This is a genomic window from Rossellomorea vietnamensis (assembly GCF_001305855.1).
In the GTDB taxonomy this organism is placed as follows: Bacteria; Bacillota; Bacilli; order Bacillales; family Bacillaceae_B; genus Rossellomorea; species Rossellomorea vietnamensis_A.
Window position 1 is genome coordinate 1 of sequence record NZ_LIXZ01000018.1, and the last position, 57,138, is coordinate 57,138.

General features: G+C 43.4%; 62 protein-coding genes and 1 riboswitch (1 of these 63 only partly in view). Of the genes, 21 read left to right on the forward strand and 41 right to left on the reverse strand.

What is annotated here, in order from left to right; genetic code table 11:
* On the forward strand, positions 1-215 hold a 215-nt coding region (locus AM506_RS17840), incomplete at its 5' end, for a transposase (protein WP_160316897.1).
* 144 nt (positions 216-359) lie between these two features.
* Positions 360-1,154, forward strand: coding sequence for an SDR family NAD(P)-dependent oxidoreductase (locus tag AM506_RS17845; protein WP_060673954.1), 795 nt, complete (start codon positions 360-362; stop codon positions 1,152-1,154).
* Between the two features lie 55 nt (positions 1,155-1,209).
* Here AM506_RS17845 and AM506_RS17850 read toward each other — a convergent pair whose 3' ends face one another.
* Positions 1,210-1,554, reverse strand: coding sequence for a hypothetical protein (locus tag AM506_RS17850; RefSeq protein WP_152968627.1), 345 nt, complete (start codon positions 1,552-1,554; stop codon positions 1,210-1,212).
* A 300-nt stretch (positions 1,555-1,854) separates the two neighbouring features.
* Between AM506_RS17850 and AM506_RS17855 the strand changes: the two genes are divergently transcribed.
* The 3 genes from AM506_RS17855 (at position 1,855) to AM506_RS23185 (ending at position 2,835) form a co-directional block, all read left to right on the forward strand.
* Positions 1,855-2,475, forward strand: coding sequence for a sigma-70 family RNA polymerase sigma factor (locus AM506_RS17855; RefSeq protein WP_060673958.1), 621 nt, complete (start codon positions 1,855-1,857; stop codon positions 2,473-2,475).
* Complete coding sequence (locus AM506_RS17860) at positions 2,435-2,656, forward strand: hypothetical protein (protein ID WP_060673960.1); 222 nt, start codon at positions 2,435-2,437, stop codon at positions 2,654-2,656. Before AM506_RS17855 ends, AM506_RS17860 begins: the two co-directional genes overlap by 41 nt.
* Before the next feature lie 86 nt (positions 2,657-2,742).
* Positions 2,743-2,835, forward strand: coding sequence for a putative holin-like toxin (locus AM506_RS23185; RefSeq protein ID WP_219169586.1), 93 nt, complete (start codon positions 2,743-2,745; stop codon positions 2,833-2,835).
* Positions 2,836-2,901: 66 nt separating this feature from the next.
* Here AM506_RS23185 and AM506_RS17865 read toward each other — a convergent pair whose 3' ends face one another.
* Both AM506_RS17865 and AM506_RS17870 read right to left on the reverse strand, forming a co-directional pair.
* Entirely contained in the window at positions 2,902-3,993 is a 1,092-nt protein-coding gene (locus AM506_RS17865; RefSeq protein ID WP_060673962.1) for a PQQ-dependent sugar dehydrogenase, read from the reverse strand.
* A gap of 60 nt (positions 3,994-4,053) precedes the next feature.
* Positions 4,054-4,923 carry a Cof-type HAD-IIB family hydrolase gene (locus AM506_RS17870; protein ID WP_060673964.1) on the reverse strand — a complete coding sequence of 290 codons (870 nt, stop codon included), beginning with the start codon at positions 4,921-4,923 and terminating at the stop codon, positions 4,054-4,056.
* Between the two features lie 160 nt (positions 4,924-5,083).
* On the opposite strand from AM506_RS17870, the gene AM506_RS17875 reads away from it, so the two are divergent.
* Complete coding sequence (locus AM506_RS17875; RefSeq protein ID WP_060673966.1) at positions 5,084-6,601, forward strand: BCCT family transporter; 1,518 nt, start codon at positions 5,084-5,086, stop codon at positions 6,599-6,601.
* Positions 6,602-6,728: 127 nt separating this feature from the next.
* Positions 6,729-8,042, forward strand: coding sequence for a short-chain fatty acid transporter (locus tag AM506_RS17880; RefSeq protein ID WP_060673968.1), 1,314 nt, complete (start codon positions 6,729-6,731; stop codon positions 8,040-8,042).
* Between the two features lie 127 nt (positions 8,043-8,169).
* Here the strand turns inward: AM506_RS17880 and sda are convergent, their stop codons facing one another.
* On the reverse strand, positions 8,170-8,301 hold the full coding sequence (gene sda, locus AM506_RS22270; RefSeq protein ID WP_079532306.1) for a sporulation histidine kinase inhibitor Sda: 132 nt from the start codon (positions 8,299-8,301) through the stop codon (positions 8,170-8,172).
* A gap of 366 nt (positions 8,302-8,667) precedes the next feature.
* On the opposite strand from sda, the gene AM506_RS17885 reads away from it, so the two are divergent.
* Complete coding sequence (locus AM506_RS17885; RefSeq protein ID WP_060673971.1) at positions 8,668-10,029, forward strand: YjiH family protein; 1,362 nt, start codon at positions 8,668-8,670, stop codon at positions 10,027-10,029.
* 53 nt (positions 10,030-10,082) lie between these two features.
* Here AM506_RS17885 and AM506_RS17890 read toward each other — a convergent pair whose 3' ends face one another.
* The 9 genes from AM506_RS17890 to AM506_RS17930 all read right to left on the reverse strand — a co-directional run bounded on the left by AM506_RS17890 (position 10,083) and on the right by AM506_RS17930 (position 19,182).
* Entirely contained in the window at positions 10,083-11,348 is a 1,266-nt protein-coding gene (locus AM506_RS17890) for an ATP-binding protein (protein ID WP_060673973.1), read from the reverse strand.
* Positions 11,349-11,591: 243 nt separating this feature from the next.
* Positions 11,592-12,533, reverse strand: a complete 942-nt coding sequence (locus AM506_RS17895; protein ID WP_060673975.1) for an L-threonine 3-dehydrogenase — start codon at positions 12,531-12,533, stop codon at positions 11,592-11,594.
* 79 nt (positions 12,534-12,612) lie between these two features.
* A complete protein-coding gene (locus AM506_RS17900) occupies positions 12,613-13,803 on the reverse strand; it encodes a glycine C-acetyltransferase (protein ID WP_060673977.1) in 1,191 nt (396 codons plus the stop codon).
* Between the two features lie 268 nt (positions 13,804-14,071).
* The gene (locus tag AM506_RS17905) at positions 14,072-15,250 is read right to left on the reverse strand and encodes a MalY/PatB family protein (RefSeq protein WP_060673979.1); all 1,179 of its coding nucleotides are present in this window, start codon (positions 15,248-15,250) and stop codon (positions 14,072-14,074) included.
* 89 nt (positions 15,251-15,339) lie between these two features.
* On the reverse strand, positions 15,340-16,026 hold the full coding sequence (locus AM506_RS17910) for a DNA alkylation repair protein (protein WP_060673981.1): 687 nt from the start codon (positions 16,024-16,026) through the stop codon (positions 15,340-15,342).
* A 247-nt stretch (positions 16,027-16,273) separates the two neighbouring features.
* Positions 16,274-16,918: a YczE/YyaS/YitT family protein gene (locus AM506_RS17915; RefSeq protein WP_060673983.1), complete on the reverse strand. Its 645-nt coding sequence runs from the start codon at positions 16,916-16,918 to the stop codon at positions 16,274-16,276.
* Between the two features lie 148 nt (positions 16,919-17,066).
* Positions 17,067-17,423, reverse strand: a complete 357-nt coding sequence (locus AM506_RS17920; RefSeq protein ID WP_060673985.1) for a VOC family protein — start codon at positions 17,421-17,423, stop codon at positions 17,067-17,069.
* An 11-nt stretch (positions 17,424-17,434) separates the two neighbouring features.
* The gene (locus tag AM506_RS17925) at positions 17,435-18,454 is read right to left on the reverse strand and encodes an S-adenosylmethionine:tRNA ribosyltransferase-isomerase (protein ID WP_060673987.1); all 1,020 of its coding nucleotides are present in this window, start codon (positions 18,452-18,454) and stop codon (positions 17,435-17,437) included.
* Positions 18,451-19,182, reverse strand: coding sequence for an SDR family NAD(P)-dependent oxidoreductase (locus tag AM506_RS17930; RefSeq protein WP_060674074.1), 732 nt, complete (start codon positions 19,180-19,182; stop codon positions 18,451-18,453). Before AM506_RS17930 ends, AM506_RS17925 begins: the two co-directional genes overlap by 4 nt.
* A 195-nt stretch (positions 19,183-19,377) precedes the next feature.
* A riboswitch (ZMP/ZTP riboswitch) is annotated at positions 19,378-19,474 on the forward strand.
* 46 nt (positions 19,475-19,520) lie between these two features.
* Between AM506_RS17930 and AM506_RS17935 the strand changes: the two genes are divergently transcribed.
* The 3 genes from AM506_RS17935 (at position 19,521) to AM506_RS23345 (ending at position 22,335) form a co-directional block, all read left to right on the forward strand.
* Complete coding sequence (locus AM506_RS17935; protein ID WP_440480358.1) at positions 19,521-20,375, forward strand: bifunctional 5,10-methylenetetrahydrofolate dehydrogenase/5,10-methenyltetrahydrofolate cyclohydrolase; 855 nt, start codon at positions 19,521-19,523, stop codon at positions 20,373-20,375.
* A 122-nt stretch (positions 20,376-20,497) separates the two neighbouring features.
* Entirely contained in the window at positions 20,498-22,054 is a 1,557-nt protein-coding gene (locus AM506_RS17940) for an FAD-dependent oxidoreductase (RefSeq protein ID WP_060673991.1), read from the forward strand.
* Positions 22,055-22,200: 146 nt separating this feature from the next.
* Positions 22,201-22,335, forward strand: coding sequence for a hypothetical protein (locus AM506_RS23345; RefSeq protein WP_258264487.1), 135 nt, complete (start codon positions 22,201-22,203; stop codon positions 22,333-22,335).
* Positions 22,336-22,449: 114 nt separating this feature from the next.
* Here AM506_RS23345 and msrB read toward each other — a convergent pair whose 3' ends face one another.
* The 3 genes from msrB to AM506_RS17955 form a co-directional block, all read right to left on the reverse strand.
* A complete protein-coding gene (gene msrB, locus AM506_RS17945; RefSeq protein WP_060673993.1) occupies positions 22,450-23,388 on the reverse strand; it encodes a peptide-methionine (R)-S-oxide reductase MsrB in 939 nt (312 codons plus the stop codon).
* A 40-nt stretch (positions 23,389-23,428) separates the two neighbouring features.
* Positions 23,429-23,758 carry a CHY zinc finger protein gene (locus AM506_RS17950; RefSeq protein WP_060673995.1) on the reverse strand — a complete coding sequence of 110 codons (330 nt, stop codon included), beginning with the start codon at positions 23,756-23,758 and terminating at the stop codon, positions 23,429-23,431.
* Between the two features lie 217 nt (positions 23,759-23,975).
* Positions 23,976-24,647, reverse strand: coding sequence for a haloacid dehalogenase type II (locus AM506_RS17955; RefSeq protein ID WP_060673997.1), 672 nt, complete (start codon positions 24,645-24,647; stop codon positions 23,976-23,978).
* A 145-nt stretch (positions 24,648-24,792) separates the two neighbouring features.
* On the opposite strand from AM506_RS17955, the gene AM506_RS17960 reads away from it, so the two are divergent.
* The 3 genes from AM506_RS17960 to AM506_RS17970 all read left to right on the forward strand — a co-directional run bounded on the left by AM506_RS17960 (position 24,793) and on the right by AM506_RS17970 (position 28,034).
* Entirely contained in the window at positions 24,793-26,262 is a 1,470-nt protein-coding gene (locus AM506_RS17960) for a phospholipase D family protein (protein ID WP_060673999.1), read from the forward strand.
* A gap of 71 nt (positions 26,263-26,333) precedes the next feature.
* Complete coding sequence (locus tag AM506_RS17965; protein WP_060674001.1) at positions 26,334-26,591, forward strand: GlsB/YeaQ/YmgE family stress response membrane protein; 258 nt, start codon at positions 26,334-26,336, stop codon at positions 26,589-26,591.
* A 312-nt stretch (positions 26,592-26,903) separates the two neighbouring features.
* A complete protein-coding gene (locus AM506_RS17970; protein ID WP_060674003.1) occupies positions 26,904-28,034 on the forward strand; it encodes a glycerate kinase in 1,131 nt (376 codons plus the stop codon).
* 134 nt (positions 28,035-28,168) lie between these two features.
* Here AM506_RS17970 and gvpU read toward each other — a convergent pair whose 3' ends face one another.
* From gvpU to AM506_RS18050, 16 genes are all read right to left on the reverse strand, one after another.
* The gene (gene gvpU, locus AM506_RS17975; RefSeq protein ID WP_060674005.1) at positions 28,169-28,570 is read right to left on the reverse strand and encodes a gas vesicle accessory protein GvpU; all 402 of its coding nucleotides are present in this window, start codon (positions 28,568-28,570) and stop codon (positions 28,169-28,171) included.
* 19 nt (positions 28,571-28,589) lie between these two features.
* Positions 28,590-29,450, reverse strand: coding sequence for a GvpT/GvpP family gas vesicle accessory protein (gene gvpT / locus AM506_RS22850; RefSeq protein WP_060674007.1), 861 nt, complete (start codon positions 29,448-29,450; stop codon positions 28,590-28,592).
* A 15-nt stretch (positions 29,451-29,465) separates the two neighbouring features.
* Positions 29,466-29,798, reverse strand: a complete 333-nt coding sequence (gvpJ, locus tag AM506_RS17985; protein WP_060674009.1) for a gas vesicle protein — start codon at positions 29,796-29,798, stop codon at positions 29,466-29,468.
* 22 nt (positions 29,799-29,820) lie between these two features.
* Positions 29,821-30,105, reverse strand: coding sequence for a gas vesicle protein K (locus tag AM506_RS17990; protein ID WP_034764925.1), 285 nt, complete (start codon positions 30,103-30,105; stop codon positions 29,821-29,823).
* On the reverse strand, positions 30,071-30,346 hold the full coding sequence (locus tag AM506_RS17995; protein ID WP_044340208.1) for a gas vesicle protein: 276 nt from the start codon (positions 30,344-30,346) through the stop codon (positions 30,071-30,073). Before AM506_RS17995 ends, AM506_RS17990 begins: the two co-directional genes overlap by 35 nt.
* Positions 30,347-30,369: 23 nt before the next feature.
* Complete coding sequence (locus AM506_RS18000; RefSeq protein ID WP_060674011.1) at positions 30,370-31,176, reverse strand: GvpL/GvpF family gas vesicle protein; 807 nt, start codon at positions 31,174-31,176, stop codon at positions 30,370-30,372.
* 4 nt (positions 31,177-31,180) lie between these two features.
* Positions 31,181-31,441, reverse strand: coding sequence for a gas vesicle protein GvpG (locus AM506_RS18005; RefSeq protein WP_060674013.1), 261 nt, complete (start codon positions 31,439-31,441; stop codon positions 31,181-31,183).
* Positions 31,441-32,205 (reverse strand): GvpL/GvpF family gas vesicle protein, encoded by a 765-nt coding sequence (locus AM506_RS18010; protein ID WP_060674015.1) that lies wholly within the window; start codon positions 32,203-32,205, stop codon positions 31,441-31,443. The genes AM506_RS18005 and AM506_RS18010 overlap by 1 nt, the downstream gene beginning before the upstream one ends.
* A 14-nt stretch (positions 32,206-32,219) precedes the next feature.
* Entirely contained in the window at positions 32,220-33,143 is a 924-nt protein-coding gene (gene gvpN, locus AM506_RS18015; RefSeq protein WP_060674017.1) for a gas vesicle protein GvpN, read from the reverse strand.
* A gap of 30 nt (positions 33,144-33,173) precedes the next feature.
* The gene (gvpO, locus tag AM506_RS18020) at positions 33,174-33,440 is read right to left on the reverse strand and encodes a gas vesicle protein GvpO (RefSeq protein WP_034764910.1); all 267 of its coding nucleotides are present in this window, start codon (positions 33,438-33,440) and stop codon (positions 33,174-33,176) included.
* Between the two features lie 80 nt (positions 33,441-33,520).
* A complete protein-coding gene (gene gvpJ, locus AM506_RS18025) occupies positions 33,521-33,781 on the reverse strand; it encodes a gas vesicle protein GvpJ (protein WP_034764908.1) in 261 nt (86 codons plus the stop codon).
* Between the two features lie 20 nt (positions 33,782-33,801).
* A complete protein-coding gene (gene gvpQ, locus AM506_RS18030; protein WP_060674019.1) occupies positions 33,802-34,275 on the reverse strand; it encodes a gas vesicle protein GvpQ in 474 nt (157 codons plus the stop codon).
* A gap of 24 nt (positions 34,276-34,299) precedes the next feature.
* On the reverse strand, positions 34,300-34,791 hold the full coding sequence (gene gvpT, locus AM506_RS18035; RefSeq protein ID WP_060674021.1) for a GvpT/GvpP family gas vesicle accessory protein: 492 nt from the start codon (positions 34,789-34,791) through the stop codon (positions 34,300-34,302).
* A gap of 50 nt (positions 34,792-34,841) precedes the next feature.
* Entirely contained in the window at positions 34,842-35,102 is a 261-nt protein-coding gene (gene gvpA, locus AM506_RS18040; RefSeq protein ID WP_060674023.1) for a gas vesicle structural protein GvpA, read from the reverse strand.
* Between the two features lie 361 nt (positions 35,103-35,463).
* On the reverse strand, positions 35,464-36,057 hold the full coding sequence (locus AM506_RS18045) for a hypothetical protein (protein ID WP_060674025.1): 594 nt from the start codon (positions 36,055-36,057) through the stop codon (positions 35,464-35,466).
* 9 nt (positions 36,058-36,066) lie between these two features.
* Entirely contained in the window at positions 36,067-37,245 is a 1,179-nt protein-coding gene (locus AM506_RS18050; RefSeq protein ID WP_060674027.1) for a ParM/StbA family protein, read from the reverse strand.
* A gap of 421 nt (positions 37,246-37,666) precedes the next feature.
* Here AM506_RS18050 and AM506_RS23410 point away from each other — a divergent pair, with 421 nt between their 5' ends.
* Entirely contained in the window at positions 37,667-37,834 is a 168-nt protein-coding gene (locus AM506_RS23410) for a hypothetical protein (RefSeq protein ID WP_152968628.1), read from the forward strand.
* Positions 37,835-38,065: 231 nt separating this feature from the next.
* On the opposite strand, the gene essA is transcribed toward AM506_RS23410, so the two are convergent.
* The 6 genes from essA to AM506_RS18080 all read right to left on the reverse strand — a co-directional run bounded on the left by essA (position 38,066) and on the right by AM506_RS18080 (position 47,927).
* Positions 38,066-38,530: a type VII secretion protein EssA gene (gene essA / locus AM506_RS18055; protein WP_060674029.1), complete on the reverse strand. Its 465-nt coding sequence runs from the start codon at positions 38,528-38,530 to the stop codon at positions 38,066-38,068.
* Between the two features lie 7 nt (positions 38,531-38,537).
* Positions 38,538-41,534 (reverse strand): type VII secretion protein EsaA, encoded by a 2,997-nt coding sequence (gene esaA, locus AM506_RS18060; RefSeq protein WP_060674031.1) that lies wholly within the window; start codon positions 41,532-41,534, stop codon positions 38,538-38,540.
* Positions 41,531-45,988, reverse strand: a complete 4,458-nt coding sequence (essC, locus tag AM506_RS18065) for a type VII secretion protein EssC (RefSeq protein WP_060674033.1) — start codon at positions 45,986-45,988, stop codon at positions 41,531-41,533. Before essC ends, esaA begins: the two co-directional genes overlap by 4 nt.
* Positions 45,989-46,003: 15 nt before the next feature.
* Positions 46,004-47,299: a type VII secretion protein EssB gene (gene essB / locus AM506_RS18070; RefSeq protein ID WP_060674035.1), complete on the reverse strand. Its 1,296-nt coding sequence runs from the start codon at positions 47,297-47,299 to the stop codon at positions 46,004-46,006.
* Between the two features lie 14 nt (positions 47,300-47,313).
* The gene (locus tag AM506_RS18075) at positions 47,314-47,553 is read right to left on the reverse strand and encodes an EsaB/YukD family protein (protein ID WP_060674037.1); all 240 of its coding nucleotides are present in this window, start codon (positions 47,551-47,553) and stop codon (positions 47,314-47,316) included.
* A gap of 80 nt (positions 47,554-47,633) precedes the next feature.
* Complete coding sequence (locus AM506_RS18080; protein WP_034764875.1) at positions 47,634-47,927, reverse strand: WXG100 family type VII secretion target; 294 nt, start codon at positions 47,925-47,927, stop codon at positions 47,634-47,636.
* A gap of 629 nt (positions 47,928-48,556) precedes the next feature.
* Between AM506_RS18080 and AM506_RS18085 the strand changes: the two genes are divergently transcribed.
* The 4 genes from AM506_RS18085 to AM506_RS18100 all read left to right on the forward strand — a co-directional run bounded on the left by AM506_RS18085 (position 48,557) and on the right by AM506_RS18100 (position 53,042).
* The gene (locus AM506_RS18085) at positions 48,557-49,243 is read left to right on the forward strand and encodes a response regulator transcription factor (RefSeq protein WP_060674039.1); all 687 of its coding nucleotides are present in this window, start codon (positions 48,557-48,559) and stop codon (positions 49,241-49,243) included.
* Positions 49,240-50,244: a sensor histidine kinase gene (locus AM506_RS18090; protein WP_060674041.1), complete on the forward strand. Its 1,005-nt coding sequence runs from the start codon at positions 49,240-49,242 to the stop codon at positions 50,242-50,244. The genes AM506_RS18085 and AM506_RS18090 overlap by 4 nt, the downstream gene beginning before the upstream one ends.
* Positions 50,245-50,344: 100 nt before the next feature.
* A complete protein-coding gene (locus tag AM506_RS18095; protein WP_060674043.1) occupies positions 50,345-51,106 on the forward strand; it encodes an ABC transporter ATP-binding protein in 762 nt (253 codons plus the stop codon).
* The gene (locus AM506_RS18100; RefSeq protein WP_060674046.1) at positions 51,096-53,042 is read left to right on the forward strand and encodes an FtsX-like permease family protein; all 1,947 of its coding nucleotides are present in this window, start codon (positions 51,096-51,098) and stop codon (positions 53,040-53,042) included. Before AM506_RS18095 ends, AM506_RS18100 begins: the two co-directional genes overlap by 11 nt.
* Before the next feature lie 54 nt (positions 53,043-53,096).
* Here AM506_RS18100 and AM506_RS23350 read toward each other — a convergent pair whose 3' ends face one another.
* Together AM506_RS23350 and AM506_RS18105 are read right to left on the reverse strand one after the other, a co-directional pair.
* Positions 53,097-53,222, reverse strand: coding sequence for a hypothetical protein (locus AM506_RS23350; protein ID WP_268788410.1), 126 nt, complete (start codon positions 53,220-53,222; stop codon positions 53,097-53,099).
* 30 nt (positions 53,223-53,252) lie between these two features.
* Complete coding sequence (locus AM506_RS18105; protein ID WP_060674048.1) at positions 53,253-53,720, reverse strand: hypothetical protein; 468 nt, start codon at positions 53,718-53,720, stop codon at positions 53,253-53,255.
* Between the two features lie 389 nt (positions 53,721-54,109).
* Here AM506_RS18105 and AM506_RS18110 point away from each other — a divergent pair, with 389 nt between their 5' ends.
* Positions 54,110-55,300, forward strand: coding sequence for an MFS transporter (locus AM506_RS18110; protein ID WP_060674050.1), 1,191 nt, complete (start codon positions 54,110-54,112; stop codon positions 55,298-55,300).
* A 269-nt stretch (positions 55,301-55,569) separates the two neighbouring features.
* Here the strand turns inward: AM506_RS18110 and yiaA are convergent, their stop codons facing one another.
* Complete coding sequence (gene yiaA / locus AM506_RS18115; protein ID WP_060674052.1) at positions 55,570-56,040, reverse strand: inner membrane protein YiaA; 471 nt, start codon at positions 56,038-56,040, stop codon at positions 55,570-55,572.
* A 346-nt stretch (positions 56,041-56,386) separates the two neighbouring features.
* On the opposite strand from yiaA, the gene AM506_RS18120 reads away from it, so the two are divergent.
* Positions 56,387-57,138 carry the 5' portion of a tRNA dihydrouridine synthase gene (locus AM506_RS18120; protein WP_060674054.1) on the forward strand. It continues 244 nt past the right edge of the window, so the window shows 752 of its 996 coding nt (coding positions 1-752); the start codon lies at positions 56,387-56,389; its stop codon lies off the right edge, out of view.

Consider the following 57,138-nt stretch of genomic DNA (forward strand, 5'->3'; position numbering starts at 1 on the left):
CGTTCTGCCCAAGTTCTGCCCAAACACTAAAGAATTGGCAAAATGAAATATTGAATAGCTTTCGATATAACTATTCAAACGGGTTTTTAGAGGGCATAAACAACTTAACGAAAGTGATGAAACGAAACGCATTTGGCTTTAGAAGCTTTCTTCGTTTTCGAGCAAAGATTTTACTGACACATAAGTATAAAAGAATGGGCACGCATATTGGATAAGGGTGAAGCAAAACTCACTTCACCCCAACAATTGACGTTGAACCTATTTTCAAAACCGGGATTTTATTTTCAAAACCGCCGCCTCCCGTTTCCCACCTCCCCCCATCGGGTAAAACCTACTATACATCACAAGGAGGTAATATAATGAGTTTCCTATTCCATGAAAGCACGTTGAAAGACCAGCATATCCTTATCACCGGTGCCACTGGCGGCATCGGATATGAAACGGCGAAGGTAGCCATTCAGGCAGGTGCCAAGGTGACGATTACGGGTCGGAATGAAGAAAAGCTGAATCAGTTGAAAGCAGAATGCCAAGATCCTTCCAGGGTCTTCCTGTATAAAGCGGATCTTATGAGTACCGAAGACCGCGAAAAGCTTTTATCCGCGGCAAGAGATGAGCACGGCCCCATCACAGGTCTTGTGAATTCAGCCGGGATCGGCGGTGGTGATCTGGTGGAGAAACTGACAGAAGAAGATTTGCGAAAAATCATGGAGTTAAACTATTTTTCACTGGTCCAGCTCTCCCAGGCAGTCTTTAACCAAATGAAGTTCGGGAAAAGTGGAGCGATCGTCAACATCTCTTCCCTCTCCGGACTGAGAGGCACCCACGGAAACAGTGCGTACAGTGCGTCGAAATTTGCTGTGACAGGGTTCACGCAGGCCTTTGCCCATGAAGCAATACAGCATAATATTAGAGTGAACGCCATCTGTCCCGGGTATGTCGATACAGAAATGGGACGAAACGCCATCAAATCCAAAGGGGAACGAGAAGGCAGAAGCTATGAGGCACAATTGGAGATTGCGAAGGACAGCATTCCTTCAGGAAGATTAACCTCCCCTGTTGAAGTCGCGAACACCATCGTCTATCTATTAAGTGATGCTGCCGAAAACATTGTCGGGGAATCAGTCAAAATTTCCGGGGGCAGCGTCATGCGCTGATTCCAGGAGGCACAAGAACGGGCAAAGGTTATTCACCCTTGCCCGTTTCCAGTTTCTAGCTGCCCTCTTGAATCTTCTTTTTAATTTCATCAATATATTTTTTCTTTTCTTTTTCATTGGTGAGCTGGTCACTGTTTTTATCCTGGAGGTATTTTTGAAGTGCCTTTTCAATCTCTTCATGTGAAGCGTCTTCCGAGATGACTCCGGTCTTCTTTAACATTTCTATGATCTTTTCATCGTTGGCCAGAACATCCACCTTATTCGCAGGCTGATCCGTTTCGGCAGCAGGTACATCCGAATTGACTTCAGTAGAATCCTGCTCGTCCTTCTGATCCTCTGTCGCACATCCACTCAGCAATAAACCTACCAGAAGAAAGGCGAACATCGATTTACCACCCATCCCATCACTTCCCTTTCATAGAGAATGAACCTTGTATACTATATTATATAAACTACCCTTCAACCCCTTGATAAAATCATAAATCGTTCTAATAAGTGGATAATAAGGGAAAATTAGTGCATTCATCACTTACTTCATTCTGCTATGTATGATTTAATAGATAGTACTATGGAACGATTATAGAGAAGAAGGTTGTGGAAATGCCCCCCTTCCGCTTCTTTATAAAGTAAAAGCAGAGAGATGTTTTCTCCTCTTTTTTTTACTTTAAAATCGAACATATGTTCTATTGGTGGTGAAAAAATGGATTCATTAGTGAGTGAATTTTATCGTCATTATTCTCATCTCAAATACAATAAAGCCGTTGATTCCTTTATCAGTCAAACGGAGAACCGGAAGTTAGTCGAAGATTTTTTACGTCACCCCACTGCAAGTAAGGAAGATCATTTAAACGAAGCTTTTAAAGCCTATTATTTTGATATCCGGTTTACTTCTTACGTCAGTTCATCCCTTTATTATCACAGTGTGAACTTTGACAAACATATAAGAAAATATAGCGAACGTCATCCTCTTACCCTCGATAACCAGATCGGTGAAGATGGCGGATCATATGTCGACCTTGTTCCGGATCCGGCATCGGATATCACACCTTTCACCATGTATTCGACCTTGATGGAATGCCTGGAGAATGAGGAACTCCTTCAGGCGTATAAAACATTGACCGACAAACAGAAGCATATCCTCGATTTAGCCTATGTGCAGGAATTATCGAATACGGAAATCGCACGAATGCTCGGCGTATCACAACAAGCCGTCTCGAAAACACATCGAAAAGCTTTACGCAGATTAAAATCCATTTTAGAAAAAGGAGAATCAATAAACCATGGGAATTTTATACGACCTAGTCAAAGAAGCGAAGGGTAACACGGGAAATGAAACGAAGGTCATCCGGAGATTCGAACCGAAAATCAGGAAATCATTGTACCTCACCCGACTCGAAAACAGGGACGACCTTGAACAGGAGTTAAAAATCAAATTGATCCGGTATGTACGGGACTATTCATTGGAAAATGTCCCGGGTTTATTTGACGAAAAGAAGCAGTAAGAACGAGAAAGAATATTCCATTTATTTCAAGTGTATAGGACAATCTTGAATCCGGGAAGCCTTAGAATAAGGAGGCGATGTATACAATGAATACATTCGAAGTATTATCTCTGATGCTCAGTTTTGGGATGTTCGTGATTGCGATTCTAAAAGCCAATGATGAAAATAAACATTCATGAACACGCTTTAGAGCGTGTTTTTTTTTGCAAAAAAACCTCCCACAGATAAGGGAGGTTACCGTCCTTCTATTCTTCCTTCATCACTGACTTCAAATCCACTTCATACAACTTATCATCGTTCTCACGGGGGATTCCGCGTCCATCTGTGTTGTTGGAGACAAAATAAAGGGTGTCCCCTTCCACCAGCACATCCCTGACACGTCCAAATCCAGTAAGAAGATCGGTTACTTCCCCTGATTCCGGTTCAAACCGTTTTACACTCTGACCAGCGAGGGAAGCAAATACAAGATCACCTTTCCAGAAGTCCGCTCCAGAAGGGGCCCATGAAGGTTCCCCGGAGTGTGCCAGAGGGGAGATCAGGGACTCTCCCTTTTCATCTCCTGTGATCTTTGGCCATCCGTAATTGTTTCCGGCTTGAATCAAGTTGACTTCATCAAAGCCATTCGGGCCATGTTCCGTTTCATAGAGCTCACCATCCTGATTCCAGGCAAGACCTTGGGGATTCCGGTGGCCGTAGCTGTAAACAGGTGAATCTTTAAATGGATTATCGGACGGGGTTCCTCCATACAAATCCAGGCGTAGAATTTTCCCACCAAGGAAGGATAGATCTTGAGCATGATCCTGCCTGGTGGCATCCCCTGTCGTAATGTAAAGTTTTTGATCTGGCCCGATTTCAAGCCTGCCTCCTTGATGATACTGACCGCTTGGAATCCGGTCCAACATTACTTTTTCCTCGGTCCATTCGTTTGCAGTCCGCCTCAGGGTTACGACCCGGTTGAAATTATCACCGGAATCCTGGTACGTATAATAAGCAAAAGCCTGCTGATTCGATTTGAAATCCGGATGAAGTACTAATCCCAACAATCCCGCTTCAGGGCGATCCGATAGTGGCTTCGAAAGACTGGTTTTCACCACAGACTTCTTCCCATTCATTATCTCAACGATTCCCCCAGTCCGCTGAGTGATATAGAAAACATCACCCTGCTTCTGGATGGACCAGGGAATGGAGAGACCCTTTGCCACCACTTTACTCTCGACACTCGGTCTGGTGACGGATTCACTTTCTTCCTGTTGCATATCTGGTTGTCCGAACGAGCACGCACTAAGTAATAAACTCTGACTCATGATCAACACGAGCCAACTCATTTTGATTTTCATCCTACCAGCTCCCCTTATTCACTCTTTTTAAACCAGTATGGACAACAGAAGGAGTTCTCATTACTTTGCCGGTTGCTGGATCACTTCCTGGATGGCTTTAGCCACACCATCCTCTTTATTCGATGCCGTGATGAATGGACAGAAATCTTTAATCTGCTCCAGGGCATTCCCCATGGCGACGGGTCTGCCGACTACTTTCATCATGGACAGATCGTTTAGGTTATCTCCCATGGCCATGGCGTTTTCAGGGGAAAGCCCTTTATCCTTCAGGAGTTTCTCAAGAGCGACGCCTTTTTGTGCCTCAAGGCTGTTCACTTCAATATTTTCTTTCCCGGATGAACTGATGGCGATGCCTGATAGTTCACTTAATTTCCTGTTGGCTTCTTGTAATTGCCTGTCATCAAAGGAGAAGACAAGGAATTTGTATACAAGCTGGCTGTCATCCTCGAACAGGACCCCGTAATCTTCCACCAGCTTGATATGCCCTTTTTCAAATCGTTCCCTGGCAGCTTGTCTCACCTGTTCTTCTGATACGCCGGGATTGGCCGTTGTGAAGATATTGACGATCAACTCGACTCCCATATCATAGTCTTCCGTATACGTTCCCTGATCTGTGTAGATTTCAAAGTAAATGCCTGTTTCATTCAAGACAGCGGCAATCTCTTTTGCGCGTGCTGATTCAATCCCTGCCTGATAGATGATTTCACCTTGTTTATTCCGCACTTCTGCTCCATTGGCACAGACGATATCGCATGAGATTCCTGCTTCCTCTATGACATAACGGGCTTCCTCATATGACCTGCCTGTGGCAACCACCACTTCAATTCCCTGCTGCTGTGCATCCAGGATAGCCTGCTTATTCGCATCACTGATTTCCTGATTTTCATTTAATAACGTTCCGTCCATATCTGTAGCAATGAATGTAATCATTTTGTAAACACCTTCCTGTTGTTGAATATTCTTAATTAAGCTATTGTATCATGAACCTTTTATGGTTTTATACTGAACACCCTCCTGATATGAATACCCTGGGAGAATTAGGGTATGGAAATAAGGAGAACGCTCGTCTATTACGTCAGGAGGAACATTCATGGGTAACCGTACATATTTGAACAAAGTGTTTTGGATTTCAGCTATTATTGTGTCCATCTTAGTTGTTTTTGGCGCTTCTTTTCCGAAACTTTTCGCAAAAGGAGCGAATGCTGCCTTTGGTTTCACCACCTATTCGTTTGGATGGTTTTATCTCGCGGCCGTGTTTTTCTTCGTACTATTCCTGCTTTTCCTTATGGGAAGCAAATATGGGAAAATCCGGCTTGGAAAGGATGACGAACGACCACAATATCCATTCTTCACCTGGATCGGTATGTTATTTTCCGCCGGGTTCGGGATCGGACTTGTGTTCTGGGGAATTGCAGAACCGATGAGTCACTTCTTTGAAACCCCGATTCCAGGTGTAGAACCTCAAACAGAGGAAGCAGCACGCCTCGCAATGGGTTATGCCTTTTTCCACTGGGGTGTCAGCCAATGGTCGGTCTTTACGATTGTCGGATTGATCATTGCTTACTTTCAATTCAGAAAAGGAGAGGATGGACTCGTTTCTACTTCCCTCTCTCCCATGATCGGTCAACGTAAAGGTTCACGGGGTATTAAAAACACCATAGATATACTCGCGGTCATCGCAACGGTCATGGGCGTCGCTACTTCACTCGGACTCGGGATCCTGCAGATCAACGGAGGATTGAGTTCCGTCTTTGGAATAGGAAGCGGTACACTGACTCAATTGGTGATCGTATTGATTCTGCTCGTGCTTTATTTAGCGTCTTCAACGACAGGACTTGATAAAGGGATTAAATGGCTCAGTAATCTCAATTTATCCCTGGCTCTTATTCTGATGCTCTTTGTCTTTATCGTCGGTCCGACGGTGTTCATCTTAAATACGTTCACTCTTGGAATCGGTGATTATATTTCAAATTTCATCCGATACAGCTTACGCCTGACGCCTTATCAGGGCGGGACATGGGTACAGGACTGGACGATATTCTACTGGGCCTGGGCCATCGCCTGGTCTCCTTTCGTCGGTGCCTTTATCGCACGGGTATCGCGGGGGAGGACGATCAGGGAATTCATTGTGGGCGTTCTGGTCGTTCCACCGCTGATTGCCCTTATGTGGATCGCCGTCTTTGGGGGAACTGCCCTACACTTGGATTTATTCAGCGGCACCTCGATTGCGGAAGGAGTCAAAAAAGATGTGACGAGTGCCCTATTTTCAACCTATGGTGAACTTCCCTTCACCATGGTCCTCTCCGTCCAATCGATTCTTTTGATCTTTACCTTTCTCATCACGTCGGCTGACTCAGCAACGTACATTTTAAGCAGTATGACGACAGAAGGGAGCCTGAACCCTCCAATGATCGTGAAGATCGTTTGGGGAGTATTGATTGCCGCCATTGCAGCAGTATTGCTCGTATCCAGTGGTCTCGAGGGATTACAGACCGCTTCTCTCGTATCTGCACTTCCATTCACCGTAATCCTGATCCTGATGTGTGTGACGTTATTTAGACTTCTCCGGAAAGAAAAGAAAGAAGGAGCAGGACCGGTTAAAAAATAACATTTGATTGGCGTCCCTACTCTTGAAAAGAGTAGGGCGCTTTTTTAATTTCACACAAAATGAAAGGGTTTTCATTCACCACTATAGAAGAATAGTATGGAGATATATTTCTATAAGGGGGATGAAGATGAAAGGACTTATTTCATTATCTAACAAAATCATGCAGCGTTATTTACCGGATCCATTTTTGTTTGTGGTCATTTTAACATTGGTCGTGTTCGGTCTTGGGCTCATTTTCACTGAAAGTTCGAGCCTTGAGATGGTTCAGTATTGGGGGGACGGCTTCTGGAGCCTGCTTGCCTTTTCCATGCAGATGGTGCTGGTCCTTGTGACAGGATACGTTCTTGCGAGCAGTCCATTGTTTAAACGGTTCCTCGGGTTTCTTGCTTCGTTTGCAAAGTCTCCTGGTTCTGCCATTGTAATCGTGACCGTCGTTTCCATGATTGCAAGCTGGATCAACTGGGGATTCGGACTTGTCATCGGAGCATTATTTGCAAAAGAACTGGCCAAACGGGTGAAAGGCGTCGATTACCGGTTGCTCATTGCAAGTGCCTACTCGGGATTCGTGGTCTGGCATGCAGGGTTCTCAGGCTCGATTCCGTTGTCGATCGCGACTGACGGTCATCCCTTCCAGGATTTGATCGGGGTCATCTCGACGAATGAAACCATCTTTGCAGCGTCCACTCTCATCATTGTGGCAGCATTATTTATCGTCCTTCCGATCACCAACAGGATGTTAATGCCGGCGAAAGACGAGACAATAACGGTTGACCCTGATCTCTTCAATGAGACAGCTGCCACTCTTGAAAAAGAAAGGATGACTCCTGCCGATAAACTTGAGAACAGCATGATCTTATCGATTATTGTGGCGGTGCTCGGAATTGTATTCTTATTCTCGTACTTTGCTAAAAATGGTTTCGCACTAAATTTAGATATCGTAAACTTTCTGTTCCTATTTCTCGGGATTCTCTTTCATGGTACGCCGAAACGCTTCCTTGCCGCTGTACAGGAAGCCATTAAGGGGGCAAGCGGGATTGTCATCCAGTTCCCTTTCTACGCGGGAATCATGGGGATGATGACAGCGTCAGGACTTGCTGTCGTCATGAGTGAAGCTTTCGTATCGATTTCAAATGATGTGACGTTTTACTTCTTTGCCTTCCTGAGCGCAGGAATCGTCAACTTCTTCGTTCCGTCCGGTGGCGGGCAGTGGGCTGTTCAGGCTCCGATCATGCTCGATGCCGCCCAAACCCTCGATGCATCGGTCGCCAAGACCGCCATGGCCGTTGCGTGGGGAGATGCGTGGACCAACCTGATCCAGCCGTTCTGGGCATTACCGGCCCTTGCCATTGCAGGACTGAAGGCAAAAGATATCATGGGATATTGTGTGATCATCCTTGTCATCAGTGGAATTGTCATTTCACTCGGGTTACTGTTTTTATAACGGAAAAAGCGAAAGCACCATTTTCAGTTGATGGTGCTTTTTTCTTTGGATGAATAAAAAGGCCGGCCTCCCTGAGAGACCGGCCGTTATGTATGGACGTTCATTATCTATTATATTCGAATGTCTTCTAGCGTACGCTTTCCCTTCTTTCCATCTCCCCTTCTAGCATCTCAATAAACTCTTCTTCCAATCCTTCTTCCTGTGCCAGTTGATACACATTGGTCAATTGCTCTTCTGTAAGTTTTGTTAAAGACGTCATCGATTACATCTCCTGACTATCCAAGGTATGAATTCTTTATACCCACTTAAACAAATGATAAACCTCTATTTACATTAGAATAAAATCTTTTTTTAGTTCGAAACTCACCTTATTCCCATGTTATTATTGAAATTTTTTAAAATTTTAGTAAAATAAGAAACGTACTGAAAGATAGCGCTTTCTTTTTTGTATTCATGATTACCTGCATTTTATTAAAATTTTATGTTTCACCCATCCATCCTTCGGGAAAACCAACTGAGGAATACATAATCTTCCTTGCCGCAACTTTCTATGGACAAATTTATATGTATGCATTAAAATGAATAATGTTTCATTTTCCGTTACAACTACATCTGAGGTGAATTTATGAATCAGCAACATCGCTTTACACTAACAAGTCATTTTCGATTTATCATCCCTTCCTTATTGGGAGTTTTCTTATTTATGATACCGGTTCCGGGTAAAGACGGAATTACGATACCGATTGCGGTCCTATCCGGGCTTCTTCAGGATTGGATCGGAAGCTATGTACCAGCCATTATGACAGGTTTAATCCTCCTGACGGTCATCGGGACGTTCATTACAAAGCTCGCACATCCAGATTTTATTGAAAAATCACCATTTTTCTCCAGTCTATTCGATGTTCGGCCTGTATGGGCCGTTGTCAGAGTAGTCGGCGCCGTCTTTGCCGTTATGACTCTATTTAAATTGGGACCTGAATGGGTCTGGTCAGATGCAACAGGGGGACTTCTATTAAACCCCGACGGACTCCTTACCATTCTCTTTTCTGTCTTTCTATTTGCAGGGCTTTTCCTGCCACTATTATTGAATTTCGGATTACTGGAATTATTCGGGGCACTTTTAACGAAAATCATGCGACCCGTATTCGGCCTTCCGGGTCGTTCTTCCATTGACTGCTTAGCATCTTGGCTAGGAGACGGAACGATCGGCGTGTTATTGACAAGTAAGCAGTACGAAGATGGATACTATACGAAGAAGGAAGCAGCGGTCATCGGGACAACCTTCTCTGTCGTTTCCATCACCTTCTGTCTCGTGGTCATTTCACAGGTGAACCTTGGAGAATACTTCATCCCGTTCTATCTCACGGTAGCGGCGTCTGGGCTTCTCGCAGCGATTATCCTGCCTCGGATCCCGCCTTTATCCCGCAAGCCTGACACGTACTTCAATGGTCAGGAAGGGAAGGACACGATGGAAGTGATTCCTGAAGGATACAGCCGTGTCGGATATGGTTACGAGCAGGCTCTTGTACAGGCGAAAAACAACAACAGTGCATCCAAGTTCTTCACAGATGGAATGAAAAATGTGCTGGATATGTGGATGGGTGTGGCACCGATTGTCATGGCGATTGGGACAACAGCCCTGATTGTTGCGGAGAATACGAAGTTCTTTGAATACATTGGTATGCCGCTTATTCCGATCCTGGAGCTACTGCAAATCCCGGAAGCAACGGAAGCTTCTCGCTCCATCCTTGTCGGATTTGCTGATATGTTCCTGCCGGCCATCTTCGGATCCGGTATCGAAAGTGAGCTGACGCGTTTTGTCATCGCCTGCCTATCGGTCACACAATTGATCTACATGTCAGAAGTTGGCGGACTGCTCCTTGGTTCCAAGATCCCGGTCGATTTCAAGGATCTCGTCATCATCTTCCTGCAGCGTACATTCTTGACATTACTTGTGATTGTAGCGATTGCTCATATGATCTTTTAAGCAATAGGAAACCCCAGGTTCGGATTCGAACCTGGGGTTTTTTGATTGAAGTGTTAACTATTTTGATCCACGGGAAACGTGACTTCCACTTTCGTACCTTTATTCACCTGTGAATCAATCTGAAGGGATCCTTTATGGTCTTCGATGATTTTTTGACTGATCGTAAGTCCGAGTCCCATACCCTTTTCCTTCAGGGTGAAGAACGGCTCCCCGAGTCGCTTCAATCTTTCGGGAGGGATACCGGTTCCCTCATCCTCGATGATGATATGAACAGACTCATTCCTTATTTTCCAGTCGACATCGATTTCCCCTTCATCCATGGACTCAATGGCATTTTTAATAATATTGATAAAGACTTGTATGCATTGATTCTTATCCCCGAACACATGAATCGGGGAGGATGGAAGCTGGATATTCAATGTGATGCCTTTAAGAAGGGCTTCATGCTCCATAACCTTGGCGACATACCTCAGGACGTCACTCATATCAAATGGCTGATATTCCCTCATTTGGGGCTTGGATAAAATAAGCAGCTCACCAACGATTTGATTGATCCTGTCCATTTCAGAAGACATGACTTTAAGGTAGTGGCCGGATACATGCTCGTTTTCTTCCAACAGTTGAATGAAGCCTTTGATGCTTGTGAGGGGGTTTCTGATTTCATGTGCGATCCCTGCCGCAAGTTCCCCCACAACGGATAGCTTCTCTTTCCGTAACAGCATTTCTTCTGCGATCTTTTGCTGGGAAATATCCCTGCCGATGATGACCAGTCCCTTTCGTTCATGATTCGAATGAAATAAAGGGACTTTAATGACGTCAAAGGTTTTGAACTCTCCGTTCGGAAGATAAAACCCTTCTTCACATCGTGTGACTTGCTCTGCCTTCCATGACTCCTCATCAGAATCGATGCAATAGTCAAAGGCGTCTTTAAAGAATGGGACCAGTTTGCCCAGCTCCCTATCCGTCTTGCCGACATAATCAATGTCCTCAAGATTATACAGCTTCCGCCCAAACTGATTCACCTTCAACCAGCGACCTTCCCCATCTTTGAAACAGACAAAATCGGGTAGGGAATGAAGAAGGGTCGAGAGCTGATTTTCTTCTTCCAACAGCTTTTGGTGCCGCCTCATGAACCGGTTCCCCTTTTTTAATAGGATGAGGAGGACCCCCACTAAGGCGCACATGAGAAGAAGTGAAGCGAGGGCGTCCCATGGTGAATCAAGTATGAGTATGACGATGACCTGTAATAGGGAAAGAGCCATTAACATTATGATAAACCTGTGGAATGTCCGTTCCTTGCTATTCATTTTCTCTGCCATCTAAGTACCAGCCTCACTCTTACTTTCATATTTTTGGGTTTTTGGCTTATATAGTTCATATGTACCACCAAGCGATTTATAAGAAACCTTTCATTATCACTGTTTTGAACTGTTTCTGTTGGATTTCTTTTTTCTGTTAATTGAAGTATATCATGTCCCCTTCTACAAATGTCATTTTTTGTCGCTTTATATATTTTAAGGAACGCAAAAAAATCCCCCTGACCTGCAGAGGGATCCTTCCACTTACTTCGTTTTCAGTTTATCAAGCATATCCGATGTCATTTTGGCTAAATCGTATTCCACTTTAAAACCCCATTCGTTCGTGGCTGCACTGGAATCGATGGCGTTTGGCCAGCTTTCGGCAATACTTTGGCGAACAGAATCGACGTTATAATTCAGTTTAAAATCCGGCTGGTGGACACGGATCGCTCCGGCAATGTCTTCAGGCGCCACGCTCATGGCTGACACATTGAAGGAATTGCGATGCTCAAGCTTTGAACCGTCTGCTTCCATCAGGTCGATGATGGCATTCAGGGCATCCGGCATATACATCATATCCATGTAAGTGCCTTCCCCGATATAAGAAGTGTACTCATTATTCTTGATTGCCTCATAGTAGATTTCTACAGCATAGTCCGTCGTTCCACCGCCTGGGAGGGTTTCATATGAAATAAGTCCAGGGAAACGCAACCCCCTGGTGTCCACTCCAAATTTCGTGAAGTAGTAATCTGAAAGAAGCTCCCCGGATACTTTGTTTACTCCGTACATGGTCGTAGGGCGCATGATCGTATCCTGCGGTGTTGAATCCTTCGGTGTGGATGGGCCGAATGCTCCGATGGAACTTGGTGTGAAGAATTGGCATCCTAATTCTCTTGATGTCTCAAGGGCATTCACAAGTCCGCCCATATTCAGGTTCCAAGCGAGAAGCGGTTTCGCTTCTGCTGTGGCAGATAATAGAGCGGCTAAGTGAATGATCGTATCCACGTTATGGGTCTTGGCAATGTCGAACATTTTTTCTGCATTCGTTACGTCAAGCTGCTCGAAAGGACCGTTCTTTACGACCGGACTATCCGTTTCACGAATATCCGTTGCGATGACGTTATCCGAACCGTATACTTCACGCATTTTATTGGTGAGCTCAGATCCGATCTGTCCAAGGGCACCCGTTACTAAAATCTTTTTCATCGTCTTTCCTCCTGCATTTACCTTTGGTGATATCGTATAAAGACAGGGCCGACTAAGTGCCGGTCCCTATGCTGTTTCTTTAAATGATGCCCATTTCTTTGCCGACCTTCTCGTACGCAGCAACCGCCTGATCAAGCATTTCCTTCGTATGTGCGGCGGAAGGCATGTTTCTGACACGGCCTGTGCCTCTTGGTACGGTTGGGAACACGATGGATTTCGCATAAACCCCTTCCTCATACAGGCGCTTACTGAAGTTCTGTGTTGCCTGCTCTTCGCCGATGATCACAGGTGTGATTGGTGTCTCACTGTTTCCAATGTCAAATCCAAGCTTCGTCAGTTCTTCCTTCAGATAACGGCTGTTTTCCCACATATTATCCTGAAGCTCAGTCGAATTCATGATGAGATCAAGGGCTTCCGTACAAGCTGTTACATCTGCCGGTGTCAAGGATGTGGAGAATAAGAATGGACGGGAACGGACTTTCAACCAATCAATCAGGTTTTGAGTTCCAGCTACATATCCGCCGACTACCCCGATGGCTTTTGATAACGTACCCATTTGGAAGTCAACTTTATCAGACAAACCAAAGTGTTTGACCGTACCTGCACCTTTACCAAGGACACCTGAACCGTGGGCATCGTCTACATATGTCATGATATCGAATTCTTCTGCGATTTCGACGATTTCAGGAAGCTTACACACATCTCCGTCCATCGAGAATACACCATCCGTGATGATCATGATTTTGTTGTATTGACCAGATTCCTTCGCCTCTTTCGCTTTTGCACGAAGATCTTCCATATCGGAGTGACCAAAACGGATGATCTTGGCTTTTGACAGACGGCATCCGTCAATGATGGATGCGTGATTCAGTTCATCTGAAAGGATGGCGTCATTCTTATCCATCACGGCTGAGATGGCGGCCATATTGCAGTTGAATCCTGATTGGTACGCAATCGCCGCCTCTGTCCCTTTAAATTCCGCAAGCTTTTCCTCAAGCTTCACATGAAGATCAAGCGTCCCATTGATCGTACGGACAGCTCCTGCTCCAACACCGTATTCCTTCACCGCTTCGATCGCTACCTTTTTCAGGCGTTCATCTGTGGCGAGTCCCAGATAGTTATTTGAAGATAAGTTCACGAGTTTTTTCCCGTTAATGGTGATCACCGGTCCATTAGCACCCTGCAATGGATCGATTTCATTATACAAACCGCGTGATTTTAAGTCTTCAAGGTTTTCTTGTAGAAAGAGATCTAATGTCTTGCTTGTCATATTCTCGTCCTCCTGTTATGTAAGCGTTTTAAAAACAAATGTCCACTCCAAAAATACAATATTTATCCGTTGGTTCTTTGTGTTTTCTAAGGATTGTTCTCTTTTTTAGTTTAACATGTTTTTTTGTGATGGACAAAAAATATCTTCAGATTTCGGTTTTATGTTAGTGTTCCCTGAATGGTTGGAAAACTTCAGGTTTTTTAGTAAGGAAGTGGTGGTTGAGAATAAAAAATGAACAAAAGCGGTCACTTTTGTTCATCTTGGTTGGTTATTTAAGCATTTTGCCTTGGACACGGTGTTCGAGTATGGCTTCGTTCATTCTTCTTAGTGCCAGATCGACCCGTTCTTTGGGGCAGGCGATGTTCATTCGGACGAAGGGTTGGCCGCTTTCTCCGAATTTGAAACCTTCGTCGAATTTGACTCGGGCTTTTTCCAGGAAGAATCTGCATAGTTCTTCCCCTTTCATTTCGAGACCGGTGCAGTCGATCCAGATCAGATGAGTGGCCTGTGGCTGGATGGCCCTAAGCTCCGGCAAATGCTGCCCTAGATAGTTCTCTACATACTGTTTATTCTCTTCCAACACCATTAGGAGCTCCTTCAGCCACGGTTCCCCTTCCTCATAAGCCGCGATGGTGCCTTCAATCCCAAACACATTCGGCCGCATCAGTCCAAAGCCTGTGAGCTTGGCCTGATACTTCTCCCTTACAGTTTCATTCGGAATTAGTAGAATGGAGGTTTGCAGTCCTGCTATGTTAAACGTTTTACTTGGAGCAGCACATAGGACGCTTCTCTCCAACAAACTTTCATCCCCTTTAAAGAGAGGGATATGTTCATACCCTTCATACACTAAGTCTCCATGCATTTCGTCAGAGATGATCCATAAATCGTGACGTTTGGCGATATCACCGATTTTCCTCAGTTCCTCTTTCGTCCACACCCGCCCAACAGGATTATGGGGGCTGCAGAGAATAAGGATCTTGGTTCTGGACCCGCTCGCTTTCTCTTCCAGATCCTCGAAATCAATGGAATAGACGCCGTCTTTATAGAGTAATGTATTTTTCATCACTGAACAGCCGTGATTCTCAATCGTGCTATAGAAAGGATAATAAACCGGATCCTGAATGATGACCCCGTCCCCAGGTTCTGTCAACACGGACAGAACCACATTGATGCCAGGGATGATCCCCGGACTGAAGCTGATCCATTCTTTCTTTATATCCATTTGGAAGCGCCTTTTCCACCATGACATAATGGACGCAAAGTATCGATCGCTAAACGTCGTATAGCCGTATATGCCGTGTCGTGCCTTCTTGTTCAGTGCTTCCACAATGGCAGAAGAAACTTTGAAGTCCATGTCGGCTATACACATAGGGATCACATCCCCGTCAGGAAATGACCATTTAACGGAGTGCGTATTCGTTCTCTCGATGCAATCATTCCAATTCATATCCAATGCCCCTCTCAAATCTATCTTTCTTTACTTTATACTAGATTGGGGTCCGGGTGAATACCTGAAAGATAAATAGGAATTTCCCCTTATTTCTCCACCTTTTCTTTACGATTCACATGCTTCAATCCTTCCCGGACACTTAATGAAGCCAGCTCCTCTGAAGCAATGAAGTCCTTCACCGCTTCGGGATTCGTTTTTGAATACTCCCTCAGGGCCCAGCCGATGGCCTTCTGGATAAAGAATTCCTTCGATTGACGATGCATGCCGATATACCTGAATAGGCGTGCCTCATCGGTTTCCGTCTTATATTTTAATTGATGGAGGATGGCGATGCGGTTTAACCACATATTATCTGAGTGAATCCATTTCTCTAAGTATGTGTCAGCTTCTTCTTTTTGATAGATTTTCCCGACATGATTGGAAGCGATATGATCAATCGTGTCCCACCAGGATTTCGTTACGATCATTTCTTCCAAAAGGGGAAGATGCTCTTTAGTTAAGTACCTTGATTGTTTATCGATCAGCCCTAGAGCGACGTATTGACATTCACGCTGAGGTTCCGACCAGAGAGAACGAACAATATCAGGAAATTCTTCATTGTCTGGTTTCCCGTTCTCCTTCAGAAAATCCCGGAGCAAGAGAGTGCGCTCCGGTGTCCTGATGCCAAAGAACTCAAACTGATTTCTCATATAGGCTTCCATCGCTTCCCGGTTATCACTGTTTTGATGATCTTTCAAACGGGCAATCAGTTTAACAGCATACTCATGACTCATGTAAAGTCTCCTCCTTATGACGTTCTTCACATTCAAAACAGCAGCTCTTTCCGTCCCCGATTTGAACACCGTTAAAGAAACCGTCCAAACAAAAGAGGGGCTCTTGACAGAGATAACAATAGTCTACAAGCTCTTTCATATTCCCACCCATTCCTTCTCACATAATAGATCCCGATAATCAAAACTCTCTATCATACTTCTGGATGATCGTTTGAAAAACCTTTTCCAAATAAAAAAAAGACAACCCTTAGCTTGCTAAAGGATTGTCTCGTTTTGTCATCTGTCTTGCAATGAGAAAGTGTAGCAGCTTTTTGCTTTGAGGCAATGAAAATCCAACGATGGAACCGAGTCCGAGTGCGATGATCACAGTACCGATCCCTACAGGACCGCCCAGTAACCACCCGAAGAAGAACACGATGATTTCCATTCCATTCCGTACCCATTGCACTTTCCAACCCGTTTTCTCAACGACCAGCAGCATGAGACTATCCCGTGGCCCCGCTCCGAGGTCGGCTGATACGTACAGGCCGATTCCGTATCCGATCACCACGATCCCAATGGCAAACACGATGGCTTCTGCCAGGAAAGATTGTGGATCAGGCAGTAAAAAATTGAATACATCTATGAAAATTCCAATTAACAGCATATTGATAAACGCACCGGCTTTAGGAAATGACCTGGTCCCGACACCTGTCACAAACAGGATGATGAAGCCCACAATGATGGACCACGTCCCGATCGTCAGACCAAGCTGCTTGAATAATCCATAGTGAAATACATCCCAAGGCCCGATTCCGAGGTCTTTCCCTTTGATCGTCAAGCTGATGCCAAACGACAGGACGAGGAGCCCCACAAAGAAAAACGACCAGCGTAAACTCTTTTCTTTATTCATGAAAATCCCTTCCTACACCATAGTCATTTCATTTATTACCCGGATAACTGTATCACAGAATGCCGGACAAAAAAATTTCATAAAACCTATGGGGTTGGTGGGGATAAATCAGCCGGATTCATGACATGAAAAAGATATAAGCTACCCACTACTCTTCAATAAACTCAATGATTTCGCCATCAGGACCTAAGAAAAAAGCCACTTTCCAGCCATTTTCAAGAAGAAGGGGGCCTTCCACAGGCAGTAAACCCTTATACTTTACGAATTCAACTTCCTTTTCCAGATCGTCTGCTGCCAATGCTAAATGGAGAAACGTACGCTTCATTCCGTCATCCTCTCCAGGTTCCTCTATGAGCTCCAACCGGCAATCTCCCTTTTTCAAAAACAGGATGTTCTCACTTCCCCACTTAAAAACCATTTCTTTTTCAAATCCAAAATGGGACTGATAGAACTCCTTCGATCTCTCCAAGTCCTTCACATTCATCCCAATATGATGAAGTCTCATACTCATTCTCCTTACAAAATGACATTCATATCTCCGAATTCATGCCATTTATAGTTTTTTTCCAGGGCCGTTTGATAGGCATGACGCAATTTGTCCTCTGACATGAACGCCTTTAAGAGATCCAAATGACTCGCTTCAGGTTCATGTAGCCCCGTAATGAGACCGTCTACGATTTGGAGGGGGGTATCACGGGATATATATAAGTTTGTGACACCTTCAGCAGGCTGCAGCCCCCCGTACTGAGTCATGACCGTCTCAAGTGTCCGAACAACCGTCGTACCCACTGCGATGACCCTCTTCCCCCGATCCTTAGCGTGACGTATCTCTTTAACCGCTTCTGAACTCACCTGATAGTCTTCAGGATGGTGCTCTGGCATCGGCCAGCGATCATTTCCATAGTAGCTCAAGCCTGCGTGGAGCTGGATGAATACAATGCCAACTCCTTTTTCCTTTAAGGCTTGTAATAACCTCCATGTAAAAGCCCTTCCGGCAGATGCCATTTCAACGGACCCCGGTACCGATCCATAGACATTCTGGTAATAATCCAGGGGCCAGGGCTCCTTGGTGTATTCATAACGGATGGGCTCACCGTATTTGAAAATGAAGTCCATCAATTCACTGCCACCCTTGTTGAACTCAACCTGTAAAAGTGGGCTTTCACTTCCTTGACCCTTTATGTGCCCTGATACACCTCCTGGAAAATTAATCGGTTCCCCCGCTTGATGGAAGTCCCCAAGGATGAGGGCATCCCACGTGTTATCGCCTCTTTTCCTGGAAAGGCGAAGGAAGACATTCCGGTTTCCCTGCTTCCCTTTGAGTGATGCGGGAAGGGTTCTGCTGTTATTGAAAACAAGCACGTCTCCCTCATTTAAAAAATCAGGCAGGTTTTTAAATACAGTATGTTCACACTGGCCGTTCTCACGGTCCAGCACCATCAGCCTCACGTCATCCCTCTCAAACCCTTGAAGTTCGATGGGTGTGGTCGCGTTCAAACTGGAGGGGATGTGAAAGGAATTCAAAGGTCCATTCATGCCTCCTCCCCCGCTTTCCCGTGAAATTCCTGTGCTTCGAATCTCTTACCGTTTTCCTTTGTCGATGCATCAGATGCGAGGTAAAGAAAGACATCAAGGTGATCGTGTGGATGTGCAAGGGGATAATCACATTCAGGTACAGCCTTGTCGTGCATCTCCGTATCCATCTCACCCGGATCCACCATGTTCACCCTCACACCTGTACCGTCCAGCTCGTCAGCCCATGTTTGAGTCATCCCTTCCACCGCGAATTTTGAAATACCGTACGCACCCCATTCGCTGAACCCTGTTTGGCCCGCTTCTGAAGTTAAATTTATGATGGACCCCGTCCCCCTGCTGATCATACCGGGAAGAACCCGTTTCGTTACTAAAAATGGGTTTAACGTATTGATTCTGAGCACCTCCATAAACTCCGCCTCTGGATAATCTGCCAACAGGCGTGGCCCCGGTCCAAACACAGAAGCATTATTTATCAGAACATCAATGCTTCCCCACACTTCTTCCGTTACCGACACAAAACGTTCTACATCACGGGCATCCGACACATCGGCCTCCAGTGCCACCACTTCCGCTCCCAACATTTTCAGTTCTTTTTCAACTTCCTTTAGTGGACCAGCACTTCTTGCACAGATAGCCACCTTTGCCCCTTCTTCAGCGAACTTCCTTGCCAATGCCTTTCCCAGTCCTTTTGAAGCACCCGTTATCATGACGACTTTATGTTCAAACATATTCCATACCCCTTTCATTTCTCTTGTTACTCCCAGTGTATGAAATAATTAAAGGCAAAAAATCATCTATTCGGGGTTGAACCTTATAGAAAATTAGATGTAGCACACTCTCAGCCTTTTGATGTATTTCCAGAAAAACACGAACATTAATACTGGAAATTTAATTTATATTCGTGTTACAATGAGTTTGAAGATAATTAGAGCAGTGACTGGCGAAAATGTGGAATCAACCACAAGGGAGCTGCGAATTTTACAAAACATGAGCCATTAGCCGTTCGCCTGGGCAGAAGGCAGGGGGATACCCTTGTCTTTTTTTACTATAATCAGGAGGGATTGCAGTGGAACCACTGGTATTAGACGGGAAACTTGTTGCATCTGAAATTAAGGAAAGCCTGAAATCAAGAGTAGCTGCACTAAAGGAGAAGGGAATCACTCCGTGTCTTGCAACGGTGCTGGTCGGAGATGATCCATCTTCAGCTACGTACGTCAAGATGAAAGGAAATGCCTGTGCAAAGATCGGAATGGAATCAAGACGCATCCACCTGCCAAAAGAAACGACAACCGAAGAATTGCTTGACGTGATTCAGGAGCTGAATGATGACTCTTCCGTACATGGGATTCTATTACAGCACCCCGTTCCTCATCAAATCGACGAACGTGCGGCCTTTGAAGCGATTTCCATCGAAAAGGATGTGGACGGTGTCACTAGCCTCGGCTTCGGCCAAAATTCATTGGGATTCGGTGAATACCCATCCTGCACCCCGGCAGCCATCATGAGCATCATCGATTATTACGAGGTAGCCCTTGAAGGGAAACACGCCGTCGTGGTTGGAAGGAGTCCGATCCTGGGCAAACCTGTTTCCATGATGTTATTGAACGGAAACGCAACCGTGACTACTTGCCATTCCTATACAGAGAATCTCCCTGATATCCTGGCTGCTGCAGATATTGTCGTGGCAGCTGTCGGCAAACCGAATTTCATTCAAGGGGAATGGTTAAAAGAAGGTGTTGTCGTACTTGATGCCGGCTACAACAAAGGGAACGTCGGGGACATCGATTACGAAGCATGCTATGAAAAGGCCAGTGCCATCACACCGGTCCCTGGCGGTGTTGGACCTGTAACCATCTCTATGCTATTAAAGCAGACAGTTGATTCTGCTGAGAAATACGGCCCTATCCTTCAAAATGCATAAGTCATAACGCTTCACGAGACTGATTCCATCACAGGGTCAGTCTCTTTTTTCTCTTTCTTGACTTATTTTTTCTTCATTTCGGGAGAGAATGGTAAGGAATAGAAAGCTAAAGGAGCGTTCATATGGATACACACAAACACAATGCATTCTCCAACACACCGGAACCGTACTGGAGAGAAACGACTAAACTTCCCCTATTTAAAAAGCTGGATCAAAACCTGAAAGTAGACGTGACAGTTGTGGGAGGCGGGATAGCGGGGCTCACCACTGCTTACCTGTTGGCAAAAGGCGGCAAAAAGGTTGCCTTCATAGAGGCTGATCACATATTGAACGGCACGACCGGTCATACAACCGCTAAAATCACCGCACAGCACGGATTGATTTATGATGAACTCATCCAGCATTTCGGGGAAGAGTTCGCAAGGAAATATTATTTGTCCCAAACAAAGGCCATTCAGTTCATTAAAGACACTATTATGAGTGAAAACATCGAATGTCATTTTTCAGAAGAAGACGCGTATGTGTATGCAACGACAGACCAATATGCAGAGAAGATCGAAAAGGAATATGAAGCGTATCAGAAGCTGGATATTGCAGGTAGGCTCACAGAAGATATCCCCCTGGACCTGGATATCAAAAAGGCCATCATGATGGGGAAACAGGCTCAATTCCATCCATTGAAATATTTAAAAGCCTTGATTGATTCTTATACAGGATTGGGCGGTCAAATCTATGAAGGAACCACTGCAAAGACCATCAATGAAGGAGATAGCACGCAGGTTGTCACGGCGGACGGATATCACCTCGATAGTGAATTCGTCGTCATCTGCTCCCACTTCCCCTTTTATGATGGCATGGGGTTTTATTTCACGAAATTGCATGCAGAACGTTCTTACATTCTCGGGGTGAAAGCCAAGAAGGACTATCCAGGGGGAATGTATATCAGCGCTGAAGATCCAACCCGTTCCCTCCGCTATGAAGTGGATGATAACGGTGAAAAACTCATTCTGATCGGCGGGGATAAACATAAGACGGGGCAAGGAAAAGATACGATGGACCACTACAAGGCACTGCAGGAATTTGGAGAAGAAGTAGTCGGGGTAGACGAAGTAAAGTATCGCTGGTCCGCACAGGACTTGACCACCCTTGATAAAGTGCCTTATATCGGAAAGCTGACGGAAAAACACCCCTCGATTTTTGTCGCAACAGGCTTTAATAAGTGGGGAATGACTTCCGGTACTCTAGCCGGCCAGATTCTTTCTGACCAGATCTTAGGAAATCATCACATTTATGCAGACGTATACTCACCTTCGAGGTTTGTCGCTGACCCAAGTATCAAGCATTTTTTCAAAGAGAATCTCAATGTAGCCGGCGAGCTCATTAAAGGAAAACTCCAAATCCCATCTAAAAAGCCCGAGGACCTTGAGAAAGGGGAAGGCGATGTCGTCAATTTGAACGGACGCCGATGTGGAGGGTTCCGGGATGAAACGGGAAAATTGCATGTCGTGGACACAACATGTACCCACCTCGGCTGCGAAACCGAGTGGAATCATGGAGACCACACCTGGGACTGCCCTTGTCACGGCTCACGCTTCTCCATAGACGGAGTCGTCATCGAAGGCCCTGCCAAGAAACCCCTCACAAGGTTTGAAGTAACCGATGGAGGGACGGACCTCTAGAAAACGTGAGATTTTTGTCGAATATAGCCTGGGAAATAAATTGAAAAACCAAGGTATCTGACATATTTTGTCGCATGATACAAAAGAATATTTCCTGCGTAATTCCTTAAACTATAAATGCTTGACTATTTAGGGAGGGATTCTGAATGGGACGCACAAAAAAAGGAAACCGCAATGCTCAAAGTAACACAAATGCTAAAAGAGGAAATCGCACGAGTTCTGAATTAGTCGAGTTTACAACCGGGCAGGAAAACACTAAGAAAAACCGACCACAACAGTAAGAGCGATCAACATAGATAAAGAACAACCGGAGGCGGCGGGACATCATCTGCTTCCGGTTGTTCTTTTTTTGTAAAGAGGAATCCCTTTGGCTAACCTTGTTGGCCGGCATGTCTTTATTGACGATGAAACAATATCAGGAAATCACCATATCCTTCCTCTTCCAGCTTCTCTTTAGGAATAAACCGCAAAGCTGCAGAGTTAATGCAGTAGCGAAGTCCTTTGGGACCCGGTCCATCGGAAAATACATGGCCAAGATGGGAATCTGCTTCTCTGCTCCTGACTTCCACCCGGGTGGAACGATGGGAGAGATCGTATTGTTCGCTCACGCTTGCGTTCATCACCGGCTTTGTAAAGCTTGGCCAGCCACACCCACTGTCATACTGATCTTTCGACGTGAAGAGGGGTTCCCCCGATACGATATCCACGTATATTCCTTCTCTCGTGTTATCCCAGAATTCGTTTTCATATGGTGGCTCCGTCCCGTTTTCCTGGGTGACGAAATATTGCATCTCTGTTAGCTTTCCTTTTAAATAGGAACGATCCTTAGGCCAATATTTCTTCAGAAAATCTTCTCTGCTTCGTTTGTACAGCGCATATCGGAAAGCATTTTTCTTATGGAAATCCTGATGATAGTCTTCTGCAGGATAAAATTCCCTGACAGGGAGGATTGGGGTCACGATAGGGTCTGCAAACCGTCCGCTCTTCTCCAATTCTATTTTAGAGGACTCCGCGAGCCTTTTTTGATGATCATTGTGATAAAAGATCGCGGTCCGATATGAGCTTCCCCGATCTTTGAATTGTCCTTCGGAATCTGTTGGGTCAATTTGTTTCCAGTAAAGATCCAGGAGTTTCTCATACGGAAATAAGGCAGGATCAAATAGGATCTGCACTGCTTCATAATGACCGGTTTCACCTGACGTCACTTCCTTATAATTCGGATCAGGCGTCTGCCCCCCAGTATAGCCGGAGATGATCTCTTTGATTCCTTCCTGATTCTCAAATGGCTCCACCATACACCAGAAACAACCTCCTGCAAACGTCGCCATTTCCATTTCATCATCCCCTTCGTTTCACGTGAAACATTGCTAGCATTCATCCTTCAAAGTACAGGTGGTAGTGGTTCTGACATCCAGGATTAAAAGCGGACTGACAATGCGGGCAGACCGATTGGCAATTCATATATTGTAAAATCGTTAACTCGTTTTTGCATTCCCCGCAAAGAATCGCTTTCGTATTCCACTCTTCCGGAGACCAGAGAATGGGATCATGATCCGCCACTTCTTCGTGACATGAGTGGCACGGATAATAAGTGTTACAGCATTTAAATTTAATGGCGATGATATCTTTTGATGTTCGATAATGCTTACATTTTGTTTTAGAATCCACTTCTACGCCGGATACCGGAATCAGCTTTTCAGTCATGATCTTCCTCCCCAATCAGTATGTAGTAGTCTTCTATAAGCTTCGCATTCCTCTTATAACCGAAAGGAAACCAGTCTAATGATCTACCTGTACTATACAATGAATTTAAACGGAAAGGGAGTGGGAAGATTTTTGAAGTTAACCGGAACCAACGAGAAAAAGAAAAGCTGATCCATCTTGTGTCTTAAAACGACGCAAGAAGATCCGCCTCTTATTCCTAGCTCTTATGATCCAGTATTCCGTTCAGATCACCATAGACAAAATCGGGTTTCACACCCAGCTCATCCATTACTTTATCCTGTCGGTTGATCCATGCCGTATGGAATCCAAAGTTGGCTGCTCCTGCAATATCCCATGGATTGGACGACATGAATAAGACTTCCTCCCTTTTGACACCAAGCTTTTTTAGAACAAACTGATAGGCCATCGGTGTTGGTTTGAATTGCTTCACCTCATCCACTGTCAGCACTTCATCCAATAAGTGACCAAACGACGACTGCTCAACCAGTGGTGAAAGCATATCCAGGGAACCATTGGAGAATATCGCTGTTTGATGAGAGGTTAATTCTCCCAACACACTCTCCACTTCATCATAATGAGTTAATTCAAGATAAGCATCCAGTAACACCTTCTCCTTTTCATCGGAAAGATCGACTCCGACCTGCACACACGCGTAATGAAGGGCATCCTTCGTGATGGAGAAAAAGGTCTTATACGTTCCCATCAGCTGACGCAGGAAGCTGTACTCCAATTGTTTCTGCCGCCACACCTGACTGATCTCCTCCCCTTTATCAGGAAAAAGTTCATTACACTTTTCAATGACGGAATGAACATCAAATAGCGTTCCATAAGCATCGAAGACAAAAGCTTTAATATTGAGATTAGACATGCAAACCCTCCTCACAGATTCTCCTTATATAATAGACTATTTCCCGGAATGTAAACTTACACGCGCAACTTTCTTCCACGGATGTGGATTCCCACTCTGCCATTAGGGGTATAGTAAGAAAAAACCGTAGAACAGGGGAATTCATTTGAAGAAAAAGAAAAAGTGGTATGAGAAGAAAAAATGGTGGATTTGGGGAGCCATCATACTGATCCTGACAGTGGTGATGATCTACAACCGCATCAAGCCTTTACCACCAGGAATCTCTTACGCAAGCGACACTTATACCATACCCGAGGGGGACGTAGATTTCTTATACGACCTTACCTATCAGAAGGATGGGAAAGAACTTTATGAGCAATCGATCTTTGATGAGGTGTTTCAAACCATTGAAGAAGCAGATGATTTTCTTATTTTGGACTTATTCTTAGTAAATGGTTATACAAAGGGTGACCGTGATTATCCGAAGATCAGTGAAACATTGTCCAGGAAGATCGAAGAACAAATGAAAAAGAAGCCCGACCTGAAAGTAGTCTTTATCAGTGACGAAGTCAACACGACATACGGCTCACATCAAGCGAAACAAATTGAACCATTGGAAAAGCTAGGAGCTGAAGTGGTGTTTACCGATTTGAATCGCCTTAGAGACCCAAACCTCATCTATTCCGGTGTATGGAGGACCGCTTTAGGATGGTTTGGACAGGACGGCTACGGATGGCTGCCTAACCCGATGGCCCCTTCTGCCCCGAAGGTCACGATGAGATCCTATTTGAAACTTTTGAACGTAAAAGCCAATCATCGTAAAGTCGTCATCTCGGAAGACTCGGGACTCATCCTATCCGCCAACCCCCATGATGCCAGCGGCTTTCACTCGAATATCGCTTTTCAGGTTAAAGGGGACATCATCAAAGATATGGTCAAAGCTGAAAAAGCCGTAGCGGATTTTTCAGGGGGCGACCTTAATGCTTTCCCTTCGGAAAAAGAGGTCAACGATTCCGTCAAAGCCCCTCCTTCCAGTGAAAGGTCTGTCACCGCACAGATCCTGACGGAAAGGGAGATTCAAAAAGGGGTGGTGAAGGCGTTAGATGACGCAAAAAAAGGGGACGAAGCCTGGATTGGGATGTTCTACCTTGCGGATCGGGACATCATTGATGCCATCGAAGACGCGGCAGAACGTGGAGTGGACATCCGGTTAGTCCTGGACCCGAACCAGAACGCCTTTGGACAAGAAAAGATCGGACTCCCTAACCTCCCCATTGCAGCCGAGCTTCATAAACTTGAGAACGAACATATTACCATCAGATGGTATAACACGAATAAAGAACAGTATCACACGAAATTCATTTATGTAAAAGGGAAAAAGCAAAGTACCGTCATCGGAGGATCCGGCAATTATACATCCCGGAACCTGGATGATTATAATCTTGAAGAAAACCTGAAACTGACGGCCCCTTCAGACAACAAAACCATGGTGGAAGTCGACGACTATTTCGATCGGATTTGGAATAACAAAAACGGGACATACACCGTTGATTATGAAAAATATCAGGATAAGTTACCTGCTGTTAAGTATGTCATGTATATTCTGCAGAAAATTTTTCAAGTTACAACATATTAGGTTTTGACATTTGAAAAAAGGGGAAATTACTTTATAACAACACAAAAACATTACATGGAGGTAAGAAAAAAATGGGTATTATTTTGTATTTAATTGTTGGTGGAATCATCGGTTGGTTAGCTGGTCTAATTTTAGGTAAAAACGTTCCTGGAGGAATCATCGGAAACATTATAGCAGGTATTATCGGTGCATGGATCGGCGGGGAACTTCTTGGAAGCTTCGGCCCGTCCCTTGCAGGAATCGCTATCATCCCGGCATTATTGGGAGCGATCATCTTCGTATTCCTATTAAGCTTAATTCTAAGAGGAATGAGAAGAACGTCTCATTAAGAAAGAATACTGAAACCCCTGGATTCCAGGGGTTTTTATTTGTGCTAAAAGACATAAAAAAACAGCCCATGCAGGCTGCCCTCTTAATACGTCATCGATTTCTTATGTCTTCTTTTATTCCGATACTTCTTATAAATCGGGTAAATGATAGGTCCCCATTTGATCAGTCTTCCCATTAAACGTTTCATGAAGGTAACCTCCTTTGTATAGTATTCTTTACCCGAATATGCGGAAAGAAAACATATGCTAGAATGAAGGAAACACGATTGATTCGATAAAACACTATAAAATAATGTGAAATAAGGAGCCGCTATGAATATTGTGATTGCACCCGATTCATTTAAAGGAAGTTTAAGCTCAATCGAGGTTGGAACCATCATGGCAAAAGCGTTTCTGGATGTATCTTCAAGCTTTCAAACGAACGTCATCCCCATGGCTGATGGTGGAGAAGGAACGCTTGAAACCTTAATATACGCTAAGGAAGGAAAGAAAGTAAAAACAATCGCAACGGGACCCTTGGGAGTGAGTATTGAGACCGAGTACGGTGTGTTAGGAGATCAAAAAACGGCAGTCATTGAAATAGCGTCCATTGCAGGTTTACCAATGGTTCCAATGGAAAAACGAAACCCCTTCCACACCACGTCAAGGGGCATCGGGGAAGTCATTATATCAGCTGTTGAAAGTGGCTTTCGAGACTTCATTATCGCCCTTGGAGGGAGCTCTACCAATGATGGGGGATTCGGTATGCTCCAATCACTCGGAGTTACCTTCTTAGATAAAAAGGGCATTGCTGTCGGGTCCTTTGGGAATAATCTCGGGTACATCTCCAAAGTCGATTGGAGTACCCTTCACCCCGCAGTGAGAGAGAGTTCCTTTCGCATTGCTTCAGACGTTGAAAACCCTCTATGCGGAGAAACAGGCGCCTCTACTGTATTCGGTCCCCAAAAAGGCGCCACGAAAGAGCAGGTGAAAGTACTTGATCAACAGCTCTTTCACTTTAGCCAGTTGCTTCAAAAAGAAAGAGGAACCAATTTCCGGGACTCGATAGGGGCCGGAGCAGCAGGAGGACTCGGATTTGCCTTTTTGCATTTGAATGGAATAATCGAATCCGGCGCAAAATTGGTTGCTGAAGCTTCCAGCCTTTCCTTTGCCATTCAGGATGCTGATTGGATTCTAACTGGTGAAGGACAGAGTGATAATCAAACATTATTTGGTAAACTCCCTACCTATATTGCAACCATCGCAAAACGGCATCACACTCCCGTATCCCTTATTTCAGGGGGGTTAGGAGAAGGATACCAACATTTATACGAAGACTTTACAAGTTGCCATTCCATCGCAATAGGACCCATGCATCTTCACGAGAGCATCCGTCGGGCAGAAGAACTTCTTTACCATGAAACAAGGAATCTTGCCCGGATTCTACACGTTACAAATAGTTAGAGAAAACCATCAGCTGTCACATCCTTCACAGGAGAAGATCTTTGTCGAAAGACGTCACTTCCTCCCCGGGAAATAATTCCTTGTCGAGAGGTTTTACATACAAAAAAGCAACCGAAATCGGCTGCTTTTTTGTATTATTTACTACTTTTCGATTCTGCAATCTTTCCTAAGAAGAACCCATCGACCTCACTTATTTTCCCACGCCACATGATCTTTCCTTTTGAAGGAGTCGGCTTGCTGTCGCCACAATACACCTTAGTATTCTTCAAATGAATAAAGTGGGCTTCAGCACTTTGACCTTCTTCCACAGATTCTCCCGCTTTCGCTAGCTCTTCACTCAGCTTCTGAGCCACCTCACTGCCATCCTCAAAGGTTTCACTCAATGAATCGAAGTATTCCTTTGCGGAGACGAGGGTACCCGTTATGACGGCTCCCTTGACGTTTAACGTGATGTCTAATGAAAAGTCATGTTTGTTTGATGCCTGTACAAAAAATTCTAAGATGCTGTCCTTTCCTGTACCTGATTCTACACTCATTTTCACATCTCCTTTATCGTTATGCTACTGTGTCGTCTTCGGTAGAAAGTGTTGTATCTTCTTCTTGATCTTCGGCTTTATCATCATCTTTTTTTGCAGATTTTTTACTTTTAGCTGAAGACTTGCGAGTAGAACGCTTCTTTCCCTTTGAACCTGATTTAACGTTTGATTTCTTCTTGCCAGAAGCTTCTTCCTCATCTTCGCTCTCATCTTCGTCTTCTTCGTTTTCATTTTCGTTCTCGTCTTCTGCTTTTTCATCTACATCTGAATCTTCGTCTTCTTCATCGTCTTCCTCTTCATCAGATGCTTCTTCTTTAGACTTTTTAGAAGATTTCTTGCTTGAAGAAGTTTCTTCTTTTTCTTCTTTTTCTTCTTCATCCTCGTCTTCCTCATCTTCGCTTTCGTCTTCACGTGCTGCGGCAATTTGATTCATTTTCTCTTCTAACTGCTGCAGGCGGTCCTGAAGCTCTTCATTTTCCTGTTTAAGGGCGTCATAGTCCTGGTTCGACTCTTCTTCCTGGTTGTTCGTTTCTGTTGAATTTACGGACGTTTCCGTGTCTTCAGAAGCTTCTTCCTCTTTATCACGCTTAAACAGGTTGGCTGTTGATGATTTTAGTGACACAGCGGCTTTTCTGGATCTTTCTTTTGCTGCTTTCCCGAAATCCAAGCTCTTACTTTTTAATTTCTCTTGGTCAATACGATCTAATAGTTTTTTTCCATTTTCAGGTGTTGCCAGATATCCTACAGTTGCTCCCAACAGACTTCCAGCTACAGTTCTCTTAATAGGGCCACTTCTTCTTGTCTTGTTCTCATTCGTTGAATTCTTTTCCTGTCCTTCATTCTCAACTGTTGTGTTTTGCGTATTATTTTTTTCTGCCATTGGTAAAACCTCCATTTAGTTTGTTGTTTCCGCCGAATTAAGACGGTTCGTATCCAGTTTCTTTTCAAGTGATTCCAGTCGTTCTTGTAATTTCTTATTTTCCTCTTCCAGTGCTCTCGTGTTGTTATCTGCGGCTTTGGAACTTAAATAGGGATCATTTTCCCACCAGTCCATGCCTATTTCTTTTGCTTTATCCACAGAAGCAACGATTAAGCGGATCTTTATCGTAAGCAGCTCGACATCGGCAATTCCCACCGTGATATCTCCTGCAACGACAACACCTTTATCTAAAATCTTTTCTAATACATCCACGATTGTGTTGGATTGTACCGGATGCTCCATACCCATCATGTAACCTCCCTAATCGGCATTACATTAAGCTCCCTAAAGGACCTAAATCTATATTCAAGTCTTCTGCATCAAGACCAAATACCTCTTTTAACTCTTCCATTTTTTCTTCTAAGTTCATTAGGGCTATGCCTAGATTCTCTACCTGTTCATCTGTTAGCGTCCCGCCTTCCACACGCCGCATCGCATGTCTCTCAACGATTTGCCTTAATAGTTCTACAACGGTCAATACAAGCTGTGCCAATCCTTGTTCTGCTTTTTCCGGGTCGAAATTAATTCGCCCATTTGTCCCGCTGGCCTGTTGCATGAATCAATCCCTCCCTTTCTTTATCGAATTGATCGGATGTTACAGTTTTACGTGTTCCTTGTTTATGTTGAACCAACGTTTCCACTGAGGAGATCAGCACTCGTAAATCCAGATAAACGAGGTCGACCCCGGCAATGGATATAATCAAATCTCCCTTAATCGCCACACCTTTATCGAGAATGACATCTAAAATATCTATTAGGGCTATATCTTTGTTCTCGATCGATTCTCTGACTGTCATATTTCTCATTCCTTATTTTGTGATTAAGAAAAACTAGAAAAATGATAAGGTGGCCAAGGGCCCGATGCTTCAATTTTCCAACCTGCGTGTCCCAGTTCTTCTTCGTATTGCTTTATTTCTTCTACAAATTCATCTACTTTGGCTGCAGGAAGGAGAAATACACTATTCCAAGCCATATGTTCCTGTCGGCCTGTTACATCCTTACTCCAATTTTTTTTGATATTCCCATGCAGGGAATGTTCTTTCAGCTTTTCATGAACCTCTTCACAAAGCCGGTTCTTCTCGTTTTCAAGTTCCCGATCAATCAGCTGATCGATCTTTTTCTTTTCAAAAAACTGCCTGCCCTTTGGTAATTCGCTGATTTCTTTCCTTTTAGCTTCGATGGATGGATTGTTTTCACTTACCTGCTCTTTCAGCAGCTTATCGTCACAGTAGATCTTGACGTTCCACTCTTCGTTGCCATCCAGCTGTTCAAAGGTCGTTTCCAGCTTATTTCGATTGCCTTCTATCGTAGACTTGAGGCTATCCTCGTTTTTGTATAATGTACAGAACTTCAAGGGGATGATGGTATACAACTTTGAAACCATCAATACCGTTTCGTGATGATGAAACGCCTTTTCTTGAAGCCAGTCCATGTCGTTATCAACTTTGTCCTTAATGGACTCTTCAGAGTATTCATTTGATGGTAAATCACAAACAACGGCTGTCACTTCTCCGATTTCAATCGTGTACAGCTCACTTTCTCCATCGAATCCTTTCATGGAGGGCAGGCTGTTTTCATTCGCTTCTTTTCTCGGAATTAATCCGTATAAATAAAGTAAATCGCTCATCTGATCACCCTTGTTTCTTTTTCGTTAATTCTTCCCATTGTTCCATTTCCATCTGTTTCGCTATTTCATACCTTGTTAAAAGCTCATCTTCTTTTTCCTGGAATGCTTCCTCAGGAATTTCTCCCAATTCATACATCATTTGAAGCTGAATCAATTTTTGTTGAATGGTAGGAAGGTCGTACAATTCTTTGTCTGCTTCTTCTTTGATCTTTTCGGCGACTTTTATGACTAAATTAATTGGTGCACTCGCCAATTTATGAATCATTAGCCTTCTTCAACCTTCAAGCGTATGTTGACAAAGTTGTATGCCGGCCAAGGCCCGCTGTAATTAAATTCGACCTTATCCTTCCATTTTTCATGTGCTTCATTGACCTTTTGATCAAACAACTCTTCCTGATCCCGGTCAATTAAGAAAGAAGCGTTAAGAAGCATTTTCTCACTTGAAGGCTCGTTGGCTTTTGCCGATACTGCCGATTCCTCAAGAGGTGCATAAACTTCTTCCTTAATCTCACTCTGCAGGGAAGCAAATAGCTTCTGAGCCATTCCGCCAAGCTGAATGCGGTCATAATACGCTGCCGATTCTGATTTCCCTTTAACGGCTGAGGCCATTTTTTCTACTTGAGGATTATCCTTTACCATGGCTTCAAGCCATTCCTTTTTACCGATCACCTTTAAGCCCAGCTCGATTTTCCCCTTAATTGCCGGGAAAAGGGTCTCGAACTGCGGATAAAGGTTTTCAAGCAGGGCCTCAACATCGTCTGTCGACTTAAAGACATTACCGAAGCTAATCGGGATGACTGTATCCTTTTGTTCCATAACCCGGGCTACAGCTCCCTGGTGCATGAGTAAATTCTGCTTCTTAGGATGATAGATTTTCATGGGCACTTCTGCCGCTACCATAGCTGCGTCCTTATATCTGACCGTGAACGTCTCGCGTTCTTCGCCTTCTATTTCAATCGAACCAAATTGATCGTCTTCATTGGTTTGTATGGCACAAAATATATAAATTCCCATCTCTTCCTGACTCATCAAAATACTCTCCTTTATTCCTCAGATACCTTCATGCGTTTACATGCATCTATAATGAATTGTTCTGCTTTTTCTTGTGGGTTTTCTCCGTCGATACATCGACTTATGCTATGTGCTGTTATATCAATACATAGACGTTGAAAATCTGTATCTTTACCGTCTATGGGAATGTCTGATTCAATGGCGAGTCTTGCAATCATCAAGGAAGCACGCAAGCTCGGTCCGTTCATTTCATTTGTACATTGATCGCGTAATGCTGAGATTAGTGTAGTAATCGCTCTTGCTTCACTCATGACCAAGTCAGCTTTTTCTGATACAATCTTCGCTTCTTGTTCTGCTCCCTTGTAATCCACGTTAATGGTGATTAACCTATCGAGTAGAGCATCCTGTGTTTGATAAACCCCTGCATACTCTGCAGGATTACTAGTAAATATGATGGCAAATTCCGGGTGTACTCTAATAAAGGGCTCTGTGAGCTTCGAACCATATAAAGGAATGATTCCTTCTTCCAAAATGGATAGGAAGATATTATTTGTCGTCGGCTGTGATCGTGTAAATTCATCGTATACAAGTGTATAACCATTCTTGACGGCTTCCAGTAAACGTCCGTCTCTCCATGTCTCTGTGACGCTTTCGTCCTTTTTATAAACGGATCGTACATATTGATCGACGACCTTTTTACTTGTATAACCCGTAAAATCACCGATTAAGTCTTTATTATTCAGTTCGTGATTACCGTGCATGAGCATAACCGGTCTTTTTCTCTTTTTCGCAAGTGCGAGTGCAAGAGATGTTTTCCCGGCCCCGGAAGGACCTGTGAAATGCACAGGATATCCAGCTTTAAGGTATTGCAATGAGCGCGAAAGCAATTCTTTCGTTTCATCATCTTGTATTAATGCCCTGCTATCCTTTTTGATCCGTTTAGTTAAGACCGTCACGTACAATTCCCTCCTACTCGCTAAAGGACACTACATTTCCTGTCCGATGGCACTTCTGTAACGGATATCCCGTCGTTTAAATGATGTGACTTCCTTTTCTTTATTGAGAAGAACATCATATGTGCCAAGCATTTCGTCTTTCGCATATTTCTTCATATATTCTTTTTCTTCAATGACCTCCACTTGCAGTTTCCAGCCTTCGTCTTCTGTCAGTTCCACTGACGTGATCTTATGGACCGGAGCTACATGTTCATTGAAGAAATCCGTCACACTATTCATGATTTCTTTGATTACCATAGCTGCCTCCTACTGTAGATGAAGGGGAGGGTGCCGAAAACGGCCCCCTTCAAATACTGATTCCTTTGCTTTCAGTCCTATTAAATGCTGAACTGGGAACTTCTTTCATTCTGCTGTGTAGCAAGTCCGTTTTCCTCGACGTCATCCCGTAAAAGACCTACAGCTTCTGCATAACGCAACCATGTATCTACGCTTGCGATGACGACCCTTGCTTCAACGGTCAATATTTCAATTCCGACGACAGATACTCTTGCAAATGCGTCAATGACGATTCCTTTGTCTAGAATTCGGTCGATGACTTCTGCTAAACTCGAACTATTATTACTTTTTTGTATAGCCAATTTCATTCTCCTTCCGGTGTCTAAGAACAGATTGTCTTAATGTCTTTTGATGATTTAATATTTTCCGAACTTTTTATTTCGGTGGAACTCTTAATGTTAAAGGAACTCTTGATGTCACTTGCTCCTTTAATATTTCCCACACCTTTGATTTTTGTTTGTTTGTCATTCGATGAAGAGATTTTCTTTTGAAACTCTTCTCCTGCTTCCTTTGCGTTTCCTAACTTTTCTCGTACGGAAAGCAGGACATCCTGTACTTTTTCCTTTGCTTCTTCTGCTTTGTTATGAACATTGTTGGCATTTTTCTCTTTTGCGTTCTCTAACTTCTCTGATGCTTCGTTCGCCTTTGATTGAAGCCCGTCTTCCACACTCTCTACAAATTTTTCCTTCGCCTTTTCTTTCATCGTGTCTTTCACTTTCTCTTTCACTGGCTCCGGAGCATGCTCGTATGCTTTTTTAGCCATCTTCTGAGCTGCTTTTTTTACAGGCTTACTCATGTAATGCCCCCTTCAGGGATGCGATTATTTCTTGGAATCCACCAGGCTGTTCAGCATTTCTTCAATTCGTTCTAAACGATCATTCAAATTCTTGTTTTCTTCTTTGATTTCTTCTAATTCTTCTGACTGATTCGAAGAATTTTCATTCTTTTCAACTTTTCCATCAGAATTTTCCGATGCCTCTTCTTTTTTCTTCTTAGGTGACAGTAAGCCACCTTCCAGCCTGCTCATATATCCGGTAGCGGATTGTCTAAGGGTGATGATGGCCTGCTCTGTCAGGAATTCCTGTGCTGACCTTCGCAATTCTTTACTTGCGGCTTTCATCACATCTGATTTCCCTAGGCTGTCCACTACTTTTTTTCCTGTACCGGGATTTGAAAGTAGACCGATTCCTGCTCCAACCACCCCGCCGATAATTGCGTAATTCATGGATTGTCTGTTTTCAGTGGATTGTTCTTCCTTTTCATCATTGCTTTTCGTTTCATCTACCTGTTGACTGCTTTTCACTTCTGACATATTCATCCTCTTTTCTATTAAAGTAGTAAAACTATATTTCAATTACTTGTTTATATGCTGAATGCGGTCCCTCTTTCATTCTCCTGCTTGGCGAGACCCTCTTCCTGGACCTCGTCTCTTAAAAGCCCAACTGCTTCTGCATACCGTAACCACGTATCGACACTTGCGATTACCACCCGTGCTTCTATAGTAAGAATCTCGATTCCTACTAAGGAAACCCTGGCGAATGCATCAATGACGATTCCTTTATCCAGGATTCTATCAATGACTTCTGCGAGACTTGAGCTATCATTACTTTTTTGAATACTCATCTAATCTCTCCTCTTTAGTGGTGTAGCCAATGACTGACGTGCCATGTTTTATTCTGTTTAATCGGTGTTTACCTCGATTTATCCCCTGTCTAAACCACGGGGTGGGAATTAATTGAAGTAAACTGCCATTTTTTATACATGTTTTAAAGGGGTTGTAACGGACTGTAACATTTTTTCCTTAGAGGCATCTGCATTGGTGGGTTTTTGGTGAAAAATATAATTCAAATAAGACAAATCGATTACAGTTTCCAAGTATAATAGGTAGTTGAATTCAGTAGGAATATATGCATTAAAGGGATAGGGTATATAGAACCAAAAAGAACCTGAAGTATAGGGCCAAGGGCCTCACTTCAGGTTCTTATCATTTATTCATTTGGGCGAGAAAATCTCCCAAGAGGTCGTCCATCGATTCTTCTTTAGGCTCTTCATTGACGGTTTCCTCTGGTTTCATAGCATTGTCCCAATCGAAGTTGTCCAGTTCTTCATCTGTTGAGTAGGAACGCTCATCAACTACTTCTTCAGGGTCAGCATCCATCACTTGATCAAGGGACCACGCTCTTTCGGGATCGTGACTTGCTGCCGATTCTTCCTGAAGATAAAGCGCTTCATTGATATCCAATGAATTACTGCTCAAAGAAGCAAGAAGGGAGGCCGTTCGAACCGGGTTTGAAAGCAACTGGTACACGATGCTCCCAAGCAGGGCTTCTGAGTGTTTATGCTTCAGCCAGTCACGTTGGGACTTGTCCAATCCCTTCGGAAGGGGAATCGTAATAGCTTCCCGCTGTTTGGAAATCGTATCATTTACCCCATTTAGGACAAGCTCTGCAATTTTACTGGAGAAATTTCGTTTTTCTTTTTCTTTGAGCTTTTGTAAATGTTTTAATACGTGATCAGGTGTATCTGAAGGGAGCCGAAATGTGATCGGCTGTCCCCTCGACATCCCTTTTTCAGTCATACCATCACCCTATTTGGTTTTCGCTAATTTTTGTTCTTCTTTCGGGGCTTGTTGCTTTTGAGTTTTTCTTGAGAAGTCGGCAATCAGCTTGTAGTAAGCGTTTGCCATCATCCAGATACTTTCCTTCTCATCTTCAAAGAAGTCGATATTGTAGCCATCAAGATTATTGTTAAGCGTCTTGATATACTCCTTTAGGACGCTGGAGCCGCCACCGATGAAGTAACAGATCTCTGTTTGGGAATTCTTTTGCCACATATTACGAAGATGGCGGTACTGCTTCTTAGCCAGTTCAAGCATAATGCGGTCCACGATGTCGTGTACGCTTGTCCGACTACCTTTTACCATAATATGATTGCGGTCATTTTTCTTCGTGATGATTTCGACCACATCACGGCGGCTGTCAAGCTCAATTCCATGTCTTGAACGGATTTCCTCACGGATCAACTCAAGTGATTCAGATACACCCAGGTTAAATCCTTGGGCTTTATCATCGTCTACTTTACGATCTTTGATGACCGCGATATCTGTTGATAATCCACCAATATCCTGAATCAAGATGCGCTTATCAATCAAATCTTTGTTGATGATATTTGAATTATTGTCCATCACAAGGTTGATAAAAGCAGCAAATCCCTCAGGATACACCTTCACTTCATCAAATTTAATATTTACTTTGATACCTTGATAGCGTGGAGTGACAAGGAACTCGACCTGGTGAACCGAACCTAATAATCTTGAACGATATCCAACATCTTTTCCTTCCTTTACTTCACGCAGGGGAAGACCAGTTCCGAGCGTGTAGTTTGCTTCTATTACATTATTATTCTTTTTAAAATCTGATCCATTACGTGCTGCATCCAAAGCAATAGAAGCAAACAGCATGACCAACGTTTGATCTTCTTCTGATTTACTGCTGCCCGGATCCAGTTCAGTCGAGTTATTGCTCTTTGTCGCAAGATTACCGACACGATAAATTGCATTATTGTCTTTCAGAGCAGGGGAGTGGACACGGATATGTATGCCGTCTAGTGGGTCTTGTGTATCCAGCTCCTCTATACCGATGATAGGACGGTCTTCAACATCCCTTGCGATGACGTTCGGGATATTCACCTCAGCGTCCATTTTCCCAAAAATACCTTTTAAAGAATCATTACCAACATCAATGGCTGCAATGCGAGAATTCGTCATTAAAATCATCCTTTCATTCATGAGTGAGAATTTGTCTAAACATTTCAACTCTTACTCTCAGAGTATACAATTTCTCGTCTTCGGTCAATCCTACTTTTCTATCGAATATGGCGAGTAAGAGCACGTTGATTTGTACACATTTTTGTATCGTTGTATACATTAATTGTACACATGGCTTTATACCAGTATGTGTACTTGTTTGTGTACACGTATACTTTTTTGCATACAATTGTGTACGTTTTTGTTTACATGTATACAAATTTGTAAACTTAAGTTTTTTTACATATTGTTACTTTAAATTGTGCTCATTCTACTACCATATGAAACTAGCAAACTGCCTTTTTATTAGCGCGTAGTTGCAATATCCTTCAATTGTCCGCTTACGAGTGGTGTATCAACATAGCCAGGGCAAAACCTTGGCATTTCAACCTTCCCTCAATCCATTTCTAAAAAAGTGGACCAGGGAGTCGTGAAATCCATCCCCATCGAAAATCCGGTCGTTCCTTGGAACTTAGGGATCATCACAAAAAAAGGAAGATATGAATCTTTTGCTGTTCGTGAATTCAAGAAAATGCTGGATGATCGATAAAACCTATAACTATTTTGCATACCTTTAATCAAAAAGAGACCTGAATGAATCGTCAGGTCTCTTTTTGGTTAGATTGCTTTATTTAGGCTCTTCACTCCAAGTACCGCCTTACCCCTTATCATAGTCGGTTTGACGTAATTAAGGGCCACCTGAGCCTTTTCAAGGGTTGGTGGATGAGACTCATGATTAATAAGGAAAAGGTGCCCATATTTTGCTTGGCACCTCTTCTTTTTATTTCAATCCCTGTTTTCTTTGAGTCGTTCGATTCCAGATGATAATAACCGTGATGAGAAGTATTACACAAATCCCTACAAAAACAGCAATCAGAAGAGAAACGGAAGAAGATGATTGACTGTCCTCTTCCAATCCACCTAATCGGGCCGATTCGGATTGCCTAAAAAGTTTCAGATTTACAGCTTTTGCTTTTATTGTATTGGTATCTTTTTTTTCACTGTAAAAAATTTTAGCTTTCAGCTCGCTCAACCCGTTGCTCCGCCGCCCTTCAAAGGTAAGACTCTTTTGTTCATCGGGAATTTGTATTTTCTGGTTCGTAGATGACTGATCATGGATAAGGTCACTATTCTTTTTGAACTTATTTTTCTGATAATCGTTCGGTATCAATTCGTTTATGCTTGTACCTGCAAATATAGGTGAACCGAACATCATCATCACACTGACGATTGAAGTCAGGAGCAAAAGAACCTTACCCCTCATAAGCTTCTGTACTCTCATCGGTTTGGTTATTGGATCGTTTATTCAACAATACTTGTAAGACGGCAAGACCGATCACGACCAATCCCAAAATGATGACAGCTTGATTGAAAAGTGACTCCGTGCCGTATTGAATCGACATATACACAGTAGACATTGGATCTTTAAAATTGAAATTCGGCGTAGTCAAGGCTAATAGTGGTGTCACAAACAGGGTGATGAGCCCTACAGAAACAAACCAGCCCACTAAACGATGTGCCACAAAAGCCACTCTGACCAGTCCTGATGCAGCCAATAAAAGGAGAATCGTAAAGACCGTCCATTCGACTGAACGGGATTCCACCAACGGATAAATGTCCAGACCATACAGGCTGATCACGAATCCGACAATTAGATTCAGGAGGAGAAAGATGACTCCTTGAATCCAAAGAGGTGCATTTTGGAAGTAATAGCTTGTATATCCGATAAGCAAGCTGGATAACAAGACGATAAACAGGATAACAACCGGTGGAAGAACGCTCGCACTCTTCTCTTCCGGAACATCACCCTTTACATTTAAAGGATTTGTTAAGAAATCATATACATACCCATTGGATTGTCCGTCAACGAACGCATTTCCGAGGACGCTGAATACATCATCACGGATCAATTGAGTGGAAGCTACATTCGTTGCCCACTTATTATTCAAAGTATCCGCGTCACTCTGTACATTGGATACATTTGATTGAAGCTCGTTCGTATAGGAAACGATTGTACTTTGGCTTTCATTCACTGTATCCAGGAAGGAATGGATCGACTTGATTTCACTGCCGATTTGCTTTTGGTTCCCTACTAAATCAGGACCTGCTGTTCCTTGAACAGGAGTTGGAGCCGCTTGTTCCGGCTGCTGGATTCGATTTAATACATCGCTTGCCTCTTGATTAATCGCATTCAGGCTCTCAGTAAGCTGTGATTGCTGGTCATCGACCGTTCGATTGTACTCAGCCGCAAAAACGGTGTATGAGTCTTGAAGTGTAATAAGGGCATCCTCAGTCGTCGGTAATCCTGTGTTTAATTGTTCCCACTCTGCTTGTTCAGTCTGACTCACTTTCAGTATCTCATTGACCTCATTTTTGAGCTCTTCATCCTGGAGTACGGTCGCTTTTACTCCATTCTCCGTTAACATTCCGTTTAGAGTCGCTTCATACCGATCCAGGTAAGAGTAGTACTGTAGAAGATCCATAAGCTTATAGTTATTAATCCCGCGAGAAAAATAGCCATATAAGGTGTTTCTCCTATTCTCAGATAAAGCGGCCGAGTTCAGGATCGAACTCTCTTTATCCTCGATTTCGGCAACGATATTTGAAATGTTGTCTGAGAACATCTCCAATTGGTTTATAAGAGCTTCATTCGTCTCAGTCAATGTCTTGACTTGATCTTTGAGCTCTTCATTTTCGGTTGTGAGAGTTTCAACCTGTTTGGTCAGTTCATCGATTTTATCAATCAATGTCTGATTATCTTCAAGAAGTCTTGATACTTCTCCCATCAGTCTATCCACTTCGGCTTGAAGCGGGTTTTCCGAGCTGTTATTTTTACCTTGCAGCTGTGTTCGGACATTCAGGATGCGATCATTGATCGTTTGAATATTGGTCACAGCTGCCGTTATGTCTTCAGGTGTTGGTACTGTTAATTTAGTCAGTGTTTCCTTCAACGTATCGATTTCGGTAGAAATAGCTGTCAGCTCAGTTATTTCCGGGTCTAAATTCGGTGGAGCAGGAGGAGGATCATTTGGTTCCCCTGGTTCGGGCTCACCTTCCTGTGAGGAAATGACGACCTGTTGAGGGTCGGGATCCTCTCCATCTTTTGGCGGCTCTGGAATTTCAGGAGGGGCCGGTGGATTGAAGATCTCCCCATCTCCTTCTGCCAACTTATTGTTCAGTTCAAAGATATTTCCTTGCAGGTTGTTCAGCGTTGTTGAGTCCTGTAATTGCTGATAGAAATTCAACACTCTTTCCTGTAAGGAATAGAAGTCCTCCACTTGTCTACCTACTTCTTCAAATCTGCGCTGCTGCAGGTCGGTAAATACCTCTTGGTTTGTATCCATATTGTTATTCAACTGGGTCAAACCTGCCGTTAAAGCTTCACTTTGTTCTGAGAAGAGTGATTTGGACTTTAAGTAACGCGGCTGCTGATTTTCAGTGGAGTCGTTGATCATCTGTACGGATTGTGACTGAATATCCGCTAATAATTGCTTTTGTTTATCTTGGTATTCTCTATATTGATTCACATATTCTACGAAGCTTGAAAGGCTTTGTTCAAAGGATTCCAGAGAATTTTGCTGCTCCGGTGCCCGACTGTCAGCCTGCTGAATCGAGTTTTGAAGGTTTGATAACATCGATGTCTGCTGTTGGATCTGGCCGGCGAGGTCCTTTGAACTAGGTTTATAGAATGCCAGCATCGTTTCTTGGAACGTCTGTTCTTTCTGTAAAATTTCATCGAATTCAGCACGGATATTCTCCATGTCCGCTGATACATAATTCCAATAAAGAGAGGACATTTTATGATTGACTCTTTTGGTGGCCTTTTCAATTTCCAACTGGACCCTTTCTTTATTTACGGCATTCAGTTGGCTTTGGACTTTAAAATTCAAGTTTGTCTTTTCCGGTCTTTCTTCATCATATGTCATGACTTTGTCAGAGAAGTCCGAAGGGATATATACCACTGCGTCATATTTTGAACTTTGAAGACCGTTTTCTCCTGCACTTCTGCCAACGACTGTCCACTCAAAGGAAGATTGATCCTCTAATATGGACGTCACATCCCCACCAAATGACAAGGACTCCCCATCTACTTCTGTCCCTGCATCTTCGTTCACAATGGCAATGGCTTTAGTGGCGTTTTCTTTTACTCTCAGCGGGTTTTCACCTACTGAACGGAAGAATAGAAGAGGAGTTGCAAGAATCATCATGACCGCTAATAAGAGTTTGAACAGGCTTACCTTCTCTGTCATGCGTGTACTTTCCTTTCCGTTACCATAAGTGGTATTTGAATTTTTATTTCTTTTCCATTCTCAATATAATAACCAAAACCTGGTTGGATTTCCGGCTCTCTCCGGTCATAGCTGAGCGTGAATAAAGTTTGTTCAGATTTCTTCATCAGTACAAGGGCTTGTCGAATTTGTTTCATTTCAACCGTCAATGTATCGTACCCTTTCGTTAACTCACTGTTGTTTCCGGAAACGATCACACAGAAGCCCAAGTGACTATAATTCTTCATACATTTCACGATTTTGTCCTGGAGAAGGGGATCCAGATTTTGCAGGAATCTTGTATACCCATCCACGATCAACATGACAGGAGAGAAGGATGGGAGAGTGCTTCCCTTTTGTATGGATAAGTTATATTGCTCTTCTCTTGAACTGAATAGCTCTTCCACTCTGTTAAGCCACATGGAAATATGCTCTTTGTTTTCCATATATACAACCTTTTCTTCCCTCATCAAATTCGATAATCCCCTATCAATGGAATCGAAGATCGCTATATGTTCACTATCCTGAAGGAGTGCTGTGTTGGCTAAAACTTTCAACACATTCGTTTTCCCTTTTTGTGCCTGTCCTAATACGAGGCAATGCTTTGTTTTCTTGAAGTTCACATATACCGGTTCAACCGTTTCTTCATCCAGGCCGATCGGCAGCAGACCTGTTTTTATCCGTGAATCTGTAAACTGGGTGAAGTTAACCATCGTAAGTTCTGTCGGCAGCATGGGCACTGGTTTAGGTGAAGCCAATCCTTTATATTTCTCTTTTAATAACTGAATATCTTCTTTCAATAAACTCAACTGTTCATAATCGTCCTTCCCTTCAGTTGGAAGGAAGACTTGGGAGAAGTAAGCCGTGTCTTTTTTAACGATGGCTCTGCCTGGAATGGCTTCCGGGGAAAATGGTAATCTCCCTAACATCGTGTATGCCTCTGAACTGTCCATTAAATAATGGACGATTTTCGTTTTAAGATTATTCATCAACGACTGTCGTACCGAATTTACACGTGTAGCTGTAAAATACATATAGACTCCAAGCGAATGGCCATCCCTCGCAAACTGGTTGATCTGCGTTTCAAGCTCCTGCATTTCTTCTTTGACCAGATCAAAATTATCAATGGTCACGAATAAAAGAGGAAGTTTATCTTCACTTACAGTGTTATACATTTTGATGGAACTGACTTCTTGTTTTTGGAACAGTTGTTTTCTTCGTGCCAGTTCATCGTCTAAAATCCCAATGAACTTCTCTATTTTCCTCTCCTCGTCAATCAGGAAGTAATCTGCCGTATGAGGCAGCTGCTTCAGTGGCAGCAATCCGCCATTACCAAAGTCGAGAAGATAATAATGGATCTCTTCAGGGGTAAACTGAGTAGCCATCCCCATTAATAAGGTGATGAGCGTTTGGGTCTTCCCATACCCGGATGAACCAAAGATACCGACATTTCCATCCTCAATTACCTCATAGTGATAAGGGGTTTGGCTCTGTTTCTCCGGTTCATCCACCATGGAGAGGGGGATTTTATTCTCCTCAGTCTGGGCAAATCCTGTTCTGTAAATCCGATTGGACAAGGGAGGGAGCCAAGGACTGGATAACTTTTTCAAGTCCATTTGATTCTGTAACGCTTCTATCCGATCGACTACAGCGTCGATTTCACTGATCATATCTTTTTGAATGCCGGGATTCATTGATACTTCTGATAAAGGAATGAGTCCGAGATCCGTGACGATCGCCACCTCATCCTCTGCTTCAAAGGACTCCTCCTGGTAAGGGGCACCGCTCCAGGCTGATTGAAATAAGTCATACACCTCATTGTTCCCAACCTGTAAGTATCCCCTTCCTGTCACCGTAAGGGATGCTGCATCTCCATTTTTGAGGATTTCCCGACTGTCCTCTGTGTTTTGCACTTTCAATGCTACTCTGAAACGGGCATTACTCCAGATTTGATTATCTATGACCCCGCCCGGCTTCTGGGTGGCAAGAATAAGATGAACCCCCAGGCTACGACCGATACGGGCTGCACTGACCAATTCTTTGATGAACTCAGGCTCTTCACTCTTTAATTCCGCAAACTCATCCGAGATGAGGAATAAATGAGGAAGGGGCTCTTCCGTTTTCCCTTGTTTGTAGAGGCGCGTGTAGTCGTTAATATGATTCACTTCATAGCGGTCGAATAAGCGCTGCCTCCGTTTCAATTCACTCTTAATGGAGGCAAGCGCCCTCGTACTGAAGTTCTTACTTCCCTCGATGTTGGTGATCGTTCCTAATAAGTGAGGGATGTTCTTGAACGGTTGAGCCATTCCCCCGCCTTTATAATCAATTAACAGAAATGCTACTTCATGGGGATGGAAATGAACCGCTAACGAAAGGATATATGTCTGCAGGAATTCACTCTTACCTGATCCGGTCGTTCCTGCAAGTAATCCATGTGGACCGTGTGCCTTTTCATGCAAGTTAAGCTCTACGATATCTTCCTTACCTTTTAAACCGACAGGCACAGCCAACGACTTGGCTGATTCTCTTGATAGCCAATTTTCTTCAATCGGCAGTTGGTCCACATCCCTCACTCTGAGCATGTCGAGGAAAGACACGCTTGTAGGAATGGAATTGGTCATTCCTATCTGGTGATTAAGGGTGCGCAGAGTTCTTGCATACTTCTCATTCCCCTCATCCTTGTACCCATCCATGGTGAAAGGAATCTTTACAGCTTTTTTATCCTGAATCAAGATATCCCCTTCGTTGTCATTTATGTAACGAACAAGGGTATGGACATTATCCGATAAGCTTTCTTTCGCCTCTGCCGCGAATATGACCGACATTCCCAGATGTCCGTACTCCCCTTCCAGGTATTCCAGGATCACATGGTCAGAAATAAGCTGATGATTCGTTATGATAAAGACAAAATGAGGAGCATACCTTACCTTATCAGAATCCTCATCAATATCTCTTTCACGAAGGATTTCATAAATGGAGGAGAGGATTTGATCCCTCGTTTTCTCGTTATAAATGAACCCTTTTGCAAATGACTGCGGTAATTGAAAATGGGGTAACCATTTCATCCACTCCCAATCCTTGTACTCTTCTTCCTGAAAGATGGAGACGAATCTCACATCATGGTAACTGTGAAAGAACGTCAATTGGCCGATTAGCTGATGAATCTCATTTTTGTAAACAGATTCTTTCCCGATCAGACCGATTGCCCCTTTATGAAGATCGGCTGTTACCGGTAATTGCTCGATTTCACGATAGGCCTCTTCTAATTTCTGTGATTCCTCCAACAGCTCATCCATTTCACGATTGGACATATCGGAAGAATTCACCGAAATACTGTAACTCGCAGGTAGCTTCCCCCTGCCCAACCGGAACTGCAGGAAGTCGGGACTCTCAATCGTCCTCTCCCAAAGCCTGTCGGAGAGTTGATCTGTAAGGTACTTCATCCTTTCAAATGAAGGGAAATGAAATTGAAGGACGTCAGACTGTCTCTCTGCAAGGGACTGAAGCTCTTCCCTTTTATTCTCCAAGTATTGAGTATAAATGCGTTTTCTGCGTTCCTGAGATTTCTTCTTGCTGCTTTTATCTTTGAAGAACTGGACGGTGGATGTGACAAGGGTGGTGGTGAACATGACCATCGAAATAATGATGAATATCCCCCTCGGAATCACAATGGCTACGATTCCCATGACGATCAGCATCATGAGTGGAGGGAGGATAATTAACCACAGACTCCGGTTTGTATCACTCGATTCCTGACTCGGAAAGGACAATTGAACCTTTTCATCCGGCAAATCGTAAACCATCCTCGGAGTACGGCGGTAATTCGGATATTTCTTCTGCATCTCGGACATCGGCCTCACTGTCTCCACAAACGAAGTCTGATAGTCTTCGATACTATGTATCTCGATTAAATCATCCTCTAATAGGGTAACGGATAAGAAAGCAGTAAATAGAATGTCACCTGTTTGAAGCTTCTGTTTTCCTGTAACCAGATGACCGTTTAGATAGAGAGAAGAAGAATCACCTGTTTGCACTATCCATCCACCATCGGGCTCCTTATACCAGGAGCAGCCTGCTTCCCTGTCCCCGTATGGATGATAGATCGTTGCTTCAGGTTTCATAGTAGACATACTGATTTCTTCTTTATGTCCTATATAATAGATCTCGGCCTTTGGTTTGAATGAAGTGATAATGATATGCAGCTCATTATCCCCGATCCGGACGCAATGATCACTTCCCGGTTCCAGGATGCTTCCTTCCTCCCCTTCGCGATGAAGATGGACTGACGATCCGGCATACTCTATTTCAATAGTTGAAGACAAGGATAAAATAGTGATCGTATCTTCTATATGGGGACCTAATGTGATTTTTTTGTTTTCATCCTTCAGAAGGATCGTTTGATAATAATGGTCGTGAAAAACCCATAGGGCATACATATGCTCACCCCCCTGTTAGTTTGTTTTTTTCTTATCATCTTTTGGTTTTGATTCTGCAGGTGCAGATTCTGCTGCGTCCGTAGCCGGCTCCGCTTTTTCTTCAGCCTGCTGCGATTGCTCTTGTGACTCTGTCGGCTGTGAAGCTTGTTCCTCTTCCAGTGCTTTCATTTCTTCTTCATATTCAGCAATTTCACTTTCTATTTCATTTAATTCCTGTTGTCTTTCGTCGCTATCCAGGTCTCCGTCAGCCTTCACTTGCTCCCTGTATTTTAAGAGTCCAAATAGAATCAGGTCACGATCCTCTAAGAAACGGGCTGTTTCCAATGCTTCCTTCGCCTTTCCTCTTCCGATATTAATCCAATACTCATAATATAGAGGATCTGATTGAAGCGAGACCGTGTTGCGCACATTTTCCTTTTGATCCTCGGTCAGGGACTCATTAATGATATAAGATAGGGCCAACTGGTATTGAGTGACCTTGGGTATTTCGTCAATTTCATATGGTTGCAGCTCCGTCACAACGTCACTATACTTCTCAAGCAGGAAACTCTCCTGTGCCGCTACGACCCTGTCCTGTTTTGGATTTATGAAGAATAGAGAGTAAATGGAATAAAGGATTGCAGGGACTAAGCATATAGAGACCCCAAGGAGAACATATCGATTGACCTTCCACTTCTTCTTACTTACCTTTACGTACAAACGTTCAGACTTCTTGGCTTCTGCAATGGAATGGTTCAGTACTTCACTTAATTCCTGCAAGCTTCCCGCTTCTAGAATAGCCTTTGACAGGGAAGATAACTTCAATGTTCCATTGTATTTCAAGTACTCTGTGAAGCTATGCTGTGAGTCTACAATTGCCGCTACTGTGGCTTTCGCTTCTTTAAGCAGGACCTCTGTGTCCTTCTCGTAAGGGGGAAGACTTTCTTTCACACCGTAGTGAATGAAATGAGGCGTCATCCCCTGGTCAAATACAATGTTTTCGGGACATATGATGAGATGGAGGCGCGACAACGTATGTCTTTGAATCTTCTGCACCAACTGATAAGCAGTCATCAAACGTTCTTTCTCATTCGCCTTTAATTGAGGATAAAACGAGAAGGATTCAGGCATGGTATTCACTATGCATAATTCATCATTCTCCATGGTAATTTCTCTTTGGATGAACGGGGATAACTCCTTCAGAAAGCCGATTTCCGTTACGTCATCCAATTTAATCTTCTCTTTTTGAAAAATAAGCGTGATACGATGATCTTTTCTATGTATTACGGCTTCCAGCTTTTCTTGTAAGTAAGATCCACTATTTTGTGCCATTCTATTGGTCTCCTTTATAAAATTTCAATTCGATCTCCCGTGTGGATCCCTGCATCACTCAGCCGTGTATTTCCAGGAACCACTTTGTGCTTGTTGGCAATCCGGATCCAATAGCCATCCCTGGTTTCAGCCGTAAGTTTCTGTGACTGCCATACAAGATCAATCAGTTTTTTTACAGTATGATAATTTGATAGTCTAAGATCGAAGGAATTCTCATTATAACGATTAAGATCAATGGTGATTTCTATATACATGTCCGGGTTCACCTCATAAGGAAGGAGCGCCCCACATAATGATAAGCGCTCCTTCAGGTTTAAAATGGATTGGGATAAACTTATCCGCGAATTTGATTAGCGATCTGAGCATCTGCATCTTCAAGAGACTTGGCTGTGCTCGTCAACTGCATTGAGATGTCTTCAAGAAGTTGTTGCATTTGCAGGAATGAAGGGCGAAGTGTTTGATATTGCTCACCAAACGCACGGCTTGATTCACCTTCCCACATACCTTCCAACTCAGAAATCATATTGTCAAGGCGTGAAATCTGTTCACCTACTTGGCTGCTTTCGCTTGTGTATCGGTTTGACATACTAATCAATTCTGCTGGGGTAACACGAATAATTCCTGACATGTAATTCCTCTCCCTTAATTAAAGTTGGTGGTAATCATCTATTTCAAATCAGAATACCCAAATAAGAAACATGAAATCAACTAAACTATGTAACCCTTTTTCGTTCAATATCCTTTAAATTACAATTGTTTCCACACTTCCAATATCATACTATTATAAACATACATATAAACACAATTTTTACAGGAAAAAGGAAACTTTATAACTACAGGAATATTCATTTTCAGGTCATTTGATATAAGATCCACTATCATTCATTAGGTAAATAGTACGAAAATGATTACTATAGGCTCCCCCGTATTCACGAATCAGGAGAATAAAGATGGGATAATTCCATCAATTAGTTACAAGTACTTACTATATATCCTTATTTTTACTTTCATAAACCAAATTTCCCTTATAAAATTTCCTTATTGAAATTTTATAAAAGACCCATTTTGTAACATAAAAAACCTTACTCCTTTAATTCTCGAGTAAGGTTTTAATTGCTTTTAAAAATTAAATACCCATCTTTTGTAAAAACAATCTAAATATTTCTAAATAAAACAGTTCCTATCTTCAGGCATATGGCAAACGAATGCAATTTCCTATACAATTTATGTAAACAGCAAGATTGAGTGGTGAAAGAATTGAAATTATTACTAATCGAAGATGATATAACCCTATTCAATGAAATCAAGGAACGGCTTTCCCAGTGGTCCTATGAGGTATATGGGATCAAAGATTTCAATCATATCATGCAGGAGTTCTCAGAGGTGAAACCGGATCTTGTGATCATTGATATTCAATTGCCTAAATTCGACGGCTTCCACTGGTGCCGGATGATACGCACACATTCCAATGTGCCGATCCTGTTCCTCTCCTCCCGGGATCATCCGACCGATATGGTCATGTCCATGCAGCTTGGGGCTGATGATTTCATTCAGAAGCCGTTTCATTTCGATGTCCTCATCGCAAAGGTTCAGGCGACCCTCAGGAGGGTGTATAACTATAACACAGACCAGGTAAGTATCAAGACCTGGTCCAGCGCAACCGTTGATTTTGAACGCAATACGGTATCCAATGAACAGGGGTTCGTTGAATTGACGAAGAATGAAATGTACATATTAAAACTTCTAATCGATCAGAAGAATAAGATTGTCAGCAGAGATGCACTGATGAACAGTCTCTGGGATGACAAGCGGTTCATCAGCGATAACACGTTGACCGTCAATGTGAATCGCCTAAGGAAGCGCCTTGAAGAAATAGGACTCGGCCGCTTCATTGAAACGAAGGTCGGGCAAGGGTATATGGCCCTTGAAGAGGATTCGCCATGATCCGTACATACTTACGGGAACGGAAAAGCTGGATTTCGTTCGTGCTTGGACTCCACCTGTTATGGATCTTTATCGCCTATATCGATACTGCCCTCCCCTTACAACCGATCATCTATATGGTGTTCCTTTCTCTGCTCTTTTTCATTGTTTTCGTGTTCATCCGCTATCAGAAAGAAACCCGGTTCTTCAAGCGGCTAAAGGAATGGGATCATAACCTCAACATTACAGGGGTGGATGCCCCTGATACTCCATTTCAGGAAATCGTTTCGGACAGTCTATCGGAGCAGGCAAACCTTTTAAGAAAGACAGCGTCCGAGAATCGAGTGATGCTCGAGCAGGAAAAGGACGACCTCCTCTCCTGGATCCATGAAGTGAAAACCCCTCTGACGGCGATGCATTTGATGATTGAGCGTTTGGAAGACAAGCCTTTGAAGTCTCATTTGAAATATGAGTGGCTGCGCATCCATCTTTTATTGGATCAGCAGCTACACCAGAAGCGTATGTCTTTTATGGAGAATGATTTATACATAGAGGACACCGAACTCGAATCTGTTATTTTTCAGGAAATAAAAACCTTGCAATCATGGTGTATTCAGAAGGGGATCGGATTTGACATTCAACTCGAGGTCACAAACGTGCTGAGCGATGCGAAGTGGCTGGCATTTATGATCAGGCAGCTTTTGACTAACGCCGTTAAATATAGCTCTCAAACGGACATTGCCTTATTAAGCAAAAAAAGAGGTGGAAAAGTGACGCTCACCATTCAGGATTTCGGCAGGGGGATCGACTCCAGGGACCTTCCAAGGATCTTTGAAAAAGGCTTCACCTCGACCACAGACCACAATGATCATGCTTCTACCGGCATGGGCTTATATTTAACCAAGAGAGTTTCAGAAACTCTGCTGATTAGCATAGATATTGAGTCCAAACGGGGGGAAGGGACCAGGATCACCCTCACCTTCCCGGAGAAAAATGATTTCGTCCAACTTACCGGCGTGTGACAAAAATGTCACATGCTTTTCTGTTTTGTTCGAACAATAAAAGGAAAAGAAACTTCCTGCTTTTTATAATAAAGGTATCAAATCAAAGGAGTTTTTCATGATGACTATACTAGAAGCAAACAAACTTCATAAAAGCTACGGAAATAAATTCAATAAGCAGGAAGTGTTAAAGGGAATCGACCTGTCCATCCTAAAGGGTGAATTCGTCAGTATCATGGGGGCCTCGGGTTCAGGAAAGACCACTCTCTTAAATGTCCTTTCCTCCATCGATAAAGTGAGTGAGGGCTCGATTAAGATTGAAAGCAATGAAATGACGATGATGAAAGAAAAGCAGCTCGCACAATTCCGCAAGAATCACCTCGGCTTTATCTTTCAGGATTACAACCTGCTCGACACTTTAACGGTGAAAGAAAATATCCTTCTGCCATTATCCATCACCAAGACCCCTAAGAAAGAAGCCGATCAGAAGTTCAATGACCTTGCTTCGGAGCTTGGAATCCTGGAACTGAAAGATAAATATCCGAACGAAATCTCAGGCGGGCAGAAACAGCGGACCTCAGCCGCCCGTGCATTCATCCATGAACCAAGCATCATTTTCGCCGACGAGCCAACGGGTGCACTCGACTCGAAATCAGCCTCAGATCTCCTGAACAAGCTGAGTGAGCTGAATCAAAAGCTGAAGGCGACAATCGTGATGGTCACGCATGATCCCGTTGCGGCAAGCTACTGCAGTCGAGTCGTTTTCATCAAGGACGGACAGATCTATACGCAATTAAATAAAGGTGAACAGGAAAGACAGCATTTCTTCACTGACATCATGAAAACCCAAGGAGTGCTTGGTGGGGTGCAGAATGAACATTAATACCCTTATATTCAGAAATCTGAAAAAGAACCTGAAGAATTATTATCTTTATGTATTTGCTTTAGTCTTTAGTGTTGCCCTGTATTTCGCCTTCGTGACCCTTCAGTATGATCCATCCATGGATGCAGCGAAGGGAACCATCAAGGGTGGAGCAGCCGTCAGAGCCGCGTCTGTCCTGCTTATCGTCATCGTCTCGATTTTCCTTTTATACGCCAATACCCTTTTCATTAAGAGAAGAAGTAAAGAAATCGGGTTGTTTCAGCTGATCGGCATGACGAAGAATAAAATCTTCCGCATTTTAAGCGTGGAGAACTTCATCCTGTATTTCGGGTCTATGATCCTCGGAATCTTGATTGGATTCTCCTTCTCAAAATTAATCATCATGATTTTATTCAACATCACCGGAGTTGAGGCAATCGCCAAGCTTCATTTCTCGACCCATGCACTCATTCAGACCATCATCGTTTTCTGCGCAATTTACCTGCTGATCATGCTGATGAACTTTGTATTCATTAAAAGACAAAGTATCTTATCACTATTCAGAGTCCGGTCTTCAACGGAAACGAAAGTAAAAAAGATGTCCAAATTCGAAATTATTATCGGGATCTTTGGGATCATCCTGGTTGCCTCAGGATATTATGTTTCTTCCAAATTGTTTGGCGGAGACTTCACGACCATGACTCAACTGTATGGAGCCATGCTCTTTATACTCGGCTCCGTCATTCTCGGAACCTACCTCTTTTATAAAGGGTCTGTCAGCTTTATTTTCAATGTGATCCGAAAGCAGAAAGATGGATACTTGAATATTAACGAGGTCCTGTCTCTTTCATCCATCATGTTCCGAATGAAGTCGAACGCCTTGCTTTTGACTATCATTACGACAGTATCGGCACTGGCTATCGCGTTATTATCTTTGAGTTACATCGGTTACTATTCGGCAGAAAAGACGGCTCGAAATGACGTTCCGACTGATTTTTCGTTTGCGAATAAACAAGACTTTGACACATTTAAAAATGAGCTACTTGAGAAGGGCATTGAATACCACAAAGAAGAAATTGAAGTCATCCAGGTACTCGTCAACCTAAAAGGCATTACAGACTCTGAATTCGGCGAACTGAATGGGTCACTGGATGCCATGCCGAATTCCGTCATCAGCGAGAAAAGCGTTGAAGGCGTCGATGTAAAAGAAGACGAAACCATTTTTACAGGCTACAGCGACTTACTCCAAAAGATCATTCCTTTACATGATTCCGGGAAGACGGAACTCAAAGGCAAAACGGAGGTCACCAAGCTCGAGTACTTGGGAATGCTGGATGAATATCCGATTTCATGGTATTTTACAGCAGGTGGTTCACCGGTTGTCGTCGTGGATGACAAAGTATTCCACCAGCTAAAAAAGGATATAGATCCTGAGATTCAGAAAGAAAACTCACTCTATATCGGTGTGACCATTGAAAAAGAAAAGGATCTCATGAAAGCAAACGACCTCTTTCATGAGTTGGGTCTGAACGAAAAATGGGAAAACGATTCCCAATACGACGTAAAAGCTGAACAGAAACAAAACATCGGACTCATCATGTTCATCGTCGGATTCCTCGGCCTCACCTTCCTGATCACATCGGGTTGTATCCTCTACTTTAAACAGATGGACGAAAGTGAAGAGGAGAAACCGAACTATACGATTTTGCGAAAATTAGGGTTTACTCAGGGTGACTTGTTGAGAGGCATTCAAGCGAAGCAGCTATTCAGCTTCGGAATCCCTCTTCTCATCGGACTTCTGCACAGTTACTTTGCGGTCCAATCCGGATGGTTCCTGTTCGGAGCCGAAGTCTGGACGCCGATGATCATCGTGATGGTATTATATACGGTGATGTATTCGATTTTTGGTGTATTATCGGTTTTGTATTATAAAAAGGTGATCAAAGCGTCGTTATAATGGAGAGAGCCATCCCGTCTAAAAGTTGGGATGGCTCTTTTATGTAGTACGTTATTACTTCCTTTTCTGGCTTTTTTCTTTATTCATTTGAAGCTCTGCCGCATATTCTTCCTGGGATTTCCCTTGCTTGAAGCTTTCAGACTGAATTTTTTTGAATTTGTTATCGTTTTGATTCGGCATTTTTGTCCACCTCCCTATAGCAGGTATAGTTTATCCATTGATATGGATATTATGCTTTTCATCATGTTGCTCAGTCATCTCAATCCCCTTCATATATTCAATGACCTCTTCAATATGATGAGTAAACAAAAGGGTATTTCGAAAATCATACATTGCCTCATCTTCTACTTTTAAATATTCCGTAAGGGGAATGGCATCAAAAAACTTTCTCCATTTATACTTACTTTCCATTATCTTTGTTTCTTCCTGTATTCTGTCCCTGTCAATTTTCAGAACGGCAAAGCTGACTGCTTTGATTTCAGCATCTGGGAATTTTTCCTGCAAAGGCTCGATCATCTTGTCAGATAACGTCGCTTCAGAAATCACCCCAATGTTATCTACTTCATAAAAAAGCTGATCGGATAATCTTTCGTAAACCCCTTCTTCCGTTTGTTCGTCCACAAAGATGGCTACGCAATAATCCGCTTCTTTTTCCTGCGGCTTCTTCTTAAAAAACATTCTACCCACACCCTCCTAATAGAAAGATTCTCTATTACTCTATTAAACTATCACACTTGATTAAAGACGAAACCTTTTATGTATAATTTTTCCATAAATAGACAGAAGGATGAAAATTTCTATATCTTTAAATCAGATCGGAAAGGAAAAAAAGAAAACGAAATGGGGTAGCCTTCTAGTCTATTAAAGAACTTCCTCCATTTCCATGAAAGATTTTAGTCCCTTCTCGAAAAAGAATATGCTGTGCAAGACATGAAAATGGAGTTCTGCTCTTTTATTACTATTTTTCACATACAAGGGTTACTGCAAAAAATTGTTTTATGGTATGATGATTAAATTGTTTGCCCATTCTATCCCATATGGATATTCAACTTAGAAAAGAGGTACTTATGAAAGAAACGGTATTATCTAAACAGCATTGGTTCCTTATCTTTACCCTTACGTTACTAACATTTGTTCTCGGGACAAGCGAATTTGTCATCGTCGGGATTTTAACGGAGATTTCTTCGAGTCTCCATATAACGAATGCAAAGGCAGGCACGCTCGTTTCAGCGTTTGCGATTACCTTTGCCATTGCCACCCCCATTGTCATGTCGGCAACTAGTCATTTTTCAAAGCGGAAATGGATGTTGTGTTTGATAGGGTCTTTCATTGTTTTGAATGCTTTATGCGTGATTTCCACAAGCTACGTCATGCTTATGGCGCTTCGGATGCTGACAGCGATTGTGACAGGAGTGTTGATTTCACTTGCAATGACGATCGCCAGTGAAGCCATTCCCGTCACAAAAAGAGGCGTCGCAATCTCATTCGTGTTCGGCGGGTTCACCCTGGCAAACGTCATCGGAGTTCCAATCGGCACGGTCATTGCCGAATGGTACAACTGGCATGCTACGTTCCTATTAACGACGTTACTGGGTGTCGTTGCCTTTTTGGCATCTTTCATGAATTTACCGAGTAAGCTCAGTCAATACCGCAGTTCCATGCGGGATCAGTTCTCATTGTTGACCCATCCAAGGATCCTGATGGCTTTCTTCATTCCATCCCTTGGCTTCGGTGCAACCTATGCAGTATTTACGTATCTTGTCCCGATTCTGAACAAGATGGGAGCACCAGGCAGTTCCATCAGCTTGATCCTGTTCGCTTACGGGTTCATCTCGATCTTCAGCAACATCCTTGCAGGAAAGATTGCCAGTCACAATGCCATCGGACGCCTCCGATTCGTGTTTCTTATCCAGGCATTTGTCCTGTTTGCCCTGTACTTTACGACCGATTATTTTATCGTTGGATTGATCAACATTGGATTGATGTCCTTGATGGCCATCCTCCTTACCACCTCGACCCAGCTTTACTTGATCGACCTTGCCGGCGTGTATCAACCGAAAGCGACTGGCCTCGCCGCTTCCCTGATGCCCGTTGCAAGCAATGTCGGCATCGCTATGGGATCAGCACTCGGCGGCCTTGTCTACCACCAGGGACCGTTGATGAATGTGACACTCGTTGGCGGAGTGGTTGCGATTTGTGCGAGTCTGCTGACTTTCTTCAGTTATCGGTTGGATCAGGAGCAGGTAAGTGCAGCATAACGTAAAAAAAGAAGTATCCAGAACGTAAAATAGTTCTTAGATACTTCTTTTTTAAATGGATCCTGTGATGCAGGCTTTTTTATCGGAAGAATCATGCGAGAAATAATCTGGATCGTGCGGAGATTTCGATTATCGTGCGGTTAAAAAGTTTTTCATGCTGGATTTCAACTAATCATGCGAACTTTATAATAATCGTGCTGGGATGTCGAATTCTCTTTATTTAGCAGCAAACCAGTCACTCTCTGTCTCAATCCCTGAGGGAACCTGAATTAGTCTCTATCTCTTGCCACCTGGGTATCCCGGATGTTTTTCTGAATCGTGATGGCCGCAAACAAACTAAGGACAAACGACATACCATAAAATCCTTTTTCGCTTAAGATGATACTTCCGGCGTTATAGAGTCCGATGGTCATCAGGGATACGGCTACAATGACGGCAAACCAGCTGAGGCCATAATAGATGCCCGAAACAGGTATATCCTCTTCTTTGTCCCTTACTGCTTTTTGCAGGGATACAGCTGCATAGAGTCCAAATACCAATACCGCAAAGTAATACCCCTTCTCATTGAGTTCCATTCCGGCATTGAACAAGCCGATCAAATAAGCGGAAACACCTATCACCAAAGCTGCCCAGCTTGCCCCTTTAAAGGCAGAAGTCGGTTCCCCTTCTTTCCTTTCCATCTTGATCTTTGGTTTCTTTTCATCGCTCTTCATCAACGGATTTTCATTCAACTCAGACATTGGCCGCTCCCCTTTACTGTCGCAGGTCGATACACTGCTTCTGTAAACAATTATAGCAATTTTTTACATATTATGTTCGGCATTATGAAATAAATTCTTCCAAATTCAAAGTACTGAAATCCATATTCCGACCGTCTTATTAATCTATTCAAGATTTGGTTCATTTTTCTTCAATAATAAGTATTTCCCTCCTAATAAGAGGACGCGTTCCCTTGCACTTTTCGTTCAATACCATTAAAGTATATACTGGTTGGAATCCATCCTGATCGGGAATGGATAACAGTAAAGCATCTTACTTTTTAATTTTGGGAATATGCTTCCCTAAAGGAAAGGGTTTAAATAGATTATGAAAGAAAATTTCTGGCATGAGTTGCCTAAGCCATTTTTTGTTCTGGCACCGATGGAAGCCGTGACCGATGTCGTTTTTCGTCATGTTGTGAGTGAAGCGGCGAGACCTGACGTGTTTTTTACAGAGTTTACAAATACAGAAAGCTATTGTCATCCGAAAGGAAAGGACAGCGTGCGCGGACGTTTGACGTTCACGGAAGACGAACAGCCGATTGTCGCCCATATTTGGGGGGATAAGCCGGAATACTTCCGTGAAACAAGTATCGGTGTGGCGAAAATGGGCTTTCGCGGAATCGACATCAATATGGGATGTCCCGTGCACAATGTCGCAGCGAATGGAAAAGGGTCCGGCCTGATCCGCCGACCGGATGTCGCAGCGGAAATCATCCAGGCAGCCAAAGCGGGCGGACTTCCCGTCAGTGTGAAGACACGACTTGGATATACCAAAGTCGAGGAGTGGCACGACTGGCTGAAGCACTTATTGGAACAGGACATTGTCAATCTTTCCATCCACCTTCGCACGAAAAAGGAAATGAGTGACGTTGATGCTCATTGGGAGCTGATTCCTGAAATCAAGAAGCTTCGTGACGAAATCGCTCCTCATACATTACTGACGATCAACGGAGACATCCCTGACCGAGAGAAGGGACTTGAACTTGCGGAGAAATACGGTGTGGACGGCCTTATGATCGGACGGGGGATCTTCCACAATCCGTTTGCTTTCGAAAAGGAGAAGAAAGAACATACGAG

What these genes read in the sequence shown, in the direction of transcription:
- AM506_RS17940 (WP_060673991.1), top strand. Translation starts at nt 20,498, where the DNA reads ATGGATACACACAAACACAATGCATTCTCCAACACACCGGAACCGTAC.
- AM506_RS18095 (WP_060674043.1), top strand. Translation starts at nt 50,345, where the DNA reads ATGACTATACTAGAAGCAAACAAACTTCATAAAAGCTACGGAAATAAA.
- gvpA (WP_060674023.1), bottom strand. Translation starts at nt 35,102, where the DNA reads ATGAGTATTCAAAAAAGTAATGATAGCTCAAGTCTCGCAGAAGTCATT.
- AM506_RS17900 (WP_060673977.1), bottom strand. Translation starts at nt 13,803, where the DNA reads ATGACAAGCAAGACATTAGATCTCTTTCTACAAGAAAACCTTGAAGAC.
- gvpU (WP_060674005.1), bottom strand. Translation starts at nt 28,570, where the DNA reads ATGAGTGTAGAATCAGGTACAGGAAAGGACAGCATCTTAGAATTTTTT.
- sda (WP_079532306.1), bottom strand. Translation starts at nt 8,301, where the DNA reads ATGACGTCTTTAACAAAACTTACAGAAGAGCAATTGACCAATGTGTAT.
- AM506_RS17860 (WP_060673960.1), top strand. Translation starts at nt 2,435, where the DNA reads ATGGGAATTTTATACGACCTAGTCAAAGAAGCGAAGGGTAACACGGGA.
- gvpT (WP_060674007.1), bottom strand. Translation starts at nt 29,450, where the DNA reads ATGGCAGAAAAAAATAATACGCAAAACACAACAGTTGAGAATGAAGGA.
- AM506_RS17915 (WP_060673983.1), bottom strand. Translation starts at nt 16,918, where the DNA reads ATGAATAAAGAAAAGAGTTTACGCTGGTCGTTTTTCTTTGTGGGGCTC.
- AM506_RS17965 (WP_060674001.1), top strand. Translation starts at nt 26,334, where the DNA reads ATGGGTATTATTTTGTATTTAATTGTTGGTGGAATCATCGGTTGGTTA.
- AM506_RS18080 (WP_034764875.1), bottom strand. Translation starts at nt 47,927, where the DNA reads ATGTCAGGAATTATTCGTGTTACCCCAGCAGAATTGATTAGTATGTCA.
- AM506_RS17885 (WP_060673971.1), top strand. Translation starts at nt 8,668, where the DNA reads ATGAATCAGCAACATCGCTTTACACTAACAAGTCATTTTCGATTTATC.
- AM506_RS17890 (WP_060673973.1), bottom strand. Translation starts at nt 11,348, where the DNA reads ATGGCAGAGAAAATGAATAGCAAGGAACGGACATTCCACAGGTTTATC.
- AM506_RS18110 (WP_060674050.1), top strand. Translation starts at nt 54,110, where the DNA reads ATGAAAGAAACGGTATTATCTAAACAGCATTGGTTCCTTATCTTTACC.
- AM506_RS18050 (WP_060674027.1), bottom strand. Translation starts at nt 37,245, where the DNA reads ATGACGAATTCTCGCATTGCAGCCATTGATGTTGGTAATGATTCTTTA.
- AM506_RS17990 (WP_034764925.1), bottom strand. Translation starts at nt 30,105, where the DNA reads ATGCAACAGGCCAGCGGGACAAATGGGCGAATTAATTTCGACCCGGAA.
- essB (WP_060674035.1), bottom strand. Translation starts at nt 47,299, where the DNA reads ATGGCACAAAATAGTGGATCTTACTTACAAGAAAAGCTGGAAGCCGTA.
- gvpT (WP_060674021.1), bottom strand. Translation starts at nt 34,791, where the DNA reads ATGTCAGAAGTGAAAAGCAGTCAACAGGTAGATGAAACGAAAAGCAAT.
- AM506_RS17880 (WP_060673968.1), top strand. Translation starts at nt 6,729, where the DNA reads ATGAAAGGACTTATTTCATTATCTAACAAAATCATGCAGCGTTATTTA.
- AM506_RS17870 (WP_060673964.1), bottom strand. Translation starts at nt 4,923, where the DNA reads ATGATTACATTCATTGCTACAGATATGGACGGAACGTTATTAAATGAA.
- AM506_RS17895 (WP_060673975.1), bottom strand. Translation starts at nt 12,533, where the DNA reads ATGAAAAAGATTTTAGTAACGGGTGCCCTTGGACAGATCGGATCTGAG.
- AM506_RS17995 (WP_044340208.1), bottom strand. Translation starts at nt 30,346, where the DNA reads ATGACAGTCAGAGAATCGATCGAGAACAAAGATATAGCCCTAATAGAT.
- AM506_RS18000 (WP_060674011.1), bottom strand. Translation starts at nt 31,176, where the DNA reads ATGAGCGATTTACTTTATTTATACGGATTAATTCCGAGAAAAGAAGCG.
- AM506_RS18090 (WP_060674041.1), top strand. Translation starts at nt 49,240, where the DNA reads ATGATCCGTACATACTTACGGGAACGGAAAAGCTGGATTTCGTTCGTG.
- AM506_RS18010 (WP_060674015.1), bottom strand. Translation starts at nt 32,205, where the DNA reads ATGAGTCAGGAAGAGATGGGAATTTATATATTTTGTGCCATACAAACC.
- gvpQ (WP_060674019.1), bottom strand. Translation starts at nt 34,275, where the DNA reads ATGAGTAAGCCTGTAAAAAAAGCAGCTCAGAAGATGGCTAAAAAAGCA.
- AM506_RS17855 (WP_060673958.1), top strand. Translation starts at nt 1,855, where the DNA reads ATGGATTCATTAGTGAGTGAATTTTATCGTCATTATTCTCATCTCAAA.
- AM506_RS18105 (WP_060674048.1), bottom strand. Translation starts at nt 53,720, where the DNA reads ATGTTTTTTAAGAAGAAGCCGCAGGAAAAAGAAGCGGATTATTGCGTA.
- AM506_RS17865 (WP_060673962.1), bottom strand. Translation starts at nt 3,993, where the DNA reads ATGAAAATCAAAATGAGTTGGCTCGTGTTGATCATGAGTCAGAGTTTA.
- AM506_RS17910 (WP_060673981.1), bottom strand. Translation starts at nt 16,026, where the DNA reads ATGAGTCATGAGTATGCTGTTAAACTGATTGCCCGTTTGAAAGATCAT.
- AM506_RS17930 (WP_060674074.1), bottom strand. Translation starts at nt 19,182, where the DNA reads ATGTTTGAACATAAAGTCGTCATGATAACGGGTGCTTCAAAAGGACTG.
- AM506_RS17955 (WP_060673997.1), bottom strand. Translation starts at nt 24,647, where the DNA reads ATGTCTAATCTCAATATTAAAGCTTTTGTCTTCGATGCTTATGGAACG.
- AM506_RS17925 (WP_060673987.1), bottom strand. Translation starts at nt 18,454, where the DNA reads ATGAATGGACCTTTGAATTCCTTTCACATCCCCTCCAGTTTGAACGCG.
- gvpJ (WP_060674009.1), bottom strand. Translation starts at nt 29,798, where the DNA reads ATGGGTATGGAGCATCCGGTACAATCCAACACAATCGTGGATGTATTA.
- AM506_RS17850 (WP_152968627.1), bottom strand. Translation starts at nt 1,554, where the DNA reads ATGGGTGGTAAATCGATGTTCGCCTTTCTTCTGGTAGGTTTATTGCTG.
- AM506_RS17905 (WP_060673979.1), bottom strand. Translation starts at nt 15,250, where the DNA reads ATGAATTGGAATGATTGCATCGAGAGAACGAATACGCACTCCGTTAAA.
- gvpO (WP_034764910.1), bottom strand. Translation starts at nt 33,440, where the DNA reads ATGGTAATCAAAGAAATCATGAATAGTGTGACGGATTTCTTCAATGAA.
- yiaA (WP_060674052.1), bottom strand. Translation starts at nt 56,040, where the DNA reads ATGTCTGAGTTGAATGAAAATCCGTTGATGAAGAGCGATGAAAAGAAA.
- AM506_RS17950 (WP_060673995.1), bottom strand. Translation starts at nt 23,758, where the DNA reads ATGACTGAAAAGCTGATTCCGGTATCCGGCGTAGAAGTGGATTCTAAA.
- AM506_RS18100 (WP_060674046.1), top strand. Translation starts at nt 51,096, where the DNA reads ATGAACATTAATACCCTTATATTCAGAAATCTGAAAAAGAACCTGAAG.
- essC (WP_060674033.1), bottom strand. Translation starts at nt 45,988, where the DNA reads ATGTATGCCCTATGGGTTTTTCACGACCATTATTATCAAACGATCCTT.
- msrB (WP_060673993.1), bottom strand. Translation starts at nt 23,388, where the DNA reads ATGGAAATGGCGACGTTTGCAGGAGGTTGTTTCTGGTGTATGGTGGAG.
- AM506_RS18005 (WP_060674013.1), bottom strand. Translation starts at nt 31,441, where the DNA reads ATGATTCATAAATTGGCGAGTGCACCAATTAATTTAGTCATAAAAGTC.
- AM506_RS18045 (WP_060674025.1), bottom strand. Translation starts at nt 36,057, where the DNA reads ATGACTGAAAAAGGGATGTCGAGGGGACAGCCGATCACATTTCGGCTC.
- AM506_RS17970 (WP_060674003.1), top strand. Translation starts at nt 26,904, where the DNA reads ATGAATATTGTGATTGCACCCGATTCATTTAAAGGAAGTTTAAGCTCA.
- AM506_RS17875 (WP_060673966.1), top strand. Translation starts at nt 5,084, where the DNA reads ATGGGTAACCGTACATATTTGAACAAAGTGTTTTGGATTTCAGCTATT.
- AM506_RS23350 (WP_268788410.1), bottom strand. Translation starts at nt 53,222, where the DNA reads ATGCCGAATCAAAACGATAACAAATTCAAAAAAATTCAGTCTGAAAGC.
- AM506_RS17845 (WP_060673954.1), top strand. Translation starts at nt 360, where the DNA reads ATGAGTTTCCTATTCCATGAAAGCACGTTGAAAGACCAGCATATCCTT.
- AM506_RS23345 (WP_258264487.1), top strand. Translation starts at nt 22,201, where the DNA reads ATGGGACGCACAAAAAAAGGAAACCGCAATGCTCAAAGTAACACAAAT.
- AM506_RS23185 (WP_219169586.1), top strand. Translation starts at nt 2,743, where the DNA reads ATGAATACATTCGAAGTATTATCTCTGATGCTCAGTTTTGGGATGTTC.
- AM506_RS17920 (WP_060673985.1), bottom strand. Translation starts at nt 17,423, where the DNA reads ATGAGACTTCATCATATTGGGATGAATGTGAAGGACTTGGAGAGATCG.
- AM506_RS18075 (WP_060674037.1), bottom strand. Translation starts at nt 47,553, where the DNA reads ATGTATATAGAAATCACCATTGATCTTAATCGTTATAATGAGAATTCC.
- esaA (WP_060674031.1), bottom strand. Translation starts at nt 41,534, where the DNA reads ATGACAGAGAAGGTAAGCCTGTTCAAACTCTTATTAGCGGTCATGATG.